The sequence below is a fragment of the Umezawaea sp. genome, from assembly GCF_057122925.1.
Genome location: NZ_DBNGPQ010000138.1, coordinates 1 through 56242, shown reverse-complemented (window position 1 = coordinate 56242; position 56242 = coordinate 1). Strand labels below are relative to the sequence as shown.

58 protein-coding genes, 1 tRNA gene and 1 pseudogene (1 of these 60 cut by a window edge) are annotated in these 56242 nt (G+C 68.5%); 25 read left to right on the top strand and 35 right to left on the bottom strand.

Annotated features, from left to right (window positions below; genetic code table 11):
• Window positions 1-791 carry the 3' end of a transglycosylase domain-containing protein gene (locus tag AC156L_RS31015; protein WP_330875559.1) on the top strand. The gene continues 1690 nt to the left of window position 1, outside the view, so 791 of the gene's 2481 nt are visible here — the last part of the coding sequence; its start codon lies beyond the left edge, outside the window; the stop codon is at window positions 789-791.
• Window positions 792-837: 46 nt separating this feature from the next.
• Here AC156L_RS31015 and AC156L_RS31010 read toward each other — a convergent pair whose 3' ends face one another.
• Window positions 838-1308 (bottom strand): GatB/YqeY domain-containing protein, encoded by a 471-nt coding sequence (locus tag AC156L_RS31010; protein ID WP_330875558.1) that lies wholly within the window; start codon window positions 1306-1308, stop codon window positions 838-840.
• A gap of 65 nt (window positions 1309-1373) precedes the next feature.
• Between AC156L_RS31010 and AC156L_RS31005 the strand changes: the two genes are divergently transcribed.
• From AC156L_RS31005 to AC156L_RS30990, 4 genes are all read left to right on the top strand, one after another.
• Complete coding sequence (locus AC156L_RS31005; RefSeq protein ID WP_330875557.1) at window positions 1374-2336, top strand: metallophosphoesterase; 963 nt, start codon at window positions 1374-1376, stop codon at window positions 2334-2336.
• Window positions 2337-2354: 18 nt separating this feature from the next.
• Window positions 2355-2431 (top strand) — tRNA-Pro (locus AC156L_RS31000).
• Window positions 2432-2846: 415 nt separating this feature from the next.
• Window positions 2847-3020 (top strand): hypothetical protein, encoded by a 174-nt coding sequence (locus tag AC156L_RS30995; protein WP_330875556.1) that lies wholly within the window; start codon window positions 2847-2849, stop codon window positions 3018-3020.
• A 9-nt stretch (window positions 3021-3029) separates the two neighbouring features.
• On the top strand, window positions 3030-3266 hold the full coding sequence (locus tag AC156L_RS30990) for a hypothetical protein (RefSeq protein WP_330875555.1): 237 nt from the start codon (window positions 3030-3032) through the stop codon (window positions 3264-3266).
• Here the strand turns inward: AC156L_RS30990 and AC156L_RS30985 are convergent.
• The 5 genes and pseudogenes from AC156L_RS30985 to AC156L_RS30965 form a co-directional block, all read right to left on the bottom strand.
• Window positions 3198-3452, bottom strand: a pseudogene (locus AC156L_RS30985) (recombinase zinc ribbon domain-containing protein); the annotation flags it as partial. The gene AC156L_RS30990 and the pseudogene AC156L_RS30985 overlap by 69 nt on opposite strands.
• Before the next feature lie 612 nt (window positions 3453-4064).
• On the bottom strand, window positions 4065-4544 hold the full coding sequence (locus AC156L_RS30980; RefSeq protein ID WP_330875553.1) for a hypothetical protein: 480 nt from the start codon (window positions 4542-4544) through the stop codon (window positions 4065-4067).
• A 138-nt stretch (window positions 4545-4682) separates the two neighbouring features.
• The gene (locus AC156L_RS30975; protein WP_330875552.1) at window positions 4683-4988 is read right to left on the bottom strand and encodes a hypothetical protein; all 306 of its coding nucleotides are present in this window, start codon (window positions 4986-4988) and stop codon (window positions 4683-4685) included.
• Window positions 4989-5142: 154 nt separating this feature from the next.
• Window positions 5143-6039, bottom strand: coding sequence for a helix-turn-helix domain-containing protein (locus tag AC156L_RS30970; RefSeq protein ID WP_330875551.1), 897 nt, complete (start codon window positions 6037-6039; stop codon window positions 5143-5145).
• A gap of 408 nt (window positions 6040-6447) precedes the next feature.
• The gene (locus AC156L_RS30965; RefSeq protein WP_330875550.1) at window positions 6448-6783 is read right to left on the bottom strand and encodes a recombinase family protein; all 336 of its coding nucleotides are present in this window, start codon (window positions 6781-6783) and stop codon (window positions 6448-6450) included.
• A 362-nt stretch (window positions 6784-7145) separates the two neighbouring features.
• On the opposite strand from AC156L_RS30965, the gene AC156L_RS30960 reads away from it, so the two are divergent.
• The 3 genes from AC156L_RS30960 (at window position 7146) to AC156L_RS30950 (ending at window position 9850) form a co-directional block, all read left to right on the top strand.
• Window positions 7146-8006: a helix-turn-helix domain-containing protein gene (locus AC156L_RS30960; RefSeq protein WP_330875549.1), complete on the top strand. Its 861-nt coding sequence runs from the start codon at window positions 7146-7148 to the stop codon at window positions 8004-8006.
• Window positions 8007-8015: 9 nt separating this feature from the next.
• Complete coding sequence (locus tag AC156L_RS30955; protein ID WP_330875548.1) at window positions 8016-8213, top strand: DUF397 domain-containing protein; 198 nt, start codon at window positions 8016-8018, stop codon at window positions 8211-8213.
• A gap of 104 nt (window positions 8214-8317) precedes the next feature.
• Window positions 8318-9850, top strand: coding sequence for an ATP-dependent nuclease (locus tag AC156L_RS30950; RefSeq protein WP_330875547.1), 1533 nt, complete (start codon window positions 8318-8320; stop codon window positions 9848-9850).
• A gap of 125 nt (window positions 9851-9975) precedes the next feature.
• Here AC156L_RS30950 and AC156L_RS30945 read toward each other — a convergent pair whose 3' ends face one another.
• Together AC156L_RS30945 and AC156L_RS30940 are read right to left on the bottom strand one after the other, a co-directional pair.
• On the bottom strand, window positions 9976-10935 hold the full coding sequence (locus AC156L_RS30945; RefSeq protein ID WP_330875546.1) for a hypothetical protein: 960 nt from the start codon (window positions 10933-10935) through the stop codon (window positions 9976-9978).
• A gap of 249 nt (window positions 10936-11184) precedes the next feature.
• A complete protein-coding gene (locus AC156L_RS30940) occupies window positions 11185-11547 on the bottom strand; it encodes a 4-fold beta flower protein (protein WP_330875545.1) in 363 nt (120 codons plus the stop codon).
• Window positions 11548-11718: 171 nt separating this feature from the next.
• On the opposite strand from AC156L_RS30940, the gene AC156L_RS30935 reads away from it, so the two are divergent.
• From AC156L_RS30935 to AC156L_RS30925, 3 genes are all read left to right on the top strand, one after another.
• Window positions 11719-12927 carry a Shedu immune nuclease family protein gene (locus AC156L_RS30935; RefSeq protein ID WP_330875544.1) on the top strand — a complete coding sequence of 403 codons (1209 nt, stop codon included), beginning with the start codon at window positions 11719-11721 and terminating at the stop codon, window positions 12925-12927.
• 66 nt (window positions 12928-12993) lie between these two features.
• Window positions 12994-13353 carry a hypothetical protein gene (locus AC156L_RS30930; RefSeq protein WP_330875543.1) on the top strand — a complete coding sequence of 120 codons (360 nt, stop codon included), beginning with the start codon at window positions 12994-12996 and terminating at the stop codon, window positions 13351-13353.
• A 670-nt stretch (window positions 13354-14023) separates the two neighbouring features.
• Window positions 14024-15043, top strand: coding sequence for a right-handed parallel beta-helix repeat-containing protein (locus AC156L_RS30925; protein WP_330875542.1), 1020 nt, complete (start codon window positions 14024-14026; stop codon window positions 15041-15043).
• A 169-nt stretch (window positions 15044-15212) separates the two neighbouring features.
• On the opposite strand, the gene AC156L_RS30920 is transcribed toward AC156L_RS30925, so the two are convergent.
• Window positions 15213-15710 (bottom strand): GyrI-like domain-containing protein, encoded by a 498-nt coding sequence (locus tag AC156L_RS30920; protein WP_330875541.1) that lies wholly within the window; start codon window positions 15708-15710, stop codon window positions 15213-15215.
• A gap of 201 nt (window positions 15711-15911) precedes the next feature.
• Between AC156L_RS30920 and AC156L_RS30915 the strand changes: the two genes are divergently transcribed.
• A complete protein-coding gene (locus AC156L_RS30915) occupies window positions 15912-16133 on the top strand; it encodes a hypothetical protein (protein WP_330875540.1) in 222 nt (73 codons plus the stop codon).
• 116 nt (window positions 16134-16249) lie between these two features.
• Complete coding sequence (locus AC156L_RS30910) at window positions 16250-17173, top strand: glycoside hydrolase family 16 protein (RefSeq protein WP_330875539.1); 924 nt, start codon at window positions 16250-16252, stop codon at window positions 17171-17173.
• On the opposite strand, the gene AC156L_RS30905 is transcribed toward AC156L_RS30910, so the two are convergent.
• Window positions 17170-17976 carry an alpha/beta fold hydrolase gene (locus AC156L_RS30905; protein ID WP_330875538.1) on the bottom strand — a complete coding sequence of 269 codons (807 nt, stop codon included), beginning with the start codon at window positions 17974-17976 and terminating at the stop codon, window positions 17170-17172. The two genes, AC156L_RS30910 and AC156L_RS30905, sit on opposite strands and share 4 nt — an antisense overlap.
• Before the next feature lie 42 nt (window positions 17977-18018).
• Here AC156L_RS30905 and AC156L_RS30900 point away from each other — a divergent pair, with 42 nt between their 5' ends.
• From AC156L_RS30900 to AC156L_RS30890, 3 genes are all read left to right on the top strand, one after another.
• Window positions 18019-18831, top strand: coding sequence for a class I SAM-dependent methyltransferase (locus tag AC156L_RS30900; RefSeq protein WP_330875537.1), 813 nt, complete (start codon window positions 18019-18021; stop codon window positions 18829-18831).
• Complete coding sequence (locus tag AC156L_RS30895) at window positions 18828-20660, top strand: S9 family peptidase (protein ID WP_330875536.1); 1833 nt, start codon at window positions 18828-18830, stop codon at window positions 20658-20660. Before AC156L_RS30900 ends, AC156L_RS30895 begins: the two co-directional genes overlap by 4 nt.
• 214 nt (window positions 20661-20874) lie before the next feature.
• Complete coding sequence (locus AC156L_RS30890; RefSeq protein WP_330875535.1) at window positions 20875-21372, top strand: hypothetical protein; 498 nt, start codon at window positions 20875-20877, stop codon at window positions 21370-21372.
• On the opposite strand, the gene AC156L_RS30885 is transcribed toward AC156L_RS30890, so the two are convergent.
• The 3 genes from AC156L_RS30885 to AC156L_RS30875 form a co-directional block, all read right to left on the bottom strand.
• On the bottom strand, window positions 21320-21796 hold the full coding sequence (locus AC156L_RS30885; protein ID WP_330875534.1) for a Dps family protein: 477 nt from the start codon (window positions 21794-21796) through the stop codon (window positions 21320-21322). The two genes, AC156L_RS30890 and AC156L_RS30885, sit on opposite strands and share 53 nt — an antisense overlap.
• Before the next feature lie 16 nt (window positions 21797-21812).
• The gene (locus tag AC156L_RS30880) at window positions 21813-22235 is read right to left on the bottom strand and encodes an organic hydroperoxide resistance protein (RefSeq protein WP_330875533.1); all 423 of its coding nucleotides are present in this window, start codon (window positions 22233-22235) and stop codon (window positions 21813-21815) included.
• 129 nt (window positions 22236-22364) lie between these two features.
• The gene (locus tag AC156L_RS30875; protein ID WP_330875532.1) at window positions 22365-22925 is read right to left on the bottom strand and encodes an NADPH-dependent FMN reductase; all 561 of its coding nucleotides are present in this window, start codon (window positions 22923-22925) and stop codon (window positions 22365-22367) included.
• Between the two features lie 120 nt (window positions 22926-23045).
• On the opposite strand from AC156L_RS30875, the gene AC156L_RS30870 reads away from it, so the two are divergent.
• On the top strand, window positions 23046-24134 hold the full coding sequence (locus AC156L_RS30870; protein WP_330875531.1) for an alpha/beta hydrolase: 1089 nt from the start codon (window positions 23046-23048) through the stop codon (window positions 24132-24134).
• 77 nt (window positions 24135-24211) lie between these two features.
• Here AC156L_RS30870 and AC156L_RS30865 read toward each other — a convergent pair whose 3' ends face one another.
• Both AC156L_RS30865 and AC156L_RS30860 read right to left on the bottom strand, forming a co-directional pair.
• Window positions 24212-25660: a catalase gene (locus AC156L_RS30865; protein ID WP_484407514.1), complete on the bottom strand. Its 1449-nt coding sequence runs from the start codon at window positions 25658-25660 to the stop codon at window positions 24212-24214.
• Complete coding sequence (locus tag AC156L_RS30860) at window positions 25657-26097, bottom strand: Fur family transcriptional regulator (protein ID WP_330875529.1); 441 nt, start codon at window positions 26095-26097, stop codon at window positions 25657-25659. Before AC156L_RS30860 ends, AC156L_RS30865 begins: the two co-directional genes overlap by 4 nt.
• 138 nt (window positions 26098-26235) lie before the next feature.
• Between AC156L_RS30860 and AC156L_RS30855 the strand changes: the two genes are divergently transcribed.
• The gene (locus tag AC156L_RS30855; protein ID WP_484407513.1) at window positions 26236-27399 is read left to right on the top strand and encodes an MFS transporter; all 1164 of its coding nucleotides are present in this window, start codon (window positions 26236-26238) and stop codon (window positions 27397-27399) included.
• A 157-nt stretch (window positions 27400-27556) separates the two neighbouring features.
• On the opposite strand, the gene AC156L_RS30850 is transcribed toward AC156L_RS30855, so the two are convergent.
• The 3 genes from AC156L_RS30850 to AC156L_RS30840 form a co-directional block, all read right to left on the bottom strand.
• The gene (locus AC156L_RS30850) at window positions 27557-29023 is read right to left on the bottom strand and encodes a gluconokinase (protein ID WP_330877569.1); all 1467 of its coding nucleotides are present in this window, start codon (window positions 29021-29023) and stop codon (window positions 27557-27559) included.
• A gap of 78 nt (window positions 29024-29101) precedes the next feature.
• Window positions 29102-30166, bottom strand: a complete 1065-nt coding sequence (locus tag AC156L_RS30845) for an aspartate-semialdehyde dehydrogenase (RefSeq protein WP_330877568.1) — start codon at window positions 30164-30166, stop codon at window positions 29102-29104.
• Entirely contained in the window at window positions 30163-31428 is a 1266-nt protein-coding gene (locus AC156L_RS30840) for an aspartate kinase (RefSeq protein ID WP_259628872.1), read from the bottom strand. Before AC156L_RS30840 ends, AC156L_RS30845 begins: the two co-directional genes overlap by 4 nt.
• A 99-nt stretch (window positions 31429-31527) precedes the next feature.
• On the opposite strand from AC156L_RS30840, the gene AC156L_RS30835 reads away from it, so the two are divergent.
• Both AC156L_RS30835 and AC156L_RS30830 read left to right on the top strand, forming a co-directional pair.
• Complete coding sequence (locus AC156L_RS30835) at window positions 31528-32736, top strand: hypothetical protein (protein WP_330877567.1); 1209 nt, start codon at window positions 31528-31530, stop codon at window positions 32734-32736.
• Window positions 32736-33326, top strand: coding sequence for a nitroreductase family protein (locus tag AC156L_RS30830; RefSeq protein WP_330877566.1), 591 nt, complete (start codon window positions 32736-32738; stop codon window positions 33324-33326). The genes AC156L_RS30835 and AC156L_RS30830 overlap by 1 nt, the downstream gene beginning before the upstream one ends.
• Here the strand turns inward: AC156L_RS30830 and AC156L_RS30825 are convergent.
• Both AC156L_RS30825 and AC156L_RS30820 read right to left on the bottom strand, forming a co-directional pair.
• A complete protein-coding gene (locus tag AC156L_RS30825) occupies window positions 33291-33611 on the bottom strand; it encodes a hypothetical protein (protein WP_330877565.1) in 321 nt (106 codons plus the stop codon). The two genes, AC156L_RS30830 and AC156L_RS30825, sit on opposite strands and share 36 nt — an antisense overlap.
• A 41-nt stretch (window positions 33612-33652) precedes the next feature.
• The gene (locus tag AC156L_RS30820; RefSeq protein WP_330877564.1) at window positions 33653-33952 is read right to left on the bottom strand and encodes a hypothetical protein; all 300 of its coding nucleotides are present in this window, start codon (window positions 33950-33952) and stop codon (window positions 33653-33655) included.
• A 229-nt stretch (window positions 33953-34181) separates the two neighbouring features.
• On the opposite strand from AC156L_RS30820, the gene leuA reads away from it, so the two are divergent.
• Complete coding sequence (gene leuA / locus AC156L_RS30815; protein WP_330877563.1) at window positions 34182-35975, top strand: 2-isopropylmalate synthase; 1794 nt, start codon at window positions 34182-34184, stop codon at window positions 35973-35975.
• On the opposite strand, the gene AC156L_RS30810 is transcribed toward leuA, so the two are convergent.
• Window positions 35972-36625: a DedA family protein gene (locus AC156L_RS30810; RefSeq protein WP_330877562.1), complete on the bottom strand. Its 654-nt coding sequence runs from the start codon at window positions 36623-36625 to the stop codon at window positions 35972-35974. The two genes, leuA and AC156L_RS30810, sit on opposite strands and share 4 nt — an antisense overlap.
• 189 nt (window positions 36626-36814) lie before the next feature.
• Between AC156L_RS30810 and AC156L_RS30805 the strand changes: the two genes are divergently transcribed.
• Window positions 36815-37369, top strand: a complete 555-nt coding sequence (locus AC156L_RS30805) for a DedA family protein (RefSeq protein WP_330877561.1) — start codon at window positions 36815-36817, stop codon at window positions 37367-37369.
• On the opposite strand, the gene AC156L_RS30800 is transcribed toward AC156L_RS30805, so the two are convergent.
• On the bottom strand, window positions 37314-37952 hold the full coding sequence (locus AC156L_RS30800; RefSeq protein WP_330877560.1) for a TetR/AcrR family transcriptional regulator: 639 nt from the start codon (window positions 37950-37952) through the stop codon (window positions 37314-37316). The genes AC156L_RS30805 and AC156L_RS30800 overlap by 56 nt on opposite strands.
• Window positions 37953-38018: 66 nt before the next feature.
• On the opposite strand from AC156L_RS30800, the gene AC156L_RS30795 reads away from it, so the two are divergent.
• Entirely contained in the window at window positions 38019-38588 is a 570-nt protein-coding gene (locus tag AC156L_RS30795; RefSeq protein WP_330877559.1) for a TIGR03086 family metal-binding protein, read from the top strand.
• 52 nt (window positions 38589-38640) lie between these two features.
• On the opposite strand, the gene AC156L_RS30790 is transcribed toward AC156L_RS30795, so the two are convergent.
• Genes AC156L_RS30790 through AC156L_RS30770 form a run of 5 tightly spaced genes read right to left on the bottom strand, consistent with a single transcriptional unit; the run spans window position 38641 to window position 44422 of the window.
• Complete coding sequence (locus AC156L_RS30790) at window positions 38641-39744, bottom strand: ABC transporter ATP-binding protein (RefSeq protein ID WP_330877558.1); 1104 nt, start codon at window positions 39742-39744, stop codon at window positions 38641-38643.
• On the bottom strand, window positions 39741-40736 hold the full coding sequence (locus AC156L_RS30785; protein WP_330877557.1) for an ABC transporter ATP-binding protein: 996 nt from the start codon (window positions 40734-40736) through the stop codon (window positions 39741-39743). The genes AC156L_RS30790 and AC156L_RS30785 overlap by 4 nt, the downstream gene beginning before the upstream one ends.
• A 5-nt stretch (window positions 40737-40741) precedes the next feature.
• Entirely contained in the window at window positions 40742-41674 is a 933-nt protein-coding gene (locus AC156L_RS30780) for an ABC transporter permease (protein WP_330877556.1), read from the bottom strand.
• Window positions 41675-41678: 4 nt separating this feature from the next.
• A complete protein-coding gene (locus AC156L_RS30775; protein WP_330877555.1) occupies window positions 41679-42683 on the bottom strand; it encodes an ABC transporter permease in 1005 nt (334 codons plus the stop codon).
• Window positions 42684-42739: 56 nt separating this feature from the next.
• Window positions 42740-44422, bottom strand: a complete 1683-nt coding sequence (locus tag AC156L_RS30770; protein WP_330877554.1) for an ABC transporter substrate-binding protein — start codon at window positions 44420-44422, stop codon at window positions 42740-42742.
• Between the two features lie 262 nt (window positions 44423-44684).
• On the opposite strand from AC156L_RS30770, the gene AC156L_RS30765 reads away from it, so the two are divergent.
• The gene (locus tag AC156L_RS30765) at window positions 44685-47927 is read left to right on the top strand and encodes an AfsR/SARP family transcriptional regulator (protein ID WP_330877553.1); all 3243 of its coding nucleotides are present in this window, start codon (window positions 44685-44687) and stop codon (window positions 47925-47927) included.
• Window positions 47928-47966: 39 nt separating this feature from the next.
• Here the strand turns inward: AC156L_RS30765 and AC156L_RS30760 are convergent, their stop codons facing one another.
• The 3 genes from AC156L_RS30760 to AC156L_RS30750 form a co-directional block, all read right to left on the bottom strand.
• Complete coding sequence (locus tag AC156L_RS30760; RefSeq protein WP_330877552.1) at window positions 47967-48449, bottom strand: uridine kinase family protein; 483 nt, start codon at window positions 48447-48449, stop codon at window positions 47967-47969.
• Window positions 48450-48582: 133 nt separating this feature from the next.
• Window positions 48583-49191 (bottom strand): recombination mediator RecR, encoded by a 609-nt coding sequence (gene recR, locus AC156L_RS30755; RefSeq protein ID WP_330877551.1) that lies wholly within the window; start codon window positions 49189-49191, stop codon window positions 48583-48585.
• Window positions 49191-49538 carry a YbaB/EbfC family nucleoid-associated protein gene (locus AC156L_RS30750; protein WP_330877550.1) on the bottom strand — a complete coding sequence of 116 codons (348 nt, stop codon included), beginning with the start codon at window positions 49536-49538 and terminating at the stop codon, window positions 49191-49193. The genes recR and AC156L_RS30750 overlap by 1 nt, the downstream gene beginning before the upstream one ends.
• Window positions 49539-49608: 70 nt before the next feature.
• Between AC156L_RS30750 and AC156L_RS30745 the strand changes: the two genes are divergently transcribed.
• Window positions 49609-50412 (top strand): N-acetylmuramoyl-L-alanine amidase, encoded by an 804-nt coding sequence (locus AC156L_RS30745; protein WP_414719956.1) that lies wholly within the window; start codon window positions 49609-49611, stop codon window positions 50410-50412.
• Here AC156L_RS30745 and AC156L_RS30740 read toward each other — a convergent pair.
• The 5 genes from AC156L_RS30740 to AC156L_RS30720 form a co-directional block, all read right to left on the bottom strand.
• A complete protein-coding gene (locus AC156L_RS30740; RefSeq protein WP_330877549.1) occupies window positions 50409-51071 on the bottom strand; it encodes a response regulator transcription factor in 663 nt (220 codons plus the stop codon). The genes AC156L_RS30745 and AC156L_RS30740 overlap by 4 nt on opposite strands.
• A complete protein-coding gene (locus AC156L_RS30735; RefSeq protein ID WP_484407510.1) occupies window positions 51068-52240 on the bottom strand; it encodes a sensor histidine kinase in 1173 nt (390 codons plus the stop codon). The genes AC156L_RS30740 and AC156L_RS30735 overlap by 4 nt, the downstream gene beginning before the upstream one ends.
• A gap of 19 nt (window positions 52241-52259) precedes the next feature.
• On the bottom strand, window positions 52260-53099 hold the full coding sequence (locus AC156L_RS30730) for an ABC transporter permease (RefSeq protein WP_330877547.1): 840 nt from the start codon (window positions 53097-53099) through the stop codon (window positions 52260-52262).
• Entirely contained in the window at window positions 53099-54031 is a 933-nt protein-coding gene (locus AC156L_RS30725) for an ABC transporter ATP-binding protein (protein WP_330877546.1), read from the bottom strand. The genes AC156L_RS30730 and AC156L_RS30725 overlap by 1 nt, the downstream gene beginning before the upstream one ends.
• Window positions 54032-54156: 125 nt before the next feature.
• On the bottom strand, window positions 54157-56160 hold the full coding sequence (locus tag AC156L_RS30720; protein WP_484407509.1) for a DNA polymerase III subunit gamma and tau: 2004 nt from the start codon (window positions 56158-56160) through the stop codon (window positions 54157-54159).
• Window positions 56161-56242 lie beyond the last annotated feature (82 nt).

Below are 56242 nucleotides of genomic sequence, written 5' to 3'. Positions count from 1 at the left end.
CGTTGCAGCAGGTGCTGGACCGCTACGGCAAGCCCGTGCCGGTCAACGAGCAGCCGTGCGAGCAGGTCGTGGCCGAACCGCTGGCGAACACCCTCACGACCGGCATGAGCAAGGACGACCAGGGCGGCGGCACCGCGGCGGCCGCGGCGGCCCAGTTCAAGTGGAAGCGCCCGATGCTCGGCAAGACCGGCACGACCGAGGACTACAAGTCGGCGGCCTTCATCGGCGCGACCCCCGACTACGCCGCGTCCGTGCAGACCTTCAACGACGGCATCGAGCCGCGCGGCATCTGCGTGGGCGGCAAGCCCCGCCTGTGCGGCAACGGCGACATCTACGGCGGCACCGTCCCGGCGCGCACGTGGTTCGACACCATGACCCGCGTCCTCGGCGACTCCCCCGCCAAGCCGCTGCCGCCGACCGACGAGCGGTACCTCAAGGGCGGCAGCGAGATCCGCATCCCCGACGTCGTCGGCCGCAACGTCAACGACGCCACCAGGACGCTGGAGGAGGCCGGGTACAAGGTCAGCACGCAGGACCGGAACTCCGAGCAGACCAAGGGCACGGTGGTGAGCCAGACGCCCCGCGGCAACGCGCTGAAGGGCGCCACGATCGTGCTGTTCATCAGCTCCGGCTACGTGCCGCCACCGCAGACCAGCGACGAGCCGGTGCCGCCGCCGACCGGTCAGGAACCGCCGCCGGGCCAGGGGCAGCCGCCGGGCCAGGGGCAGCCGCCGGGCCAGGGCGAGCCACCGCCGGGCGGCATCACGATCCCGGTGGAGCCGAGCGGCTGACCGCCGTGGTGCCTCCGACCGCCGCGGGCGGTCGGAGGCGGGGCCGTCAGCCCGCGAGCTTCGCCTTCACGGCGCCCGCGACGCGGCCACCCTCGGCGCGGCCCGCGACCTTGGCGTTGACGGCCTTCATGACCTGGCCCATCTGCCGCTGGCCCGGCTGCTCGCCGAGCTGGGCCGCGACCTCGGCGACCGCCTCGTCGACGAGCGCCACCAGTTCGTCGTCGCCGAGCTGCGCGGGCAGGTAGCCCTCCAGGATGCTGCCCTCGGACTTCTCCAGCTCCGCCTGCTCGGCGCGACCCGCGCCCGCGAAGGCCTCGGCGGCCTCCTTGCGCTTCTTCACCTCACGGGTGATCACCTTCAGGACCTCGTCGTCGGAGAGCACGCGCGCGCTCTTGCCCGAGACCTCCTCGTTGGTGATCGCGCTCAACGTCATGCGCAGGGCTCCGGCCTTGACCGTCTCCCGGCTCTTGATCGCGGCAGTGAGGTCGTTCTGCAACCGTGTCTTCAGCTCCGCCATGAGGCCGAACGGTACCGGGAACAGGCGATTACTCCTCATCGGTCGACGCCCGTAGGCTCGTTGACGTGAACACGTTCGGCCGCGCACTGCTCGCCACGACCGCCGTCGGGACCGCCACCCTCGCCTACGCGGCGGGCATCGAGAGACGTCACTGGACGTTGCGCCGGGCCACCGTGCCGGTGCTCGCGCCGGGCTCGTCGCCGCTGCGGGTGCTGCACATCTCCGACCTGCACATGCTGCCCGGCCAGAAGTCCAAGCAGCGCTGGGTGGCCGCGCTGGACGAGCTGGAACCCGACCTCGTGGTGAACACCGGCGACAACCTCGCGCACATGCAGGCCGTGCCCGCGGTCGTGCGCGCGCTGGGCCCGCTGCTGGCCCGCCCCGGCGTGTTCGTGTTCGGCAGCAACGACTACTTCGCGCCCCGCCCGAAGAACCCGGTCCGGTACCTGCTGCCGTCGGCGAAGACGAAGCGCGTGCACGGCATCAACCTGCCCTGGCGCGACCTCAGGGCCGCGATGGTGGAGCGGGGGTGGTTGGACCTCACGCACGTGCGCAGGACGTTCCAGGTGGCCGGTCAGACGGTGTTCGCGGCCGGTCTGGACGACCCGCACCTCAAGCGCGACCGCTACGAGGACATCGCGGGCCCCGCCGACGGGAACGCGGCCCTCCGGCTCGGCGTCACGCACTCCCCCGAACCCCGCGTGCTGGACCCGTTCGCGGCCGACGGCTACGACTTCGTCATGGCGGGCCACACGCACGGCGGCCAGCTCCGCGTCCCCGGCTACGGCGCGCTCGTGACGAACTGCGACCTGGACCGCGCCCGCGCCCGCGGCGTCTCCCGCTGGGGCTCGCACATGTGGCTCAACGTCTCGGCGGGCCTGGGCACCTCCCCGTACGCGCCGGTGCGCTTCGCGTGCCCACCGGAGGCCAGCCTCCTCACCCTCGTGGCGCGACCTGTCGACGCAGGTCAGGGTGGGTCTGGATCACTTAGGGAGACCCGATTCGGAGTAGGCGGGAACGTCCGGTAGAGTTCACCTCGTTCGAACCGGGGTGTGGCGCAGTTTGGTAGCGTGCTTCGTTCGGGACGAAGAGGTCGCAGGTTCAAATCCTGTCACCCCGACCAGATGAGTTTGGTTCAAACCCGGTTGATCAAGAAGCCGTCTCCCCTCCGGGGAGGCGGCTTCTTGCTTGTCCAGGGGTATCGGCCCACGTGGGCGCTCCACCCATAGCCGCTGCATGAGGGCGGTGAACTCGTCGTCCTCGCTCAGCTTGTCGCTGAGCGCCGCACGGCGTCGGTAGTAGGCACGAGGTGTCGGAGCGAGGCTCAAGCCGTCAGGGTCGTCTTCAGCGGCAGCGTCCACGTCAGCCATACGAGCGTCCAAGGTCATCAGCTCGAAGTAGGCATCGGTCAGCTCCGAGCCAACGATGACGGCGTCCATCACCCACAGCTTGTCGAAGATGGCCTGCGTCAGCAGAAGCTTCAGGGCATCGGGTGCCTCTACGAAGAACCGGTACGGATCGACCATGAGGCTCAGCGCGTGGTCAAGACTCTGCTCGATGGATTCGAGCGTCAGCGACCACTTAGCAATGGCCTTCTCGGCAGCGGCAATCTCGCCGTTAGTCTGATCTTGCTCAGCCTTGAACTCATCGAGGCTGAGCGCGTCGGCGAAGTAGGCCTCACGGTTCTTTTGTGCCCGTTGCTTCAGCCGTAGCAAGCGGGCTTGCTGCTTGTCGATGGCAGCAGCGGCATCATCGTGCTTGCCCTCAAATGCGTACGTGATCTCTGCCCGCAGTCTGGCCAAACGATCCTGCGGGATGCGTACGCGGCGGAAGTAGTTGGCGACTTCCTCTTCAATCGTGGCGATGGGTACGAAAGTCTGTTCACAACTGTTGTTGTCCTTCTGACGGCCAAGGCAATAGAAGTAGGAGTAAGTTATGCCGTAACGATTGGTGGGTGAGGTAATCCCCATGCGTCGGCCGCACCGGGCACAAAATAGGTTGCCCTTGAGCGGGTGCGGATGCTGCCTGCTCTTGTCCTTGTTGAGATTCCGAGCGGTCAGAATAGCTTGTACCACGACGAAGGTTTCATCATCGATGAGGCGCTGGTGCTCACCGGGGTACTGCACGCCCGCGTAAGTAACCACCCCGATGTAGTACGTGTTGCGCAAGATGCGCTGCACGTGCTGAATCTCGAAGAGCGTTATATCATAGGTCAGACTCGCGGCATTGAACGGACGCTACTTTCTCGGGTTGTGCGTGCTACAGCGCCAGGATTCAGAGTCTTTCCTTACAGCTTCGATGAAGATCCAGAGTCGCCGATTAAGAACATCAGGATAGGCGTAGAGGCTCCGGCTAGAGTTGCACGGGTACTGCGGCACGCCAGAAACTCGTATGTGTTCCACATTGAACTTCCGGAAGCCTTGCAAGAAGGCGAGAGGGCTTCGTTCCGGTTCTACATAACCGCAGACGGCAGTACGTTTGAAGATGTAGGTATGGTCCTCAAACAGCAGATGGTTCATACCGAAAGAGTGTTGCTGTCAGTTGAATTTAGAGCCAATGAACACCCCGAACGCGTGTGGTGGCTTGAGTCACCCTATCCAATTATGACAGCTACCCACCCAGATTTTCCGTTTAACGAAAACAAGCGACTCCCTAGATTGCCGACTGATATCTATGAGATGGAGTTTACTAAACCGATGCGTCCCGCGCGCCTAGTCGGTATCGCGTGGCAGTTTGGAGAGTAAGGGTGATCAGGCTTATTTGTCTTTTTTATTCGGACGGAAAGCTGTAGGGTGCCACATTTCGAGATACTTGTTGATTGGCCCCTCAACTTGGGAAAACAGGAGTTTATCTTCGTAGGGAATGACATTATCCATTAGCGAATTAAACGCTGCTGTCCGAACGCGGGGGACATGGTCAAGCATTAGCTTGCCTGTTATCGCGATGCCCATGTCTAAATCAGCGTCGAAGAGTGGGCCCAGTAGGCCGGTCATGTAGTGACGGACATCTGGGTTTTCGCTGCGACCTAAAAATTGGAAGACGTGCAGCGCAAGCGGAAGATTGTCATTAGGAAGGTCATCAATGTATTTCGATAGGTCTTCGGTGGGGTTTGGCGTACCGCCGTACGGTATATCAGGATTTTCAACATAAGCCCATTCAAACGCTGAGGCTAGCAAGACTGCTCTCTCGATGAGCGCCGCCTCTGGTTCCTGCTCGCACTGTTGATGCTGTTCCATTTTTATATTTCAGCACTATTTTATCAATCTGTCGGTTAAATTTGTTACAGCTCCTTTCGCGCTAAGGAAGCCTGTCACCCTAGGTAGTGGCAACAGGCTTCCTTTGGGACATCTCAGCCAAGCTGCGTCAGCCAGGCTTTACCTCTTCAATGTTGACCGCTGTGTTGGCTCCCTGAACCAGGCTGGAAGTGGTTGTGCCGTAGGTTCCGTCCACACAGGTGATGGCTCTCCCCGCCACACCACGATCTCCCTCGTCGGCATGTCGTCCCGCATGTACCGCCGCGCTAGCGGCGGATCAATCTCTTCGACGTTCCGAGCAAGCAGCATCGGCACCGTGACGGCTTCCTCGAACGACACCTCGCCAAGGTGGTGTTTGCCATCCCGCGGAGCTAGAATCGGGAAGGTGTTGGCTTCGGCTTGGTGGCCGTCGACGGCTGCGCTCATGTCGGACACCACCGCCCGAGCTACCTGCGCTCGTGCCCAAGCCTTAACTCGTGTCCGCCGACGCTCCCGAGTAGCGCTGTTCATCACCCACCAGATGAAGCCCACCAGCCCCAGCACGATCACCGCGGATTTGGTTGCAACATCCACTTCCAGCTCACCTCCCGCTGAGGGGGAGTTCGGCGCTGTCGTACACATCAGCCCAGTGCCTGAAGACGTCCTTCGACTGCTCGACCCCCAGCACCAGCCTGTCCAGCGCTGCGAATTTCCTTTGCACGGTGGCAATGGCGGTGTCCTCGTCAAAGAACACCGTGGCCGTGTCGGTTTCGCTGTAGCCCAGCGGCTTCAGAGGCGCTGCGAAGGTCAAGAGCGTCACCGCGTGCCGCAGCGCGGGGTGACCCGTGGATACCGGTATCACCCGCAGAGTGAACCGAGGCTGTTCGGCCATGAAACCAAGGTGCAAGCACTGGTCGTGCATCACGCTCGTGTCACCAACCACCAGTCGCAGCGCGGCTTCGTGGATGAAGAACACCGCTTCGGGTGCGGCCTCCTGGTGCAGTGCTTCTTGTCGAGCAGCACGAGCGTCGAGCCAGACGCCGAGCTGTTCGCCACTGGTGCAGGTGTGACGGAGCAGGGCTTCGGCGTATGCCGAGGTGTGCAGCAGTGACGGCAGCAGCAGCGGTTGGTAGCAGGTGAGCGTCCGGGCGGTGGCCTCATGCATCCGCACACACAGCACGTCGTCCGGCGAGGCATTGTGGTGCGCGCGGACGAACAAGCCGTAGTCCGGCTCGGTGGCCAGCCCGAGGACGCGAGTTCGGGCTGCCTTGCCCACGCGATAGAGGCCCAGCAGTGTGGCGACGTCCGCTTCGCTCGCACCTCGAACGCCGCTCTCCAGCTTGCTGAGCTTGCTCGGTGACCACTCCACGTCCTGGCAGACGACGGTGCCCTTGAGTCCCAGGTCAAGTCGAATCCGCCGCAACTCCTCACCGAGTTCCCGACTGTGGGCGTTGGCAAGCCGGTAGGAGGGCTGCTCGTTGTCAGGCGACGTGGTCACTGCTGTACCTCATTTGCCGAAAGTCCGGTTTGAGTCGGCTCACCCACGGGCCGATCGAGTGCTTTTGCTTGGGGCGCAACGCCTTCCACCACGACCAGTCCGCGGGCCTCAGCGCGTTGAATGAGCTGGTGGCCGAAGTCGAGCAGCGCCAGGCCGAGCGCCAGCTCGACGCCAGGGAGGGCACGTGAGTACTCCGTGACGCCAGTACCGGTGCTCTCCTGGAGCACACGGACGACGTAGCGTCCAAGCTCCTGGTTGGCCTGTCCGAGAGCACCTAGGAAGATGCGTTCGTCGCGGCTCAACACGGCATGCCTGATCGGCGTGTGAGGTCTACGCGCCTCGTACTCCGTAGCCCCGTCCAGTGAGCGGCGCGCTGCATGCCATCTACGCCGTTCACCGCCGGGGTGGTCACGATGCATCCGCCGTGTCGGAGGCGTCGGGGTAGATGACGAACAGCTTGCGGCCCACCCCAACGATCCGGGTGGTCAACACCTTGCGGATACCGTCGTTGGTGGATAGGTGATCAACGGTCGGCACCACCACCCCGTAGCTGTCCGGGAACGTCAGTACGTCGAGCAACGCGGTAAAGCCGGTACGGGCGATTTCGTGTCCTCGCACGTCGCGGTCGACGAACGTCGAGCCGAGCAACAGTCCGCGGTCGGTGCAGTAGCGGCTGATGTCCCTGCGCAGCAAGGCAATCTCGATCTCGTCCGGCTCCTCCATGCGGATGTAGCCGTAGACCACAGACGGACTGTTTGGGGTGGGTACTGCGTCCTCTGGAGGCGTAGACACCGAAGCCATCGGGATCACCTTTTTCGCGTGCGTCATCGCCGGACGTGTGGCGTCCGGTGTTCTCGGATGTAGGGGCGTGCTGGTGACCGGGCTAGGCGGCGGCTTCGGGGAGCGCCGCCGCCTAGCCCGGCTTGGTGCAGCGACGCGCTGTGTCGGGGTGGTTGCGCGCCGTACAGACGCAAGCATGCCCGCGCAAGACTGCAAATGCAAGGACTGCAAACGCCTGTTTTGCAGGTGCCCTGTAGTTTGAGTTCGTCCTAGATCACCGCCACACTGGCGCTACTCCTGCGGGAGTTGAGGAAGGATCGACACTCGTGGCCGTCAAGAAGCACACGCCAACCGTTCGTCTGCGCCGACTTGCAGGTGAACTCCGTCGCCTGCGCGCGGCGTCCGGGTTGAGCCGTGAAGATGTTGCCGAGGCGACGGGCATCAACGATTCGACGCTGTACCGGATCGAGACGGCTCGCACGCGCCCGCAGAAGCGAACGCTGCTCACCTTGCTCAAGCACTACGACACCGACGAACCGCAGCGCGAGCACTTGGTGGCGCTCTCCAAGGAGTCCACCGAGCAAGGCTGGCTACGCGGCTTCCACTCCGACCTGCCCGAGGAGTACACGGCCTACATCAGCTTCGAGGCCGAGGCGCTGGGCGTCAGCAACTACGAGTCGCTGTTCATCCCAGGTCTGCTCCAGACCGAGGACTACGCACGAGCGGTCATCCGGGGCGTGTTGCCGATGGCCAACACGCAAGAGGTCGAAGACCGCGTGCAAGCCCGCATGGAACGGCGTGGCGTGCTGAGCAAGGAACAGCCGCTCAAGCTGTGGGCGATCGTGGACGAGGCCGCGCTACATCGACTGGTCGGTGGCGGTCAAGTCATGCACGCCCAGCTCCGGCACCTCCTGGACGTGACCCGCGAACCGCACATCACCTTGCAGGTGATCCCCTACAGCACCGGCGCCCACGCTGGTATGCCTGGTTCGTTCGTCCTGATGGACTTCGCCGACCCGATGGACACCGACCTCATCTACATCGACAGCATGGCTGGTGATCTGTTCTTGGAGTCGGAGGCCGACATCAGCCGCTACAGCACCATCTTCGACAACCTGCGCGCCGTAGCGCTCAGTCCCGACAGCTCAGTCGAGCTGGTTGCACACATCGCGAGAGAGATCGAGTAAGGAGGCACCATGCGCAAGGCAGACCTTACGCACGCCGTGTGGCGCACGAGTTCCCGTAGCAGTGGCAACGGTCAGTGCGTAGAGGTTGCGCTGCTCGGTGACGTCGTTGCCGCTCGGGATTCCAAGAACCCCAACGGCGGCGTGCTGATCGTGGGAGATGTTGAGTGGACTCAGTTCTTGAAGAAGATTCGGGATGGCAACGGGTAGCTCTGCGACGTTGCTGTCCAAGACTTCGCCCGCTTGCTGAGACTCGGTAGGCGGGTGAAGTTGTATTAAAGTCGGTGCAACGTAAAACTCTGGCGGGTTACTGCATGAAGGTCACATCTGTTCGAATTCAAAACTGGAAAAGTTTCGAGGATACGGGCGACATCGAACTGGGGTCGATCAACGTCCTTCTTGGCCGCAATAATAGTGGCAAGTCCGCGGTCCTGAGGGCGATACATCTAATGCAGTACGGAGAGGACGCCCTTGACTCGGACATTCGAATCGGCCATGAAAGCGGCTCAGTCAGGCTGTCTCTAGCCGATGTAACTCAGCCACTTTCAGATAGACGTTTCGGGCACTCTTTTGAGAACGAAGAATTTACCATGGTAATTGAATTTTCCCATGGCACTAGTCCTCGCCTTGAAATGAACTCGTATGCCGACTTGGGAGAGAGTCGACGGACATCTGCGGAACCAATTTCCCCAGTTGAACCAGTCAACTTTATTTATCCATATTATTCGAAACGCAAGGTTATAATCGACCCATCTGTCGACAGTGAGCGCACCAAGTCGGTAGCATCCGATCTGCGAAACCTTGCCGCGAAAGTCTTTCGGCTCGCAGATAGTACCTATCGTGGCAATGAAGAATTTGTTGAACTGTGCAAGCAAGCCATTGGCTTTAATCTAAGCACGTATGCAGTCGAGCATGCAGGCCAGAGGATTGGCATTTCTGTTGGCGACGATGACGAGCACATCGCTATTGAGGCAATGGGTGAAGGCGTCTCAAGCATGCTTGGACTCATCGTCAACTTGTGTCGGGGCAACGGAAACCTGTTTCTCATCGAGGAACCGGAAAACGACCTGCACCCAGAAGCGCTCAAGTTTCTGCTAAGTGTCATCGTGGAAAAGTCTGCCAACAACCAGTTTATTGTGACGACGCACAGCAATATCGTTACTAGGTATCTCGGTGCTGCACCAGATGCACGTCTATTCTCGGTGGAGTCCACGTTCGAACGCGGGCAAGCGCCAACCTCAACGATCAAGCTTGTAGAGAACACTACTGAAGCACGCATCGCACTGCTGCGACAGCTCGGTTATGAGCTTACCGATTTCGATATGTACGAGGGATGGTTGTTTCTGGAGGAGGCGTCGGCGCAGACTATTATCGAACAGTATCTAATCCCATGGTTTGCGCCGAAGCTTGCCCGCATTAAGGTTGTTTCCGGCAGGGGAGTTGACGGCGTTAAACCACTCTTCAACGAGCTTAACCGCCTGTTCCTTTTCACGCACCTCGAAAAAAGCTATAAACAGCGCGCCTGGGTCGTCATTGATGGTGATGACCGCGGTAAGGAGGTTGCGGCAAACCTCGCGAAAACCTACAAGGACTCGTACTCACCTGACCACTTCCGCACATGGGTCGAAACCGATTTCGAGCGGTACTATCCGGTCGACTTCCAGGATCGCGTGGGCGAAGCCTTCGCCCTTCATGGCGAGAAAAAGCGAGCAGCGAAGAAGCAGTTGCTGCACGATGTGAAGGGCTGGTGTGCTGCCAATGAAGAAGAGGCAAGGCAAGAGCTTGCCGCATCAGCATCGGAAGTGATTGGCTTTCTGCGAGAGATTGAGCAGAAGTTGTTTTCTTAGTCTGTATTTCAAATGCTACTCACGCATACTTCGTCAGCAAATCACGGAAGAACTTGCCCAATATGTTATTCAAGTTGGATTACATCAACTCGAATCACTGAACGGGCAAACTTTTCCCGGATAGGTCACTGATCGGTAGCGAGAATCAACTTCTCTCGCGTTACCTGGACTGTCTTTTGTGAACCACGCTTGCTCGCGGATGGTGAAGGACGCGCGCGTACCACGACGATATAGACTGTGACGCCGGATGAGTGAACTCGTGGCGGCCAGATCGCAACGTCCTCGTCCGAGGCAATCTGTAGATTATCATCGCTGAGATTGATCACGATGAGGTGGGCGGCCGTCTTGCCGTGGTCGTGCGCGTATTGGACCGCCTGATTGAAGCCCTTGCGGATGTACGAGACACCGTAACTGGCACCGTCATAGAGTTTCGTTTCCTCGATCAGAGCGTCATCACTGTCGAGGTTCGAAACCACGTCCGCTTCGCCCGAAGCAGTCCGCGGCTTCGCGATGACATGATCAGCGCCTTGATCGAACAGGAACTTCTGGATGTATCGATCATAAATATCTTCGCCGTGTGCGGTGTCAGCTTCGTACCTGGCAAACAGCTCATCCGAATCAAAACGCTCGATGCGTTGCTTTAGGCGCTCTAGCAAATAGAGGGTCTCACTCTCGGTGCCAAGCCGTTCCTCAAGGTATTCAACGAACGGCTCCATGACCTGTTCGGTCATTTCACGGACAGACGCGTTAATATTGCGCTCATTCGAGAAGGAGTGGCTGATCTGTAGCGGATCAACACTGCCGTCAGCGAAGCTGCGAAGCATGTGCCAAACAACCTTTGCTCGCCCCTGCTCACTGTTTGGCCACTTGTGGTTGTGATAGTCGAAGTTGTCTGCGACCCACTTTGTCGCGTCTAGCTCCGGAAGGCTATGTTCGAGCTGCTCAACGATGGCCCGAAGCGCTGGACTCTTCAAGATGAAGTCGCGGACATAGCCGCATTGCACGTCGTATACGTCATGACCAGTCTTAAAGAGACGCTTGTAGCGCTCCCGAATACGAACTTGAAGGTCGCGTTCGTACCTCATCCAAAGAGGCCTTTCATCTGGGATTGCAAGTTGCGCATAGCCTGGTCAACATCCTGAATAGTACCGTAGACAGAGCCGTCGCCATCAACTAGGCGGAATCGCTGACGACAGCAAGGGCACGTTCTGAATGTCTGGGTGTAGACGTCGACGAGTTGCACCTCAAAGAGGTAGCCACAGCTTGAACATGGAATGTCAATCAGCTGCGATAGTAATCCATACGATAGTTGCGACATGCTCATTCGCCCTTACCTAAGCCGAACCGCGCTTAAGGAAGTCTTCAAGCTCCTGCGTAGAACTACTACTTGAAAACGCGCTTCTGACATTTGGAATGGAACGGATACTTTTGACATTCTTGACGCGCTTCACGGATTTAACTGATGGCACATGACAAACGTTCGGGCAACGTTGACGGGTGAAGCCGACACGCCTGCCCTGAAGATCATAGATGACCCCGTCACTCCACCATCCCAGATGCTTCCCATTCCAGCCGTAGACGGTGCCTTGATCCATGTAGGCAACGGCACGCCCAGACCAGAGATAGATGGTCTCATTGTCCGATGCCAAGTAGGCAACTGGTTTTCCAGATTTCGTGTAGAGCGTCTCTTCCGACATGTGATCCTCCCGTGTAGACATAGTACGTGACCGGCGTCACGTTGCCAAATTCAACCCTCTGTCATGTCCACTTCCTGTAGCAAGATCGCCTCTGTAACAGACTGGCCGCCTCGGACGACAGTGTTTGTAAGTCGATCTTTGCGTTAGAATGGTCAATAAGGATGTACCACTATGACGGCATTTTCAGTTAGCTATCGAGCCGATGAGACCGAATTCTCGGTGTCTGATGACGACTTCTCGATGCTGGAAATCCGGGATAGTGGCAGTGAAAGCGGCTTTCAGTATTTCTACGACACCAAATTAAACCGGCTCATCACTGACTTCGTGCTTAAGGATGGGCCTCAAGTGGCAACGCTGTGCCAGGTGACGCTCATCAAGAAAGACGGCAAGTACGCTCCGCGGCTGAGGTTTTGGAAGAAGGATAAGACCAATAAGCAGAAGAAGACTCTGGCGCACGTAGTCGCTGAGGATGAAGTCACAAGGATCATCAAGGCTACAGTTGACACGAGCGACGCCCACAAAAACGTGTGGAAGCTTATTCACTTTCTACAAAGCTTTACTGGTGTTGAGCTGCCAGACGACAACTTTCGCGTCGTTGCCGAAGACAGTGCCCAGCTTGCAGAACTGCTTGAGTCAACAGACAAGCAGACGGTACTTGAGGCTGTGCGGATCGCCTTAGGCGGCGGGCTGACTGAAGAAGACATGCTGCTCCTCAGCAACCGCAAGGCACAGCTCAAGGTGTTTGAGAAGCTTTTGACCGACAAAGAGTTCTTCGAGCAAGAGCGTGTGCGCCTGGAGAAGGTCGGACCGGAGGCACTTTGGCAGGCCTTCTTTGAGGCCAACACCTGGATATTCGGCTATGGGCTGAAGTTGGTTGCCTGCGAGCCACTTGATCCTGAGAAGATGGAGCGGATTACAACCGGAGCGAACATTTTCACGGGTGCGGGCAAGCGTGTCGATGCGATTCTACGTTCGAAGGGCTACATCAGCAGCCTGTTATTCTGTGAGATTAAAACACACGAGAAGTCACTTCTCGCTTCTGGGGTCTACCGGAAACCTGACGTGTATCGGGTTTCCGATGAAGTCAGTGGCGGGCTGTCCCAGATTCAGAAGACCGTGAGTAAAGCGCTCATGAGTATTTCGCGGGAACTGCATGATCTGTACAAGGATGACGGAACGCCCACCGGTATCCAGTTTTCGACTATCAAGCCACGACAAGCGCTGATCATCGGTAACCTTGATGAGTTCAAAGTGAATGGCGCGGTCAATCCGCAGCAACTGTCTTCATTCGAGCTATTCAGACAGTCTTTTCAGGACGTGGAGATCATAACCTTCGATGAGCTATATGAACGAGCTTGCTTTATCGTGCGCGATAGCTGAGCGAGGGTAACATTCTGCCCTACGCGAACGATATTGGGTACAATCGACCGCATACCAGGAGTATAGATGCCTCTCAGCAAGATCGCTGCACAGTTTGCGGCGGAAATCAAAAACCATGACTGGTCAGATGCCCCATGGCGTAATGACCGCGCGGGACATCAACGCCCTCGGGACAATCCTGGCCGCGACACTAAGTTCCTGTCGGATGGCGAGGCTGCCAATATCCGCATGAACGTCATGTGGGTGACTGCTCAAGTGTTGGGCTACAACGATCCGAACTTCGACGCTCACGAGTTCGCTGACGCTTGCGGCGTGAGGTCAAGGAACAACGATGGCAGTAAGAGCGGCATCATTAGCCATGGCTTCCGATACAACGAAGACGGAAGCTACGCAGAGCCCGGCGGCTTCCCAGAAATGGAGCAATAATATGGAGGAATTTGGCCTTGCCTACTTTTCGGCCTCGGGAAGGTTGATCACCAGCAGTGGTGGGCATCCAACCGTTGAGTTAGCTCGCACGGAGGCTGCTAACGCCTTCCGCCAGCAGATCGAGCCACGGGCAACGATGATCAGGATCTTCCGGGGACGTGACGCGACCGAAGAGAACTTCATCGAGGACGTTCCTCGACCCGGTCGCTAGCACCTCCGCTGGCCCCTGTGGCTGTCCACGGGGCCAGCGGAGGCAGTCCTAGGATGCGTCTACCTCATTGATCTTGTTCTGGACGTAGCGAGCCAGACGAGAGTTCAACCTGAATCCCGCGATCCCGACGGTTGAACACACAGGCCGGGAACCCGCGAGGGTTCCCGGCCTGTTCTCGTCCCAGCACCCGTCCCCTCCGGGAGCGACCAGTCCGTCCAGCACCCGCGGGTGCGATTAACAATCAGCATGGCCTGGATCGCAGAATTGCGGGTTTTTCGATCGAATCAACAATTCCCCTGGGACGTTCGGTGGAAATTCCGGCGAACCGGCGACTTCGTCGCGCGGAGGTGCCACCCTTGTTCATCCGGACAAGGGGAGGCATCAATGCGATTATTGACGCTGTTCGCTGCGACAATTGCACTGTTCGGCTCACAAACACCACCGGCTTCGGCGGGTACGGTGCAGTGCGGGGCCACGATCACGCACAGCGTTGCGCTGACCGCGGACCTGGTCTGCGCGGACGTCGGGCTCGTCGTCGCGGGCAACGGGGTGGTGGTCGACCTCGGTGGCCACGAGCTCAAGGCCAAGACCGCGCTGCTGGTCAAGGACGTGCGGAGGACGGTCGTCCGCAACGGCGCGATCACCGGCGACAACGTCGGCGGCGTGAAGCTGGAGAACACGCTGCGGACCACCTTCTCGAACGCGACCATCGCCGCGGGCATCGCCGGGACCGGGGCGCGGAACACGCTCCTGCACAAAGTCACCCAGGGAAACTGGTACACGCAGACGCTGTTCTCCGAAGGGTCGTCGGTGACCGTCTCGGAATCGAGTGTCCAGGGTTACTCGTTCCGCTGCTACACCTCTTCGCCGTGCAGGATCGACAACAGCCAAACCCAGATCAGTGATTACCTCAACTGCGACGAGGATTCGTCGTTGACGTTCAGGGGCGGCTTTCTGAACTCCACGTGGATGGGGTGCACCAACCTGACGATCCGCGGGGCGCGGGTCTACTCCTACCAGGTCGGGGCCGTCAACCTGACGATCACCGACAGCACGCTGGACGGGTTCATCGTCTACGCGACGAAGCTCGTCGTCCTGCGCAACCGGTTCGACGTCGACATCACCGGGATGATGATCGTCAGGCTGGACAACGGCGTGATCCGCGGCAACACGTTCTCGAACATGGCGTCCGCCGGGCTGACCGTCAACCTCGACACCCCGCTGGCGGGCAGGGTGGTGGTCGAGCACAACACGTTCACCGCCAACGGCTTCCGCCCCAGCACCTGGGACAAGGGCGGGAACGTGATCGACGCGGGGGCGCACTTCTACCTGCCGAGCGGGGGCGATCTGGTGGTGCGGGACAACCACTCCGCCGACAACCACGCGTACGGCTACTGGGCCCAGCCGGGCACGGTGGTCGACGGCGGCGGGAACACCTCCGTCAACAACCCGCTGGGGTGCCTGGGCATCGCCTGCTAGCCGGGACGCGACCGTCCGGCGGGCCGGGAACTCGATCACGTCCCCGGCCCGCCGGTGATCGACGAATCAGCTCGGCGTGAAACTGTTTATCGGAACTCGAATGCGAGAAATCCACGCGATAAAGCACTCCGCGACGCGCGTCGCCCTGTGCCTCCCGCGTAGGCGCGGATCAGTCGGCCAAGCGGAACGCGAGTGCCGTTTCCCACTTCGCCATGTCCGGTTCCACGGTCGGGTCGGTCAGGAAGACCTCCAGCCTGCACCCCCACAGCTCACCCTCCGGGGAGTCCTCCACGTCCCACGCGAGACCCCGGTCGGCGGCCCACGCCAGCAGGTCCTCGGTGATGGCCAGCAGGTCGTCGGGATGGCCGGTGTGCGTGATCTCCACGTACCGCCCCGCGGGCAGGACACCGGCGAGCACATCGCCCTCACCTGCGACGGGAGCCTCCACGGGGACCCCGGCCTCGACCTCCAGCACGTCCTCCGCGCCGATCCGGTTGTACCTGAAGAACGGGGCTCCGGCCGGCTCGACACCCCTCGCGCCGAGCCAGCCGAAGACCTCGCCCATGCGGTCGGCGATCTCGCCGAAGGTCCGCATGGTGACCACGCCCCTGATGGCCGCGTACGGCTGTTCGGCGCGGTGCGTGATTCGTGGAAGTTGTTCACTCATGGAGGTGAGACCACTCCCTACGCCAAAACTCATCGCCGTTCGCACGATCGGGTGAAAAAGGATATCTCAGCTGACTCAGCGTAACGAGAATAGAGGTTGTTCCGACAACGAGACATGGCGTCCGCACCAGAAGGCGCCGTTCACGTCGGGAGAAACTCCATGAGCTTCATCTCCTCGGTCGACCATGCCCGAAAAACGTGGGTGACCACCGCGACGACCGCGCTGACGATCGTCACGCTGTCCAGCCTCGTCGGTGTGCTGACCACGCCGTTGTTCGCGTTCCTCACCGCGGCCGCGTGCACGCTGGTCACCGCGCTCGGGGTGGCGCTGTCGCGGGCGGCGCGGACCATGGACGCGATCTTCGCCGAAGAGCTGGACGACCGGCGGCGGCAGGCGCCGACGCCCCTGAAGAGGGCCGAGTAGCCGATCTTCCCGACGGAGCGCACAGTTCGGTGCCGGGAGCGCGTGGCCGCCGTTGACACGGGGGTCGCGGGACCGCTTCCATGCGTACCCCGCAGCTCCGACGAGAGGCCCGTCCCATGACAGTCGCCCGCCCGCGCACGGTGATCGCCCTCGCGGTGGTCCTGCTGACGGCGGCGTGTTCGAGTCCCGACCTAGGCGCGGAGCAGCAGCCGGACTGGCAGGTCACCTGGCGCGAGGACTTCGACGGCGCCGAGGGCGCTCCGCCCGCCGCGGACGGCTGGATCCTCGACACCGGCACCGCCTACCCCGGTGGCCCGGCGAACTGGGGCACGGGCGAGGTGCAGACCTACACCGCGGACCGGTCGAACATCGGCCTGGACGGCCGCGGCAACCTGGAGATCACCCCACGGCGGGACGCCTCGGGCGCCTGGACGTCCGGTCGCGTCCAGAGCAGGCGCGCCGACTTCACGGCCCCCGAGGGCGGTGCGCTGCGCATCGAGGGCCGCGTGCGGATGCCCGACGTCCGGGGCGACGCCGGGCTGGGCTACTGGGCCGCCTTCTGGGCGCTCGGCGCGCCCTACCGCGATCACCACTGGAACTGGCCGGGTGTCGGCGAGGTCGACGTCGTGGAGAACGTCAACGGCGTGGACCGGGTGTGGGGCGTCCTGCACTGCGGTGTCGCGGCGGGCGGGCCGTGCGACGAGCCGCGGGGCATCGGCGCCGACTCGGCGTGCCCCGGCTCGCCGTGCCTGGCGGAGTTCCACACCTACGCGTTCGAGTGGGACCGGGGCACCAGCCCGAACGAGTTCCGCTGGTACGTCGACGGGCAGCGGTACCACTCGGTCGACGAGGCGCGGGTCGGTCCGGCCGCGTGGGCCTCGATGACCTCGCACACCGGCTTCTTCGTGCTGCTCAACGTCGCCGTCGGCGGCGCCTTCCCCGACGGCGTGGCGGGCCGCGGCACGCCGACGGCCACCACCGCGCCGGACCGGTCCATGGTCGTCGACCACGTGTCGGTGTCCACCAGGGCGGGCCGCTAGCGGTCGTCCCGTGCGCGCAGCACGCGGTCGGCCAGCGCTTCGACGACGGCGGCGACCTCGGCGGGGTGCTTGAGGTCGGCGCCGTGGTCGCGGCCCGGCATGACCACGCGCTCGGCGGTGGGCATCGCGGCGGCGAGCGCGTCGAGGCGTTCGGCCAGGTGGGCGGGGCTGCGGTCGCCGCCGAGCAGGACGGTCGGCACGGTGACGCGGGCGTAGGTGTCCAGGCGCACGCCGAGGTCGTCCAGCGCGGCCAGCGAGTTGATCTGGCCGGGCACCAGTCGGCGGTACTTCGGGACGGCGGCGACGGCCGCGCCCGCGAGGGTCGCCTGCCACGGCGCCAGGCCGACGGTGCGGCGGAAGAAGAGCGCCATGGCGCGGCCCGGCCTGCCCGCGGCCAGCGCGGCCTTCGCCTCGGCGACCACCTCACCGCCCAGGGGTGGGCCGATGGCCACCGGCGCCTCGAAGACCACGGCGCCGGAGAACGCCCGCGGTGCCGCCGCCAGCGCCTCCAGGGCGACCACGCCGCCGTCGGAGTGGCCGTAGAGCACGACCGGCCCGCCGACCGAGCGGACCACGGCCACCACGTCGTCGACCTCGTCGGCGACGCTGCACGGCAGGGTGTCCAGGTCGAGGCGGTACTGCCTGCGGTGCAGCCTCAGGACGCGGAACCGGCGGGCGAGGATCGCGGCCAGCTCGTGGTCGCGGCTGCCGTCGTCCAGGCCGGGGTGCAGCAGCACCACGACCGGCCCCGAGCCCTCGTCGTGCACGCGGACGTCGGTGCCGTCGCCTGCGGTGATCGTCATGTGGGCCTCCCCGTGGCGCCAGGCTAGTGGGAACCTCGACCCGTGGACGAGCGACGAGCGCGGATCGAGTTGCGGCGGCGGTTCTACGGCGTCGGGGACCTCAGCGAGCTGCCGATCTTCGGTGGCGGCTACATCAACTTCGGCTACTGGAAGGGGATCCCGCTCGACGGCGAGCTGACCCTCGACCAGCGGATCGCGAGCCAGCAGGCCCTCTACGACCTGGTGCTGGACGTGCTCGACGTCGGTGCCGGGGACCGGGTGCTGGAGGTCGGGAGCGGACGCGGGCTGGGCGCGGCCTCGGCGGTGGGGCGCGGGCCCTCGGTGGTGCGCGGGGTGGACGTCGAACCCGAGCAGGTGGCGCGCGCGTCCGCCGCCCACCACGACGAGCGGCTGGCGTTCGTGCGGGGGTCGGCGTCCGACCTGCCCTTCGGCGACGGGGAGTTCGACAAGCTGCTGTCGGTGGAGGCGGCCCAGCACTTCGAGGACGTCGCCGGGTTCGCGCGGGAGTCGTTCCGGGTGCTCCGACCGGGTGGGCGGCTCGCGGTGGCGACGTTCTTCGCCAACCGCGCCGACGCCGGACCCGAGATCGCCGACCTGCTGGGGACGTTCGCGAGCGGCCTCGACCTGGCCCACCCGGTGGACGGGGTGCTGGCCGACCTGCGGGCGGCCGGGTTCGTCGACGTCGTGGCCACGACCATCGGCGAGCACGTGTGGGCCGGGTTCGACCGGTGGATCGAGCTCGGCCGCGTGCGCCACGACTGGGACCGGAACTGGACCAGGGTGGTGGCGCGCGGGCTGGCGGACTACTACCTGGTGACCGGGTGTCGGACCCTTGAGGCAGGATCGCAGTCGTGACGACTCATCCCGCTGCCGTGGTTCCGAATCCGCTGTTCACCGACCCCGAGGCCGAGGCCCGGTGGCGGGCCCGCTTCGCCGCGCCGAGGATGTCGGCCCCCTCCTGGGCGGAGAACGCGCCCGACCGGAACCTGTACCTGTCGAACGCGAGCGGGGTGTGGGAGGTCTACGCCTGGGACCGGTCGGACGACGTCCACCGGAAGGTGACGGACCGGCCGAACGGCACGTCGCACTACCGGATCAGCCCGGACGGCGAGTCGATCTGGTGGTTCGCCGACCACGACGGCGACGAGTTCGGCCTGTGGGTGAGCGAGCCGTTCACCGCGGACGGCCGGGACGCGTGGACCGCGGTCGAGGGCGTGCCCGCGGGGTACTCGGCGGGCCTGGAGATCGGTGGGGACGTCACCGCCGTGGGCGTGTCGACGGACGACGGCACGTCGGTGTGGCTCTCGCGCAAGGGCGGTGCGGCGGAGGTCGTCTACGCGCACGAGAACGACGGCGGGCTGGACGCGCTGTCGAAGGACGAGACGCTGCTGGTGCTCTCGCACTCCGAGCACGGCGACAGCAGGCACCCCGCGCTGCGGGTGCTGTCGGTGGAGACGGGCGCGACCGTCGCGGAGAAGTGGGACGGCGAGGGCAAGGGCCTCGGCACGGTCGCGTTCAGCCCGGTGCTGGGCGACAACCGGGTGCTGGTGCTGCACGAGCGCCGGGGCCGCGAGGAGCTGCTGCTCTGGGACGTCGAGGCGGACACCGAGTCGGAGATCGTCATCGACCTGCCCGGCGAGATCGTCGCGGACTGGTACCCGGACGCGACGGCGCTGCTCGTCGTGCACACGTTCGAGGCCCGCAACACGCTCTACCGCTACCACCTGATGACCGGTGAGCTGTCCGAGCTGGACACCCCGCACGGGACCGTCGGGTCGGCGGCCGTGCGTCCGGACGGGACGGTCGAGTACTCGTGGTCGTCGGCCGCGCACCCGCCCGTGGTCCGCGCGCTGTCGCCGGACGGCTCGGAGCGCGTGCTGCTGGAGTCGGACGGGGCGAAGGCCCCCGGTTCGCAGGACGTGGCCGACGTGTTCGTGGACGGGCCCGGCGGCCGGGTGCACGCGCTCGTCGCCCGGCCTGCCGGTGCGCCGGACGGGCCGCTGCCGACGGTGTTCAGCCTGCACGGCGGCCCGCAGTCGGCGGACGAGGACAGGTTCTCCGCGTACCGCTCGGTGTGGCTGGACGCGGGCTTCGCGGTGGTGCACGTGAACTACCGGGGCTCCACCGGGTACGGGTCGGCGTGGCGGGACGCGATCGAGGGCAGGCCGGGGCTCACCGAGCTGGCCGACGTGGCCGCGGTGCACGACTGGGCCGTCGAGACCGGCTTCGCCGACCCGGCGAGGTGCGTGGTCAACGGCGCGTCGTGGGGCGGTTACCTGAGCCTGCTGGCGCTGGGCACCCAGCCGGAGCGCTGGGCCGTCGGCACGTCGATGATCCCGGTGGCGGACTACCTGGCGGCGTACGAGGACGAGATGGAGCCGCTGCGGGCGTTCGACCGGGCGCTGTTCGGCGGGTCGCCGGAGGAGCTGCCGGAGCTGTACCGCGAGTGCTCGCCGCTGACCTACGTCGACGCGGTGCGCGCGCCCGTGCTGGTGCTCGCGGGCGAGAACGACCCGCGCTGCCCGATCCGGCAGATCGACAACTACCTGGACCGGCTGGCCGAGCGGGGCGCGGTGTACGAGGTGTACCGCTGGAACGCGGGCCACGGGTCGCTGGTGATCGAGGAGTCGCTCAAGCAGACGGCGGCCGAGGTCTCCTTCGCGCTGCGGCACCTGCCGAGCTAGGCGACCCCCGCCGGGTTTCGCGCCGTCCAGGGCGATTCATCGTGGTGCCGTCGCCGCACCTGAGCCGCGCGACACCCGGTGGGGATCGCGGTCACCGCGCTGGTCTGGTCGCACGGCGCCGTACCGCGCCCTACCTCCTGACCGGCCCCCACGCGGGCAGGCGATCGCGGGGGCGGAGGGGACCCGCGTCCTCGGGGTGCGTCGTGACGGTGTCGTGCGCCCGACGGGTCGGGCGGGCGCGTGGGGTCCGTCCTGGAGGCACGCGACGACCGAGCGCAGGTCGTTCGGGCACCTGGTGCGGAGCCGGATGGCCCGCACCGGGGAGACCTGCTCCACAGCCCGCCGCCACCTGCTGGGCGAGCAGGCCGTCCGCACCGGCGGTGGCACGCGGCACGGGTCGGCGCTGCTGCGCAACGTCCTCGGCGGCCGGGCGAGCGGGCCGCTGCTCGCGGGCCTGGCCGGTGGGGTCGGGTTCCTGTGCTCCGTGTTCGAGTACGCGGGGCACCACCCGACGATGACGATCGTGTCCCGGCACCACCCCGACCCGTACATGCCGGCGGTGCCGCGGGGTGCCGCACGGGCATGGCCCACGGCGAGCACGGATCACGGGGAGCAGGCGAGAGCGGCCGCCGCGGGAAGGACCCGCGGCGGCCGCGGTCTCACGCCTGCTGGGCCTGCCACATCCAGTGCGCCTGCTCGACCTGCTTGGTGATCTCGATGAGCAGGTCCTGGGACACCAGGTCCGCCTTGTCGGTCGCCTCGATCCGCGTGCGGAGCCGCTCGATGAGCTTCGCGAGGGCGGACACGATCGTGGTGATCACCGTGTCCTCGTCCTGCCAGCCCTCCGGGAAGTCCAGCACGGAGCCGTCGGCGACGGTGCGCACCTTGCCGTTGGGCGAGACGCCCAGCGCGCTGGCGCGCTCGGCGACCTCGTCGGTGTAGGTCCGCGCGAACGTGACCAGCTCGTCGAGCTGGAGGTGCACGCTGCGGAAGTTCTTGCCGACGATGTTCCAGTGCGCCTGCTTGGCGATCAGGGACAGGTCGATCAGGTCGACCAGGGTGCTCTGGAGCACCTCGCCGACGGCGTCCCTCTCGGCGTTGCCGAGCGGGGAGCTGATCGGTGACTTGACGGGCATGACTTCAGCGCCTCCTTCAGACGGTGGCGGTAACGGCCACCTCGATGTTGCCGCGAGTCGCGTTGGAGTACGGGCACAGCTGGTGCGCCTCGTGGACGAGCTTGTCCGCCACGGACTGCTCGACGCCGTCGACGCGGGCGACCAGGTCGACGGTCAGGTGGAAGCCGGGGCGGTCGTCGATGCGGCCGATGCCGACCTTCGCCGTCACCTCGGTCACGCCGACCTCGACCTTGGCGATGCGGGCGGCGGTCCGCAGCGCGCTGTTGAAGCACGCGGCGTAGCCTGCGGCGAACAGCTGCTCGGGGTTCGTGCCGCCACCGGGTCCGCCCATCTCCTTGGGGATCGCCACCAGCTCGTCGAGCACCCCGTCGGAAGACCGGATCTCGCCCTGACGACCTTCACCCAGGGCGACGGCTTCGGCGGTGTAGAGCACGTTCATGTGACGCTCTCCTTCGAGCTGGAGGGGTGGTTCCCGGTGTTCTACTACTTGGTAACCACTCTCCGACACTCTTCGACTCCCGGTGGTGTGGCAACTCACCCGCCGAAGGCATACCCGAAGGTGCGAACGTCAACCCGACTGTGACAGGGCGAACTCCGCGACCTGGCGGCCGATGACGCGCAGCGTCTCCGCGACGGCCGGGTCCGAGCAGCCGCCGTCGCCGTCGAAGGTGACGTCGCCGGAGTGCACGGCCGCGCCCAGCGGCGTCGGCCAGCCGCGCAGCGCGTGCACGATCGAGCGCAGCGCGGTCAGCGTGGTGACGGACGCCTGCCAGCCCTGCGCGGCGGCGACGCAGCCGACCGCGCGGCCCGTGAGGTACGGGCGGTCGTCGGTGCGGAGGTCCTCGACGTAGTCCAGCGCGTTCTTGACCAGGCCGGACACCGTGCCGTGGTAGCCGGGCGACACCAGCACGACGCCGTCGGCCCCGCGGAGCGCCTTCACGAGCCGGGACGCCGCCTCGGGGCGGTCGGGGACGTGCGGGTCGTAGAACGGGAGCACGAGGTCGGGGCCGGTCACCTCGATCGTGTGCGCACCGGCTTCGCGCGCGCCCGACAGCGCGATGCGCATCGCGCGTTCGGACTGCGAGTTGGGGCGGATGGAGCCCCCGATGCCCACCACGGTGACCGTCATGCGTCGAGATCCTTCCACCTGCGCGAACCGAACGACTCGACCGTACGACCTCCAGCGCGGTGGAGGTCCACCCGGTGGGGACGCTCGTCACATCGACTACCCGCGAGTAACATTCGACTCATGTCGAAGCTCGCCGATTCCCTCCCCGTCGGTGTCCTCGCGGGGGCCCTGCGGTTCGCCTTCGGCCTGCCCGCTCCGGTGCGGCGGCTGATCACCGGGAAGCCGGTCGTCGTCGACGGCCAGCGCCTGCACCCCGACGCCCAGCTCCTGCTCAAGCTCCAGCAGCTCAGCGGCCAGGACTGGGACACCACCACGCCCGCGCAGAACCGGGCCGCGCTGACGCAGAGCAACGCGCTGGTGTGCGGACCGGTCGTGCAGGGCGTCGCCACGCGCCCGGTGCGCATCCCCCGCGACGGCGGCGTGGTCCCCGGCCGCGTCTACGAACCCGTCGGCCTCGCACCCGACTCCGCGTTGTTGATCTTCTACCACGGTGGCGGCTGGGTCAGCGGGGACCTCGACAGCCACGACAACCTGTGCCGGTTCCTCGCCGTCGAGGCGGGCGTCCGCGTGCTGGCCGTCGACTACCGGCTCGCCCCGGAACACCCGTTCCCCGCGGCCGTGGAGGACGTGATGGTCGCGTTCGAGTGGGCCGTCGAGCACGCCTCCGACCTGCGCGTGGACCGCGACCGCATCGCGCTCGGCGGCGACAGCGCGGGCGGCAACCTGGCCGCCGTGACCGCGTTGCGCGCGGCGCAGGCCGGTGGGCCGACACCGGTGTTCCTGCTGCTGCTCTACCCCGCCGTCGACGCCTCGACCCGCCGCCGCTCCCGCGACCTGTTCGGCAACGGCTTCTTCCTCACCGACGCCAAGATGGACTGGTTCCGCGACCACTACGCGCCCGAGGAGGAGTCCTGGGTGGACCCCAGGATCTCGGTGCTGCTGGCCGACGACCTCAGCCTCCTGCCGCCCACCTACCTCGCGACCGCGGGCTTCGACCCGCTGCGCGACGAGGGCGAGGCGTTCGCGGCGCGGCTCGCGGAGGAGGGCGTGCCGGTCGTGCTCCGCCGCCACGAGGGCCTGTTCCACGGGTTCGCCAACGTCCTCGGCCTGGGCGGCATCTACCGCGAGGCCGTGTCCGAGGCCGTCGGCTCGCTGCGCACCGGGCTCGCGCTGGCCAACGCCCGCCAGGACGTGCCGAAGACCGCCTGAGCACGGCGGAACGGCCCCGGTGGCGCTCGCGAGGAGCGCCGCCGGGGCCGTTGCGCGTGGTGGCGTGCGGGTCTAGCTCACTTGCCGAAGCCTGCGGCGATGCGGTCGCCGGTCTCCTTGTCGATGTTGCGCCAGTACTCGAACACGCGCTCCAGCACCGGCTCGGACACGCCGTTGCCCGCGTGGTTGATCACGGTCTCCACGAGCCGGTCGCGCTGCTCCTGCGTGAACACCTCGCGGATCAGCGTGCCCGCCTGGCCGAAGTCGTCGTCCTCGACGTGCAGCTTGTAGGCCGCGCGCACGGGGGCGTCCTCGACGCCGTAGTTCGTCGTCACCTCGCCCGCCGCGATCGGGTCGGCGTGCGGGCCGCCGTAGGAGTTCGGCGCGTACACCGGGTCGGACGCGTTGCCGTACCGCATCGCGCCGTCCTTGGAGTAGGAGTTCACCGGCGACTTCGGCCGGTTCACCGGCAACTGCGCGTAGTTCGCGCCGATCCGGTACCGGTGCGCGTCCGGGTAGGAGAACATCCGGCCGATCAGCATCTTGTCCGGCGACGGCCCGATGCCGGGCACCAGGTTCGTCGGCTCGAACGCGGCCTGCTCGATCTCCGCGAAGTAGTCGGCCGGGTTCCGGTCCAGCACCAGCTTGCCGACCTTGACCAGCGGGTAGTCGCCGTGCGGCCACACCTTCGTCAGGTCGAACGGGTTGAACCGGTAGTTCTCCGCCTCCGCGTACGGCATCACCTGGACGTGCAGGGTCCACGACGGGTGCTCGCCGCGCTCGATCGAGTGCCACAGGTCGGCCCGGTGCGCGTCGGCGTCCTCACCGGCGATCCGCGCGGCCTCCTCCGACGTCAGCGTCTCGATGCCCTGGTCGGTCTTGAAGTGGTACTTCACCCAGAACTTCTCGCCGACCGCGTTCTCCCAGAGGAACGTGTGCGAGCCGTACCCGTTCTGGTGGCGCCACGTCTTCGGGATGCCCCGGTCGCCCATCAGCCAGGCCACCTGGTGCGCCGTCTGCGGCTGGAGCGTCCAGAAGTCCCACTGCATGTCGTGGTCGCGGCGACCGGTGTCGGCCCGCCGCTTCTGCGAGCGGATGAAGTCCGGGAACTTGATCGGGTCGCGCAGGAAGAACACCGGCGTGTTGTTCCCGACCAGGTCGTAGTTGCCCTGCGACGTGTAGAACTTCAGCGAGAAGCCGCGCGGGTCGCGCCACGTGTCCGGCGACCCCAGCTCACCCGCGACGGTCGAGAACCGCACCAGCGCCTCGGTCTTCACACCGGGCTGGAACAGCGCCGCCTTCGTGTACCGGCTGACGTCCTCGGTGACCTCCAGGTACCCGAACGCGCCGCCGCCCTTGGCGTGCACCACGCGCTCGGGCACCCGCTCGCGGTTGAACTGGGCGTTCTTCTCGATCAGGTAGTGGTCCTGGAGCAGGATCGGCCCGTTGGCGCCCAACGTCAGCGAGTGGTCGTCGCTCGCGACGGGGATGCCGACGTTGTTCGTGGTGTGGCGCGGTTCGGTCACGCTGGTGGCTCCTCGTTCCGTGGTGGGAGTTGGCAGTCGCCGCACAGGCCCCAGAAGACCACCTCGGCCCGGTCGACGGTGAAGCCCGCCGAGTTCGGGGGTTCGAGGCAGGGCGCCGCGCCGTGGACGTGGTCGACGTCCTCGGCGCGGCCGCAGCGGCGGCAAACCAGGTGGTGGTGGTCGTCCCCCGTGCGCGTCTCGTAGCGGGCCGGATGACCGGCGGGCTCGATCCTGCGCACGAGGTTCAGCCGGGAACACGTGTTCAACACGTCGTAGACGGCTTGTGTCGACACCGTCCCCAGCCGCTCCCGCACCCCGTCGGCCACGTGCTCGGCCGTCGAGTGCGGGTGCCGGCCGAGCCACTCCAGCACGGCCAGCCGAGGAGCGGTGAGACGCAGTCCGGCTCCTCGCAGCAGTTCACGCGGGTCAGGTGTCATGTCCCGACCATGTGACCACGTTTTCTGGAATGAGTCAAGAAAACGAGCGGTTAAAGACTTGCTCCCGCAGGGCACGATGGGATCGTGAACCCTGCTAAGTACCTGAGCCTGCTCCGCCTGCCGGGCATCAGACCGGCGATGCTGCTGATGCTCCTGGCCAGGATCCCGACGACGGCGTCGGGCATGACCCTGACGCTCCACGTGGTCCTGTCGCTGGACAGGGGCTACGGCGCGGCGGGCCTGGTCGGCACGGCCAGCACCATCGGCATCGCACTGGGCGCCCCGCTGATGGGCCGCCTCACCGACCGCCGAGGACTGCGCACGATGCTCGCGCTCAGCACGGTCACCGAGGGCCTGTTCTGGTTCACCGCACCGGCACTGTCCTATCCGGTCCTGCTCGTGACGGCGTTCCTGACCGGCCTCACGATCCTCCCGGTGATGTCCATCGGCCGCCAGGTCCTCACCGCGCTGACACCGGTGGACCACCGCAGAACCGCGCTCGCCATGGACTCCATGGCCGTCGAGGTCGCCTACATGGCGGGACCGGCGCTGGCGGTGCTGCTCACCACCAGCGCCTCCAGCCGCACAGCACTGTGGACGGTGGGAGCCGCCATGGTCGCGGCCGGGATCGCACTGTGGATCGCCAACCCCCCGGTCCGCAGCGAGGAGGAGGAAACCCACGCGGAACGCCCACCGAGGCGGGAATGGCTGACGGCACCGGTCCTGGGTGTGCTGGTGACGTCCTGCGGAGCGATCCTCGTACTGGCGGGGATGGAAGTCTCCCTGGTGGCCGCCCTGCAAGAACAAGGCCAGATCCAGTGGACCGGCCCACTGGTCATCGTCATGTGCGCGGCCTCGCTGATGGGCGGCTTCATCTACGGCGGCCTCACGAACGCCCCGACCCCGAGAACCCTCATGGCCTCACTGGGCCTGCTGGCCATCCCGGTGGGCCTGGCATCAGACAACCTCTGGCTACTGGCAGCAGCACTGGTCCCGGCAAACATGCTGGCGGCTCCGGTGATCGCCAGCACGGGCGAGGTGATCACCAAACTGACCCCGGCATCGGTGCGCGGCGAGGCAATGGGCCTGCAAGGCTCAGCGTTCACCCTCGGAGCAGCAGCAGGAGCCCCACTGGCGGGCTTCGTCATAGACCACTCGTCATCGGGCTGGGGCTTCGCGGCGACGGGAGCAGCGGGCGCCGCCATCGCGGCCCTGGGCGCAGCCCTCGACCACAGAGCGAAACACACGACCAAGAACAACGAAAAGGCCGACCCGCAACCAACGAGCCAGAGCCTTCCCTAGAGCAGTGGCCGATGTCGCTCGGGGGATTCGACCCTTGCCCCGGTGGAAGGGCAGGTAGCCACCACCTGCCCTTCAGCCCGATCACAGGGTCACATCGAGGGGTCCCCGAGTCGCATCGGCCACCACCGCTGGGACCGGCGGAACCCCTACCCCCACCTCACCGAACCAACTCCGCGTGCAACTCCCGCAAAGCCGAATAGGCCTTCTCCACCAGAGGCCGAGCCCGCGCGTAGTACTTCACGGCCTCACCATCAGGAGCGATGGTCCGAGCGGGAACGATCAACTCAGCCGCCGCCGTCAACGACGGCAACACCCCCAAGGCCCTCCACCCCACCAGGGCGGCGCCCACCCCGGACCCCTCGCTGTCGTCGGCCAGCTCCAACGGCATCCCCAACGCCGAAGCCAGCACCACGGCCCACAGCTCACTCCGGAACGCCCCGCCGGTGACCCGGACCGTCTCCACCCCGGCCCCCGTGGACCGCACCGCGTCCAGCACCAGAGCCAACTGCTGCCCCACCCCCTCCACCAGGGCGCGGGTGATCTCGGCCCGACCGTGCTCCCGCCGCACCCCGATCAGCGAAGCGCGGGGGTCCGGGTCCCACCAGGGGGCCCGCTCAGCCAGCAGGTAGGGCAGCGCCAGCACCCCACCGGCTCCCACGGGCACCTCCGCGGCCTCGTCCAACAAGGCCCCCACCTCGACGCCGAACGTCTCGGCGGCCCACTGCGCGACCACCCCACCGTTGCTGACCGCGCCCCCCAGCACCCACAGGCCCTCCGCGATCCCGTAGCAGAACACCCGCCCGCGTTCGTCCACACCGGGCTGATCGCGAACGACCCGCAGGGCCCCGCTGGTCCCCAACGACAACGCCGCCACGCCGGGAACCACGGCCCCCACACCGAGGTTGGCCAGCGGCCCGTCGCCGCCCCCCATGACCACCGGGGTACCGGGCCGGATCCCCAGCACGTCCGCCGTCAGCGGCAGCGAGTCGACGGGGGCCAGCAACTCCGGCAGCTGCTCGGCCCGGATCCCCGCGAACGCCAGCGAACCGGGGTGCCACGCCAACCGGTGGATGTCCATCAACCCGGTGCCGGACGCCGACGAGTGCTCCGTGGCCAGCCGCCCCGTCAACCGGTACCCGACGAAGTCCTTCAACCCGCACCACCGGGCGCCGCGGGCCAGTTCGGGCGAGTGCCGCGTGAACCACGCCAACTTCGACAGCGGCGCGAACGGGTGGATGGGCGTCCCCGTCACCTGGTGCAGCAGCGCGCCCTCCTCGGTCCCGCGCAGCAGCGCCGTCTCCTCGACCGCCCGGTTGTCCGCCCAGCTCAACGACCCGGTGAGCGGCGAACCGTCCGCGTCCAGGGCGAGCAGCGTGTGCATCGCCCCCGTCAACGACAGCGCCACCACGTCGACGTCCGACGACACGCACCACGCAGCGACCTCCCGCAACGCCAGGAAGGCCGCCTCCACCACCTGGAGCGGGTCGTGCGTCGCCTCCCCGGAGGGGGTGGTGTGCAACGGATAGCCGTGCTCGGCGCTGAACAGCACCCGAGCACTCCGATCGACCGCGATCACCTTCGTCGCGGTGGTTCCCAGGTCCACACCGAGCACTGCCTCAGCCATACCCGCAGACGCTACTCAACGAACGGCGAAAGGGGCGTGGCCGACGCACCCGCCGACCACGCCCCCGTCACCGCACCGCTACAGCCGCTCGGCCAGCCCTTCGGCGATCTCGTACGTGTTCAGCGCCGCGCCCTTGCGCAGGTTGTCGCCGCACACGAAGAAGTCCAGCGTGTTCGGGAAGTCCAGCGCCTGCCGAACCCGCCCCACGAACGTCGGGTCCTCCCCGACCGTGTCGACCGGCGTGGGGAACTTCAGCTCGGCCGGGTCGTCCACCAGCACGATCGTCGGCTGCTCGGCCAGGATCTTGTGCGCCGCCTCGACGGTGACCTCGCGCGCGAACACCGCGTGCACCGCCAACGAGTGCGTCGTCACGACCGGCACCCGCACGCAGGTCGCCGACACCTTCAGGTCCGGGATGCCGAGGATCTTGCGGGACTCGTTGCGGACCTTCAGCTCCTCGCTGGTCCACCCGTCGTCCTTCAGCGACCCGGCCCACGGGATCACGTTCTGCACCAGCGGAGCCGGGAACGGCGAGTCCGACACGGGCAGCCCGGCCGCGTCGAGGACCTCGCGCACGTCACCGACCCGAACCCCGACCTCCTTGCCCGCCAACGCCTCCAGCTCGGCGTACAGGCGGTCGATCGCGGCCTGCCCGCCACCGGAGGCCGCCTGGTATGACGACACCACGAGTTCCCTCAGCTCGAACTCGCGGTGCAGCGCCCCCAGCGCCGCCATCATCGACAGCGTCGTGCAGTTGGGGTTCGCGATGATCCCCTTGGGACGGTTGGCGATCTGGTCCGCGTTGACCTCGGGCACCACCAGGGGCACCTCGGGGTCCATCCGGAACGCGCCGGAGTTGTCCACCGCGACGGCCCCGCGCGACGCCGCGATCGGCGCCCACTCCGCGGAGACCTCGTCCGGCACGTCGAACATGGCGATGTCGACGCCGTCGAACGCCTCGGGCGACAGCGCGACGACCGTCAGCTCCTCACCGCGGACGGTGAGCTTCTTCCCCGCCGACCGCGCCGAGGCGATCAGCCGGACCTCGCTCCACGGCACGCTCGCGCGGCGGTCCATGATGTCGATCATCACGGTGCCGACGGCACCGGTCGCGCCCACCAGCGCCAGGACAGGTCCGCTCATCGTCCGCTCCCCGCGTACACCACTGCCTCTTCGTCCCCACCGAGTTCGAACGCGTCGTGCAGCGCGCGGACCGCGTCGTCGAGCTGCGTGTCCCGGCAGATCACCGAGATCCGGATCTCCGACGTGGAGATGATCTCGATGTTCACCCCCGCCGTGGCCAGCGCCTCGCAGAACGTCGCCGTCACACCGGGGTGCGACCGCATCCCGGCCCCGATCAGCGACACCTTGCCGACGTGGTCGTCGTAGAGGACCTGCTCGAAGCCGATCTCGTCGCGCGACTTGTTCAGCGCCTCGACGGCGCGCGGGCCGTCGTCCTTGGGCAGCGTGAACGTGATGTCGGTGCGGCCGTCGGCGGCGCGCGAGATGTTCTGCACGACCATGTCGATGTCGATCTCGGCCTGCGCCACGACGCGGAAGATCTTGGCCGCCACGCCGGGGTGGTCGGGCACGGCGGTCACGGTGACCTTGGCCTCCGACCGGTCGTGCGCGACACCGGTGATCATCGCCTGTTCCACGGGATGGTCCTCCACTGACCCGGACACGATGGTCCCTGGCTTGTTGCTGAACGAAGAGCGGACGTGCACGGGGACGCTGTAGCGGCGCGCGTACTCGACGCAGCGCAGCATCAGCACCTTCGCGCCGCACGCGGCCATCTCGAGCATCTCCTCGTAGGTGATGGTCTCGAGCCGCTTGGCGTTGGGCACGATGCGGGGGTCGGCGGTGAACACGCCGTCCACATCGGTGTAGATCTCGCAGACGTCGGCCTTGAGCGCGGCGGCCAGCGCCACCGCGGTCGTGTCCGTGCCACCGCGCCCGAGCGTGGTGATCTCCTTGCTGTCCTGGCTGACGCCCTGGAACCCGGCGACGATCGCGATCGCCCCGTCGGCCAGCGCGTCGGAGATCCGGCTCGGCGTCACGTCGATGATGCGCGCCTTGCCGTGCACGGACGTGGTGATCACGCCCGCCTGCGATCCGGTGTACGACCGGGCCTCGGCCCCCAGCGCGTCGATCGCCATCGCCAGCAGCGACATCGAGATGCGCTCACCGGAGGTGAGGAGCATGTCGAGCTCGCGGGCGGGCGGGACCGGGGACACCTGGCGGGCCAGGTCGAGCAGTTCGTCGGTCGAGTCGCCCATCGCGGAGACCGCGACGACCACGTCGTTGCCGGCTTTCCGGGTCGCGACGATCCGCTCGGCCACCCGTTTGATCCGCTCGGCGCTTCCGACCGAGGAACCGCCGTACTTCTGGACGACGAGCGCCACCGACTGACCTCCTTGTGGATCAAATTCCCACGTCGCAGGCAGCCTACCTGTGTCAAGGAGTGGACAGCGGGGGCCGTGACGGGCACTACTCTCGTGGCCGTGTCGACAGTGCGGGTGGTGGCCGGTCCCCCGGTGGAGCACGGCGGGAACCCCTCGCCGCGCGAGCGGCTGGCGCGGCTGCTGAGACACCCGACCACCCTGCTGCTGGCTCCCGCGGTGGTGTTCGTCGCGATCCGCGAACTGGGGCTGCTCGTCCTCGGGCTGATGGCCGACCGGTGGGGCAAGAGCACGACCACGGCGCTGACGTCGTGGGACGGGCAGTGGTTCCTCGGCATCGCCGAGGGCGGCTACGGCGGGGTGCCGAGTTTCCTGGTCGACGCGTTCGGCAGGCGCACCCCGGAGACGCCGCTCGCGTTCTTCCCCGGCTACCCCGCGCTGGTGCGCTGGCTCGACGGCCTGCCCGGTGTGGAGACGCGCGGGGCGGCGTTCACGGTGAGCCTGGTGAGCGGCGTGTTCTGCGCGTACGGCCTGTACCGGCTGGGAGCGGGGATCCGCGACGGGTCGCCGCGCGCCGGGCTGGTGCTGGTGGCGCTGTTCGCCGCGTCGCCGATGGCGATCGTGCTGTCGATGACCTACTCCGAGGCCACGTTCTGCGCGCTGGCCGCGTGGGCGCTGGTCGGCGTGGTGGAGCGCAAGTGGGTGCTGGCGGGCCTGTGCACGGCGGCGGCGGGTCTGGTGCGGCCGACGGCGGCGGCGCTGCTGCTGGCCGTGGGGCTGGCGGCGCTGGTGTCCGTGATGACCCGCAGGGACGGGTGGCGGCCGTGGGTCGGCGGGATGATCGCGCCGCTGGGCCTGCTGGGCTACCTCGGGTACGTGGCCGCGCGCACCGGGCAGCTGGACGGCTGGTTCGCGGTGCAGCAGCGCGGCTGGGACTCGCGGTTCGACGGCGGGGCCGCGACCTGGAAGTTCGCGCTGGCGAACCTCGGTGATCCCCGGTCGGTGCTGGAGCTGACGACCGTGTGGATCCTGGGGATCGCCATCGCGCTGGTGGTGCTGGGGTTCCGGCGGAGGCTGGAGTGGCCCCTGCTGGTCTACGGGATCGGGGTGCTGGTGATGGACCTGGGTTCGAACGGGTTGATGAACTCGAAGGCGCGGCTGCTGCTGCCCGCGTTCACGCTGCTGGTCCCGGCCGCGCTGGCCATCGCGAAGCGGCGGACGTCGACGGCCGTGGCGCTGCTGACCGGGCTCGCGGTGTTCAGCGCCTGGTTCGGGGCGTACGCCATCACGGCCTGGCAGTACGCGATCTGATGCTCCCGGCGATCGAGCGGCGGTGGAGCCCGAGGGCGTTCGACCCGGTGGCCGAGGTGTCGGCGGGGCAGATGCGGGTGCTGCTGGAGGCGGCCCGCTGGGCCGCGTCGCACGGCAACACCCAGCCTGCCCGGTTCCTGCTGGGCTACCGCGGTGACGACACCCACCGGCGGATCCTGGGCGCGCTCCGGCCGCGCAACCGGACCTGGGCGCACCGGGCGTCCGCGCTGCTGGTCGGCGCGGTGGTCACGGCCGACGAGCGCGGCGAGCTGCCGAACACCGTCTACGGGCTGGGGCTCGCGGTGCAGAACCTCGTGCTCCAGGCCGTGGACCTCGGGCTCGTGACCCACCAGATCGGCGGGTTCGACCCCGACGCCGTGCGCGCGGGGTTCGCGCTGCCGGACGACGTGCTGCCGGTCGTGGTCGTCGCGGTGGGGCACCTGGGCAACGTGGCCGACCTGCCGGAGGAGCTCCAGGTCAGGGAGACCCGGCCGCGCGGGCGCAGGCCGTTGACCGAGCTGGTGTTCAGCGGGACGTGGGGCGAGGCGGCGTTCTCAGCCGAGCCTGCGGACCAGCCTGAGCACGAGTGACCTGGCGAACAGCCAGAACAGGGCCGCGACGCCGTGGTTCACGATCACGGCGAGCTTCGGGTCCCGCGGGGTGAACAGGTCGTGGAAGCCGAGGGCGAGCGGTTGGGCGAGGTCGCGGATCGTGGACGTGATGCCGTTGTCCGGGTTGGCTTCGCCGACGGTCAGCACCACGTGGGCGACGAGGACGAGCGCCGCGGCGAGCCCCGCCCACCCGACGACGACGGCCACGGCGCCCACGACCTTCGCGCGGGCGCCGTGACCGGTGCTCGTCCGGTTCTCGGCCATGTCGACCAGTGTGGCACAGACTTACCGGCCAGTAGCCAGACCTAGCGGGCGATGAGGCGGGCGATGAGGCCCGTGACGACGAGCCAGAAGACCGCTGCGAGGCCGTAGTTGACGATCACGGCCAGGTTGTAGTTCTCGAAGCTGAACAGGCCGGGGAAGAAGAGCGACAAGGGCTCCGCGAGAGACCTCACGAAGGAGAAGAACGCGTTGGCCTGGTTGGCGCCGAGCACGATCATCAGGATGTAGATGATCTCGATGATCGCGAACAGCGCGCCAACGCCGCTGATCACCCTGGCAGCCGTGTAGCTGCCGCTGCGAGTTCCTGTACGCCATCTGGACATGTGCAACGAATTCCCACGCGCGCGTTGCGGCAAACACGGACGGGTGAAGTTCCACCATGTGGTCGAACGGTTCGGCCTCGTGCGGAATTGTGGTTAGAGTGTCGGACGTGGCGCGTACCCTCCTGCTTCGCTGCCGTGACGGGGTCTGACCAGACCGGCCCCCCGTCGCGGAGTCGAGCAATGCCGCCGGTCGTCTGCATTCCCAGCGACCAGCAGGAGAACTCGGATCATGACCACCAGCCCCGACGCGTACACCTCCGGCACCAGCCGCCTGCGCCCGCCGTCCCGGCCCGCGCCCGCCGACCAGCCGACGTGGAACACCCAGCGCGGCAGCTCCATGCCGTTCCACCGCTACCGCTCGTTCGCCGAGTCGGTGGAGCCGGTCTCGGTACCCGACCGGACCTGGCCGTCGAAGACCATCACCAGGGCGCCGCAGTGGTGCGCCGTCGACCTGCGTGACGGCAACCAGGCCCTGATCGACCCGATGTCGCCCGCCCGCAAGCGCAAGATGTTCGACCTGCTGGTGCGGATGGGCTTCAAGGAGATCGAGGTCGGCTTCCCCGCCGCGTCGCAGACCGACTTCGACTTCGTCCGCGAGATCATCGAGGACGGCGCGATCCCGGACGACGTGAGCATCCAGGTGCTGACCCAGTGCCGCCCCGAGCTGATCAAGCGGACCTTCGAGTCGCTGGACGGCGCTCCCCGCGCGATCGTGCACTTCTACAACTCGACCTCGATCCTCCAGCGCCGCGTCGTGTTCAAGTCCGACCGCGAGGGCATCAAGAAGATCGCCGTGGACGCCGCGAAGTACGCGCTGGAGGTCGCCGAGGGCTACCCGGAGACCGAGTTCCGCTACGAGTACTCCCCCGAGTCCTACACCGGCACCGAGCTGTCGTACGCCCTGGAGGTGTGCGACGCGGTCACCGAGGTCATCGCGCCGACGCCCGAGCTGCCGATGATCATCAACCTGCCCGCGACCGTCGAGATGGCCACGCCGAACGTCTACGCCGACTCCATCGAGTGGATGTCGCGCAACCTGGCCCGCCGCGACTCGATCGTCCTGTCGCTGCACCCGCACAACGACCGCGGCACGGGTGTCGCCGCGGCCGAGCTGGGCTACCTGGCGGGCGCCGACCGCATCGAGGGCTGCCTGTTCGGCAACGGCGAGCGCACCGGCAACGTGTGCCTGGTGACGCTGGGCATGAACATCTTCAGCCAGGGCGTCGACCCGCAGATCGACTTCTCCGACATCGACGAGATCCGCCGCACGGTCGAGTACTGTAACCAGCTGCCCGTGCCCGAGCGGCACCCCTACGGCGGCGACCTGGTGTTCACCGCGTTCTCCGGCAGCCACCAGGACGCGATCAAGAAGGGCCTGGAGGCGCTGGAGGACGAGGCCAAGGCCGCCGACCAGCACGTCGACGAGTACCCGTGGGAGGTCCCGTACCTGCCCATCGACCCGAAGGACGTCGGCCGCAACTACGAGGCCGTGATCCGGGTCAACTCGCAGTCCGGCAAGGGCGGCGTGGCGTACCTGATGAAGACCGAGCACCACCTGGACCTGCCGCGCAGGCTCCAGGTCGAGTTCTCGCGGGTGATCCAGGAGGTCACCGACACCCACGGCGGCGAGATCGGCCCCAAGGACATGTGGGACGCGTTCTCCGAGGAGTACCTGACCCCGGCCGTGCCGCTGAAGCTGGTCGGGCACCGGATCGCCAGCGACGACAGCGGCCACGCGGAGATCACCGCGACCATCTGGGCCGACGGCGAGAAGGTCGAGATCAACGGCAACGGCAACGGGCCGATCGCCGCGTTCGTCGACGCGCTGGCGTCCATCGGCTACGACGTGCGGGTGCTGGACTACGTGGAGCACGCCCTCACCGCCGGTGACGACGCCCGCGCCGCCGCCTACCTGGAGTGCGCCGTCGGCGACCGCGTCCTGTGGGGCGTCGGCATCGACCACTCCACGACCGCCGCCGCCCTCACGGGCATCGTGTCGGCCGTGAACCGCGCGAACCGCTAGGCGGGCTCGGAGACGGGGTCCGCCGCGGCGGACCCCGTCTCCGCCCTCTCCGCCACCTTCGCGGCGCGGCGCTTCATGAACAGCGCGGTGCCGATCCCGAACAGGACGGCCGCGAGCAGGCCGACCCACGAGAAGCGCTTCAGCCACGTCTCCGCGACGATGCCGACGTAGTAGATGACGGCGGTGGTGCCGCCCGCCCACACGACCCCGCCGAGCGCGTTCGCCGTGAGGAACTTCCAGTAGCGCATGTGCAGCGCGCCCGCGAGTGGTCCGGCGAAGATGCGCAGCAGCGCGACGAACCGTCCGAAGAAGACGGCCCACATGCCCCAGCGCTCGAACGCCCGCTCGGCGGTCGCCAGGTGCGCGGGTCCGAAGTGCTTCGGGAACTTGGTGCCCGCCCAGACGAACAGCGGTTTGCCGCCCCTGCGGCCGATCGTGTAGCCGATCGAGTCACCCACGATCGCGCCGGTGATGGCGGCCAGTGCGACGGCCACCGGGCTCACGACGTGCTGCGCCGACAGCAGTGCGGCGCTGACCAGCACGATCTCACCGGGCAGCGGGATGCCGAGGCTCTCGAAGCCGATCACGAAGCCGACCAGCAGGATGATCGCCATCGGTGGGATCGTCTGGAGCCACTCGTTGATGTGCACGGGCGGATCCTGCCAGGAACGGCGGACCCGCTGAAGCGTCGACCGGTCTACCCGCCGCTCGACGGGTCCTGTGTGGGCGGTGGTGCGGCGCACCACCTGTGGGAATGCTGAAGTTCCCCCCGACCGTGAAGCCGAACGTCCACCTCGGGCGTTGCACGGGTTGTGAACGCCGCCGTAGCAAGCCTCCTCGTGCTGTTCGTGGTCGCGGTGGTGCCGCTCGCGCCCACCGAGGCCGTCCTGATCGGGTACGGGGTGCTCGCCTCTGCGGGTGAGCTGCCGCTGGTCTGGGTGATCGTCGTGGCGGCGGTGGGCTGCACGCTCGCCGACCTCGTCAACTTCGGACTCGGCCGGGGGTTGGGGGAACGGGCACTGCGGCGGTTCTCCCGAGGCACCGGGTCGCGGGCGGTGCTCGCGTGGACCGCGGGCCAGCTCGCCACGCGCGGCGAGTCGATCCTGGTGGCCATCCGGTTCGTGCCCGGCGGCGGCATCGTCGGTGCCGTCCTCGCCGGGTCGCTGCGCTGGCCGCGGCGGCGGTTCGTGCCGGTGGCGGTGGTCGGGGCGACGCTGTGGAGCGCCTACGCGGCGCTGCTGGGGTACGTCGGCGGGCAGGTCGTGTCCGACCCCGTGCTGGCGGTGGCGATCTCGTCGGGCGTGGCGCTGGTGATCAGCGTGCCCGCGGGGATGGCGGTCAGGGCCGCGCAGCGGCGGGTGGTCGAGGCTCCCGCCGCGCCGGTCGCGGCGTGAGCCTGGCCCGAACGGCCGTGCGCGCCCGGTCGTAGGCGTCCGGGGCGTTGTGCAGGATGGCCTGCACGTTGGCCGCCTCCAGGAAGGCGACGACCTCGAAGGCCACCTGGGCGGGGTCGTCGTCGAGGTCCGACTTCTCCGCCTGGTCGCGGATGAGAGCCGTCCACCGGGCACCCGCCTCGGCGACGGCGTCCCGGACCCGGCCCGGCCGTGAGCTGAACTCCGGCTGCACGGCGGCGAAGAAGCAGCCGCCGGGGAACGTGCGGTGCTCGGAGTAGGTCAGCCAGCCCTCGCACAGCGCCCTCAGCCGCGGCAGGCCCGCGGGCTGCTGGAACGCCGGGGTCACGACCTCGTCGACGAAGATCTTGGTGGCCGCCCTGATGGTGGCCAGCTGGAGTTCCTCCTTCGAGCCGAAGTGCGCGAAGACGCCGCTCTTGCTGATCTCCAGCTCGGTGGACAGGCGGCCGATGGAGAGGCCTTCGAGGCCCTCCACGGACGCGATGTCGGCGGCTCGTCTGAGGATGAGCCGCCGGGTCTGCTCGCCGCGTTCCAACCGGCCGTCCGGGTTCGCCACGGTGGTCACGGTAGCTCCCTCGGTTGACAGGGTCTCGCGTCCAGGTAATAGTACGACCGTTCGTACAGTTATCTGATGGGGGTTGTCGTGCTGGACCTGGTGGAGCTGGACCGTCGTGCCTGCGAGTTGAACTTCGCGCTCATCGAGGGGGTGAGCGCGGCGGAGTGGAGCGCGGCCACGCCCTGCGTCGAGTGGACCGTGCGGGACCTGGTCCAGCACCAGGTCGACTCGACGGCCGCGTTCACGGCCGGGGCCCGCGGGGAGTCCGTGGACGTGGTGGGAGAGCCGCTCGGCGCGGATCCGCTGGGCGTCTACCAGGCCGCGGTCGCGGACGCGTGGGCCGCGTTCGACACCGCCGGGATGCTCGACGCGGAGCGGGAGTTCCCCGGTTTCGGGAGGCGGAGCGGGCGGACGCTGGTGGCCGCGCACTTCGTGGACAACCTGGTCCACGCCTGGGACCTGGCGCGTGCGCTGGGGCGGGAGTACGAGTTCGAGGACGACCTGGCGTCGGCGGCCCTGCGCATCACCGCGCGGTACCCGGCGGGGATCGCGTCGTTCGCCCCACCCGTGCCGGTGCCGGGTTCGGCGTCCGCGACGGACCGGTTGGTGGGCAGGCTGGGCCGGTCTCCCCGGTGGCCCGCCTGACCGCCACGGAGAACGGGAACGGCCCGCAGAGGGGGTCTGCGGGCCGTTCCGACTACGGGTTGAGCGCCTCGGTCACCGAGACCGGGCCCACGAGGGGGATGTCCGGCGAGATGCCGTCCTCCTCGACGAGCACCGCCTCCACCGCGTGCGGCCTGATCCGGCCGCTGCGGATGTCCTCCGCCCAGTGGCACGCCACCCGGTGGCCCGGCTCGACCTCGCGGAGCACCGGCCGCTCGGTGTCGCACCTGGTGTTCTGCTTCCACGGGCACCTGGTGTGGAAGCGGCAGCCCGACGGCGGGTTCGCGGGCGACGGCAGGTCGCCCTGGAGCAGGATCCGCTCGCGCCGGTCCTCGACCTCCGGGTCCGGCACGGGGATCGCCGACAGCAGCGCCTTCGTGTACGGGTGGAGCGGTTCCGCGTAGAGGTCGTCCGACGTGGCTTCCTCGACCAGACCGCCCAGGTACATCACGCCGACGCGGTCGGAGATGTGCCGCACGACCGCCAGGTCGTGCGCGATGACCAGGTAGGTGAGGCCGAACTCCTCCTGGAGGTCCTCCAGGAGGTTGACCACCTGGGCCTGCACCGAGACGTCCAGCGCGGACACCGGTTCGTCGGCGATGATCAGGTCCGGCTCGACCGCCAGCGCGCGGGCGATGCCGATGCGCTGGCGCTGGCCGCCCGAGAACTCGTGCGGGTACTTGCGCAGCGAGGTCGACGGCAGGCCCACCGACGACAGCAGCGAGCGCAGCCGCTTGGCGGTCGCGGCCTTGTCCTTGTCGAGGCCGTGGGCGTGCAGGCCCTCGACCAGGATGGACTCGACCGACTGCCTCGGGTCCAGCGAGGACATCGGGTCCTGGAACACCATCTGCATCCGGCGGCGCATCGTGCGCAGCTCTTCGCCCTTGAGCGACGTGAGGTCGGTGCCGTCGAAGACGACCCGGCCCGCGGTCGGCTCGGTGAGCCTGAGCACGCCCCGGCCCAGGGTCGACTTGCCGCAGCCCGACTCGCCGACGAGACCGTAGGTCTCGCCCCGGTGGATCTCCAGGTCGACGCCGTCCACCGCGTAGACGTGCCCGACCGTGCGGTCGAGGATGACACCCCGCTTGATCGGGAAGTGCACCTTGATGCCCTCGATGGACACCAGCGGAGCGGTCATGCCGACACCTCCTGCGGCACCTCGGGCTGCACCGGGTTGTGGCAGCGCAGCAGCCTGCCGCCCCCGATGTCCTCCTGGACGGGCGTCACCTCGGTGCACACGTCCAGCACGTTCGGGCAGCGCGGCGCGAACGCGCACCCGCTGGTCCACGGGATGTTGTCCGCCACGGAGCCGCGGATCGGGTTGAGCCGCTCACCCCTGGGGGCGTCCAGCCGCGGGATCGACGCGAGCAGGCCGTGCGTGTACGGGTGGCGCGGCTGCGCGAACAGCTCGTGCCGCTGCGCCTTCTCCACGACGCGGCCCGCGTAGAGCACGTTCACCTCGTCGCACAGGCCCGCCACGACACCCAGGTCGTGCGTGATCATCACCAGGGCCGTGCCCAGGTCCCGCACGAGTTCCCTCAGGAGCGTGAGGATCTGGGCCTGGATGGTGACGTCCAGCGCGGTCGTCGGCTCGTCCGCGATCAGCAGCCTCGGCTTGCACGCCAGCGCGATGGCGATGAGCGCGCGCTGCCGCATCCCGCCGGACAGCTGGTGCGGGTACTCCGACAGCCTGCGGTTCGGGTCCGGGATGCCGACCTTGTCGAGCAGGTCGGCCGCCTCGACCATGGCCGCCTTGCGGCTCAGGCCCTGGTGCCGTTCCAGCACCTCGGTGACCTGGAGGCCGATCGGAATGACGGGGTTCAGCGAGGACAGCGGGTCCTGGAACACCATGCCGAGGTCGCGGCCGCGCTTGTCGCGCAACTGCTTGTCCGACAGGCGCAGCAGGTCCGTGCCCTCGAAGTTCACCGTGCCGCTGACCTTCGCGCCGCGCTTGGGCAGCAGGCCCATGATCGCGAGCGAGGTGACGGACTTGCCGCAGCCCGACTCGCCGACCAGGCCGACGGTCTGGCCGGGTTCGACGTCGAAGCTGACGCGGTCCACCGCGGTGAAGGGCTCCTCGCCCTTGCGGTGGAACTCCACGGTGAGGTCGCGAACTTCCAGTAGTGCCACCGAGCTCACCGCCTGTTCTTCGGATCGAGGGCGTCGCGCAGGGACTCGCCGACGAGCGTGAAGCCCAGCGCGATCGCGATGATGCAGCCCGCGGGCCAGAACGCCAGCTGCGGGTGCGTGTCGATCACGGTCTGGGCGCCGCCGAGCATCTGGCCCCACTCGGGCACCCGGTCGTCCGGGTTGCCGAGGCCGAGGAACGACAGCGCGGCGGCGTCGATGATCGACGTCGCCAGCACCAGCGTGGACTGCACGATCACCGGGCCGAGCGAGTTGGGCAGCATGTGCCGGAACACGATCGCCCCCGGCTTCACGCCGAGCGACGTCGCCGCCAGCACGTGGTCGCTGCCCCGCTGCGCCAGCATCGACCCGCGCAGCAGGCGGGCGAACACCGGGATCTGCACGATCGACACCGCCAGGATGACGGTGAACAGGTTCGGCTTGGCGAACAGCGCGCCGATGCCGAACGCCAGCAGCAGCTGCGGGATCGACAGCATGACGTCGACGATCCGCATGACCAGCGAGTCGACCCAGCCGCCGAACGCGCCCGCGAGCGTGCCGAGCGCGAGACCGCCCGCGAGGCCGATCAGCGTCGCGAACACACCCACGAGCAGCGTCTGCTGGGCGCCGACGAGCAGGCGCGACAGGAAGTCGCGGCCCTGGAGGTCACCGCCGAGCGGGTGGCCCGGCTGCGGCTCCGGGATCTGGTTGCGCGCCTTGATGACCTGGTCCGCGAGGTCCCTGGCGGACGGGTCGTGCGGGGCGATCCACGGCGCGATGACCGCGATGATGATGAAGGCGACGATGATGAACGAGCCGAACAGGAACACCGGGCTGCGGCGCAGGCGCTTCCACGCGCTGGCCGCGAGGCTGACCCCGGAGTCGTCGGCGGTCGACTCGGCGAGCGAGTCGATGCGCTCCTTCTTGGTTCCGATGGCCATGGCGCTACCTCGTCCTGATCCGCGGGTCGATCAGCGCGTAGGACAGGTCGACCAGGAGGTTGACGACCACGTACACGATCGCGGCGACCATGATGAGCATCTGCAGGACCGGGTAGTCGCGCCGCTCGAAGCCGAGCGCGAGCGCCTCGCCGACCCCGGGGAAGGCGAACACCTTCTCGGTCAGCACGGCGCCCGCGAGCAGCGCGCCGATCTGGAGGCCGATGGTGGTGACCACCGGGAGCATCGCGTTGCGCAGCACGTGGCGACGGCGCACCAGCTGCGCGGTGAGGCCCTTGGCCTCGGCCGTCCGCACGTAGTCCTCGTCCATCACGTCGAGCACGGCGGCCCTGGTGATGCGGAAGATGACCGCGAACGGGATCGTGGCGAGCGCGATGGCGGGCAGGAACAGGTGCTTGAGCGCGTTCCACGCCGCGTCCCACTCCTGCGTGAGCAGGCCGTCGAGGACGAAGAAGCCGGTGACCCTGGTCGCGCCGATGGCGTCCTGCCTGCCGACGGACGGGAGGCCTAGCTTGGACGCGAGGACTTCCTTGAGCACGAAGGCGAGGAAGAAGACCGGGACGGCCACACCGATCAGGGACCCGCCGACGCTCAGGTTGTCGAACCAGGTGCCGCGGCGCTTGGCCGCGAGGTAGCCGAGGGGGATGCCGACGACCACCGCGATGACGATCGCGAAGATGCTGAGTTCGAGGGTGGCGGGGAACCGCTGGACGAAGATGTCGACCACCGAGTCACCCGGCTGCACACCGGTCGAGTTGCCGAAGTTTCCGGTCACGGCTCGACCGAGGAATTTGAAGTACTGGACGAAGATCGGCTGGTCTAGACCGAGTTGCTGCTCCAGCGCCGCCCGCGACTCGTCGGTCCCGCGGTCCCCCAGGAGGGCCGAAGCCGGCCCTCCTGGGAGTGCGCGCAACCACGCGAAGACGAGCAACGAGAGCACCAGCACCACGCCGAGCAGCTGGATCAGCCGCCTTACGGTGTAGCGGAGCACGTACCTACCCCGTTGTTCTCTCTGGTTGGTTGTTCTCTCTGGCGAGGTGTCGCGGCTCAGCCCTTGCTGGCGGGGCCGAACTTCTCGTCGGTGAGAGGACTGGGCGTGATGCCCTTGACGTCCGACTTGAGCACGAGCGCGGGCGGCGAGTGCGAGATCGGGACAGCGGGCAGGTACTCACCCATGATCTGCTTGTTGAGCGCCTCGTACGCCTTGAGCCGCGCGTCGCGGTCCGGGGTCGAGTCGGCCTTCTTCAGGTCGGCCGCGAGGGTGGCGCCCCACGGGGAGGAGCCGGTGCTGAAGCGGTTCTCCGGGTTGCCGAAGAACGTGCCGATCCAGTTGTCGGCGGAACCGGTGTCACCGGTCCAGCCGAGCAGGAAGACGTCCGGCACCTTCTGGTCGACGTCGGTGAGGTAACCGCCGTTCCACGGCTTGGTGATGGCCTCGACCTTGATGCCCGCCTTCTCCAGGTCCGCGGCGATGGCGCCGTAGATGTCCTTCGGGCTGGGCATGTACGGCCGGGTGACCTCGCTGGGCCAGTAGAACTTCAGCGTCAGACCGGTCGCGCCCGCCTCGGTGAGCAGGGCCTTGGCCTTCTCCACGTCGTACGGGTACTTGGTGACGTCCTTGGTGTAGCCGCCGACGGTCTCCGGGATGAACTCGTCCGCGACCTTCGCGCCCTCGGGCAGCTGCGACTTGACCAGCTGCTCGCGGTTGATCGCGTGGGCCAGCGCCTGGCGGACCTTCAGGTCCTTCAGCGCCGGGTTGCCCGACTGGTTGATGCCGAAGTACATGACGTTGAACGCGGGCCGGATGGCGACGTTGAAGCCGGCCTTCTTGAGGCCGTCCCAGTCGGCAGCGGCCGGGAAGTCGTAGCCGTCGATGTCACCGGACTGGAGCGCCTGCTTGCGGGCGGTCTCGTCCGGGATGATCCGGAAGACGACCTTGTCCAGCTTCGCCTTGTTGCCGTGGTAGTCGTCGTTGCGGACGAGCTCGACCGTGTTGTTGGCCTTGTCGTACGCGCCGAACTTGAACGGACCGGTGCCGGTCGGGTGGTCGGTCGCGTACGCCGGGAACACGAAGCTGTCGCCCTGCGCCTGCACGTTGTCGGCGTCGTACTGCTTGAGCGCCGTCGGGCTCTGCATGGAGAACGAGGGCAGGCCCAGGATGTCCGGGAACTTCGACGTCACCGCGGTCAGCACGATCTCGGCGGTGTTCGTGTCCTTCGCGCTGCACGACTTGTACAGGGACGGCTTCGCGCCGTCGGAGAACCCGCCGAAGTTGTCCACGTAGTACTGGGACACGGCGTCGGAGGTGCCCGCGCCCTTCTGGTTGTACCAGCGGTCGAAGTTCGCGCAGACCGCCGCGGCGTCGAACGCCGAACCGTCGTGGAACTTCACGTTCTGCTTGAGCTTGAAGGTCCAGGTGAGACCGTCGGTGCTGGGGGACCAGCTCTCCGCGAGCTCGGGAGCGGGCTCCGCGGTGCCGGGCTTGAAGGTGGTCAGACCCTCGAACATCTGGCGGGCGACGCGGAACGTCTCGCCGTCCGTCGCGTAGAACGGGTCGAACAGCTTCGGCGCGCCGGCGGCGCCGAAGGTGAACGTGCCACCTACTTTGCCGGATCCGGCGCTGTCGGTCCCGCGCTCTGATTGAGCGCAGGCGGACAAGGCGAGCGCGGAGACGCCGACCAGGCCGATCGCGGCCAGCCAACGGCTCCGAGCCGTTCGGGATTGAAGCATCAAACACCCCTTGGTGAATCCGACGATCTCACTGTGTGGTCGCCGACCCTAACCGGTGCAAGTTGTCCTTCCGGAACCCTGCAGGTCACGATACGGCCACGCGAAGAGCCATTGTGGTACGGCCGGCGCACGCGCGCTGACCCAACGTGAGCACGGACGATCCGGTGAGCGCTCTCCTAGGCTGTACAACGGAGAGGTCGGGTCGGTGCGCGGGGCGGACGACCGGCGAGGAGACTTCGGACACGGGCGGAGGAGGTCGCGGATGGGCTCGCAGCTCGAGTTCCGCTTCCTCGGTCCCCTCCAGGTGCTGGTCGACGGCGAGCTGGTGCCGGTCCGCGCGGGCCGCCAGCGCTCCCTGCTGGTGTCGCTGCTGCTGCGCGCCGGGACGAGCGTCTCGGTGGACGAGCTGGCCGAGCACGTGTGGGGCGCCGACCCGCCCGCACGGGCCCGCGGCACCCTCCAGACGTACGTGATGCGGCTGCGCCAGGTGCTCGGCCGGGACGTGCCCATCCGGACCGTGCCGGACGGCTACCTGATCGACGTGGACGAGAAGACCATCGACGTCGTCCGGTTCGGCGGCCTCGTCGAGCAGGGCGAGCAGGAGCGGGCGCTGGGCAACCTGCACGCCGCGTCCGGCCTGTTCACGACGGCGCTGGCGATGTGGCGCGGCCCGGCGATGGTGGACGTGCCGTCGGAGATCCTGCACCGCGACGAGGTGCCGAGGCTGGTCGAGCAGCGGCTGCACGCCGTGGAGCGGCGCGTCGACGTCGACCTGGAGCTGGGCAGGCACGCCGAGCTGGTCCCAGAGCTGTCCAGGCTGACCGCCGAGCACTCGCTGCGGGAGCGGCTGTGGGCGCAGCTCGTGCTCGCCCTGTACCGCTGCGGCAGGCAGGCCGACGCACTGGCCGCCTACCGTCGGGTGCGCGACCAGCTCGCCGAAGAGCTGGGCATCGACCCCGGTGACGAGCTGCGGCGCGTGCACCAGCAGGTGCTGGAGGGCTCTCCGGAGCTGGACCTGGTGCGGGCCGCCGCGCCGCAGGGCAAGCGCGACCGGGTGGTGCCCGCCCAGCTGCCTGCCGACATCGGTGACTTCGTGGGTCGCGCGCAGGCCGTGGTGCTGGTGGAAGCGCTGCTCAGGACCGCGCAGGGCGTGCCCGTCGTGACGCTCGCGGGCCCGCCCGGCGTCGGCAAGACCGCGCTGGCCGTGCACGCCGCGCACAAGATGAGGGCGAACTTCCCGGACGGGCAGCTGTACGTGAACCTGCGCGGGTACGCGCGGGGCGCGCCGCTGAGCGCGATGGACGTGCTCCCCCGCTTCCTGCGCGCCCTCGGCGTGGCGCCCGAGTCCGTGCCGCTGGACCAGGACGAGCAGGAGGCGATGTTCCGGTCGCGGATGACCGACCAGCGGGTCCTCCTGCTGCTGGACAACGCGGCCAACGCGGAGCAGATCCGGCCGCTGCTGCCCGGCTCCCCCGGTTGCGCGGTGCTCGTGACCAGCCGCGACACGCTGCGGGGCCTGGCCGTCAGCCACGCGGCGAGCAACGTGCGCCTCGACGTGCTCGACAGCGAGGAGGCCAAGGCGCTGCTCGCCGGGATGCTCGGCGCGGACGTCGTCCAGGAGCAGGACGCCGCGGCCGACGAGCTGACCTCGCTGTGCGCGCACCTGCCGCTCGCGCTGCGGATCGCCGCGGCGAACCTGCTGAGCCGCCCCGAGGTCACCATCGCCTCCTACGTGGAGGAGCTGCGGGCGGGCAACCGGCTGGCCGCGCTGACCGTGGAGGGCGACGAGCGCGCGGCCGTGCACGCGGCGTTCGACCTGTCCTACGCGGCGCTGAAGCCCGAGCTGGCGCAGCTGTTCCGGCTGCTCAGCATCACGCCGGGCACCGACATCACGCCGGACGTGGCGGCGGCGCTCGGCGGGCTGACCACGCAGGACGCCCGCAGGCGGCTGGACAGGCTCGCCACGGCGAACCTCGTCGACAACCACGCGCCCGGCCGCTACCAGTTCCACGACCTGCTGCGGGACTACGCCGCCGAGCGGCTCGCGTTCGAGGACGACCCCGCGGAGTCCGCGAACGCCTTCGGGCGGCTGCTGGACTGGGCGATCCGGTCGGTGGACAACGCCACCGACGCGCTGAAGAACACGCTCATGCGGCTGCCGAGGGCGGCCACCGCGTCCGACGTGACACCGCAGACGTTCTGCGCCCCGGACGACGCGCTGGCGTGGCTCGACGCCGAACGGGCCAACCTCGTGGCGCTCGTCGTGCACGCCGCCGACCGGGAGCCCAGCGCCGACTGCTGGCAGCTCGCGGACGCGCTGCGCCGCTACTTCTACGTGCAGGGCCTGCCCGTGGAGTGGCTGGCGACCGCGAAGGCGGGCCTCGCCGTGGCGCAGCGGATCGGCGACGAGGTGGGCGAGGTCGCGATGCTGTCCTCGCTCGGCACCCTCTACTGGGCCATCGGCCAGCACCGCGTCGCCGTCGACTACTACCTGCGGACGTTCCCGATCCAGGAGCGCGGCGCCACGGCACCCGCCGCGAACGCCGCCGTGCTGTCGAACGTCGGCACCGTCTACATCGACCTCGGCGAGCTGGAGCAGGCCGCGCGGCACCTGGAGAGCGCGCTCGCGATCACCCGCGAGATCGGCGCCTCGCAGCAGGAGGGCATCGCGCTGCTCAACCTCGGCGGCGTCTACCTGCTGCTGGGCCAGCTCGACCGCGCCACCAGGTCGTTCGAGGACTCGCTGGAGGTCGGCAACCGGCTCGACGCGTGGATGACGCAGGCCAACAGCTACCGCGCGCTCGGCGAGGTGCACCTGCTCCAGGGCCACCCCGGCCGGGCCGCCGCGCTGTTCGAACGGGCGGGCGTCCTCTACAGCCAGGCCGCCGCCCGCAGCTTCGCGAACCTCCCGCACGAGGGCCTGGCCCAGGCGCACACGATGCGCGGCTGGAGCCAGGAAGCCGTCGACGAGGCCGAGAAGGCGCTGGAGCTGGCCGAGGAGTCCGGGAACCTCAAGAGCGTCTGCGACGCCCGCAACGTGCTCGGCGAAGCGCTCGACGGGCTCGGCGGGCACGAGGAGTCGCTGCGGCAGCACACCGAGGCGCTGCGCATCGCCGAGGAGACCAGCTACCCGTGGGGCATCTGCGCGGCGCGCAAGGGCATCGCGCAGGCCCACCGGGCGGCGAACCGGCTCGACGAGGCGATGCGGTCCGCGTCGCTCGCGTTCGACAGCGCCGTCTCCTACCGGCTGCGCATCGCCGAGGTCGACGTGCTCGTGCTGCTCGGCAGGCTGCACCTGGAGACGGGCGACCCGCAGCGGGCGCTGGAGTGCGCGCGGCGGGCGGTCGACCTGAGCGCCGCCACCGGGCAGCGGCTCGTGCACGCGCGGGCGCTGCAACTGGTCGGCGACGCGAGCGACACCGACGACCAGCGGCGGCAGGCGTTGGAGCTGTACACGGAGATCGGCGCGCCGGAGGCGCTGCCGCTGCGGAGCCTGCTCGGCTAGTCCGGTGACCGCTGACCGGTGCGGGTCGCGGTCACCGCTCTAGAGGATCCGGTCGGCGCGGGCGCGGGTGTCGTCGACCGCGAACCAGCCGCGCTCGAACTCCTGCCAGCGGCGCAGGTGCGCCCGGTGCTTCTCGCCGTCCCGCGCCACCGCGCGTTCCAGCCGCTCGGCCTCGTCCGGGCCGTCGACCCAGACCGCGAGGTCCAAGCGCGGGGAGATGGAGCGGCGGGCCGAGGACACGCCCTCGACGATCAGCACCCCGGTCGGCTCGACGGTCACCCACCCACCGAGCCGGGGCCACCCCTCCGACCAGTCCATCCGCTGGTAGCGGCCGGGCTCACCGCGGAGCAACGGCTCGATCACGCCGTCGAGCAGCCGCGGCCACCACGCCACCGGGTCGTCCCAGGTGGCGAAGTGGTCCGTCGGCACGACGACCGCGCCCATCTCCGCGGCCAACGCGCGGGCCACCGTGGACTTGCCCGCACCGGAGGGCCCGTCCACGGCGATGAGCCTCGGGGTCACGGCCGCTCCTCCGGAGACGGCGGCTCGGTCGCCCGAGGTCGGCGGTTCGCGCCCCGGTTTCCCGGACCGGGCGGGGTGGGGGTCCCCGCCCGGTCCGGGACGGTGGTGACCCGACCTGCCGGCGCGGCCTCGCTCACACCACGCGCCGTCCCGACATCGCCCTGCCGAGCGTCAGCTCGTCGGCGAACTCCAGGTCGCCGCCCATCGGCAGACCGGACGCGAGGCGCGTGACGGTCAGGCCGGGGAAGTCGCGCAGCATCCGGACCAGGTAGGTCGCCGTCGCCTCGCCCTCGGTGTTCGGGTCGGTGGCGATGATGATCTCCGCCACGTCCTTGCCGTCGACCTGGTTGCCGATCCGCTGGAGCAGCTGCCGGATGCGCAGCTGGTCGGGACCGACACCGGACAACGGGTCGAGCGCCCCGCCCAGCACGTGGTAGCGGCCCTTGAACTCGCGGGTGCGCTCGACCGCGAGCACGTCCTTCGGTTCCTCGACCACGCAGATCAGGGTCACGTCGCGACGCGTGTCGCGGCAGATCCGGCAGGTCGCCTCGGCTGAGACGTTGCCGCAGACGTCGCAGAACACGACGCCCTCCTTGACCTTCTGCAACGCGTCCTGGAGCCGCCCGATGTCGGCCGGTTCGGCCGCCAGCAGGTGGAAGGCGATGCGCTGCGCGCTCTTGGGCCCGACGCCCGGCAGCCGGCCGAGTTCGTCGATCAAGTCCTGAACGGGACCCTCGTACATCAGCCGAGCAACCCGCCCAGACCGCCGAGGTCACCCATGCCGCCCATGCCACCGGCCAGCGGACCCATCTTCTGGGCGGCGAGTTCCTGCGCGGCGCGGTTGGCGTCGCGGACCGCGGCGACCACCAGGTCGGCCAGGGTCTCGGTGTCCTCGGGGTCGACCACCTTCGGGTCGATGTCGAGGCTCTTCAGCTCGCCCGCACCGGACACCACCGCGGTCACGAGGCCGCCGCCCGCCGTGCCGGTGACCTCGGCGTCGGCGAGTTCCTCCTGGGCGGTGACGAGCTGCTGCTGCATCTTCTGCGCCTGCTGGAGGATCTGCTGCATGTTGGGCTGACCGGGTTGCACCGCGGTTCCTCTCGTCGGATTTGCCACCGCCCCCGAGCGTAGTCGCGTCGTGTCTGGCACCGTGGGCGGCGTGCGCAGGTGGCTCGCCGTCGTGGTGCTCGGACTCGTGGTGGCCGGATGCGGCAGCGAGCCCGTGGCCCAGCACACCCCGGTGCTCGACCCGGTCGTGACCGCGGGCATCCCCGCGAGCAGCCCTCCGACGACCGCCACCACGACGACCGCCCCCGAGGTCGTGGTCGTGCTGAACCCCGGCCACAACGGCGGCAACGCGAGCCACCCGGCCGAGATCAACCGGCAGGTCCCGGCGGGCGGCGGCCAGGTGAAGGCGTGCGACACCACCGGGACCGAGACCGACGACGGCTACCCGGAGCACGCGTTCACCTGGGACGTGACGCTGCGGGTCCGGGCGGCGCTCGAAGCGCGCGGCGTCACCGTCGTGCTGACCCGCCAGGACGACACGGGCGTCGGGCCGTGCGTGGACGAGCGCGCCGCCATCGGCAACCGGCCGGACGCGGCGGCCGTCGTGTCCGTCCACGCCGACGGCGCGAGCACCGAGGGCGCCAGCGGCTTCCACGTCATCTACCCGGACCCGCCGCGCAACGAGGCCCAGGGCGAACCGTCCTCCCGGCTCGCGACGACCCTGCGCGACGGCCTCGTCGGGGCGGGGTTCGCGCCCGCCAACTACACCGGCCGCGACGGGCTCGACGGCCGCGACGACCTGGCGGGCCTGAACCTGTCCGAGCGCCCCGCGGTGTTCGTGGAGTGCGGCAACATGCGCGACGCCGCGGAGGCGGCCGTGCTCGGCAGCGACGACGGCAAGCAGCGCTACGCCGCGGCCATCGCCGCGGCGGTGCTGACCTACGTCGGGCGCTAGCGGGGCAGGACCAGGCCCGTCTGGTAGGCGATCACCACGAGCTGGGCGCGGTCGCGGGCCTGGAGCTTCATCATCGCCCGGTTGACGTGGGTCTTCGCCGTGAGCGGCGAGACGAACAGCTTGGCCGCGATCTCGTCGTTGGACAGCCCGCCCGCGACCAGCGCCACCACCTCGCGCTCGCGCAGGGTCAGCACGGCGAGGCGTTCCGGGGTGGCGGCGTTCGTGGCGGGCTGCGACAGGAACTGGCTGATCAGCGACTGGGTCGCCTTCGGGGACAGCAGCGCGTCGCCCTCGGCCACCGTGCGGATCGCGGTCAGCAGCTCGGCCGGTTCGACGCCCTTGCCGAGGAAGCCGCTGGCACCGGCGCGGATGGCTCCAGCCACGTGGTCGTCGATCTCGAACGTCGTCAGGACCAGCACCTTCACCCCGGCGAGGTCGTCGTCGGCGATGATCCGGCGGGTCGCCTCCAGGCCGTCCAGCTCGGGCATCCGGATGTCCATCAGCACCACGTCGGCGCGGGTCGTGCGGACCAGCTCCACGGCCTCCAGGCCGTTGGTCGCCTCCCCCACCACCTCCAGGTCGGGCGCGGAGTCGATGAGCACGCGGAAGCCGGCGCGGATGAGCGCCTGGTCGTCGGCGAGCAGGACGCGGATCGTCATGGCTTCTTCCCGATCTGGAGCGGCAGGGTCGCCACGACGCGGAACCGGTCGTCCGCGCCGATCCCGGCCTGGATGGTGCCACCGACCGCGCCCGCCCGTTCCCGCATGCCGACGAGCCCGAGGCCGGACCCGCCGTCGTGGGGCTGGGAGCCCAGCGCGTTGGTGATCTCCAGGATGATCTCCGACGACGTGTAGGCCACGGAGAGGCGGGCCGTGTCGGTGCCGTGCCGGTGGGCGTTCGTCAGCGCCTCCTGCACCACCCGGTACGCGACGAGGTCGACCGTCGCGGGCAGCTCGTGGACCTCGCCGGTCAACGTGGACTCCAGGTCGAGGCCCGACGCGCGGAAGGAGTCCACCAGCCGGCCGAGCTGCGCCATGCCGGGCGCGGGCTCCGTCGGCGTGTCCGACTCCTCCGGCTTGCGCAGCACGCCGAGCAGCCCGCTCAGCTCGTCCAGGACGGCCCGGCTGGACCGGCGGACGTGGGCGAGGGCCTCGGCCGCCGCCTCGGGCCGGGCGGTGATCAGGTGGCTCGCCACGCCCGCCTGCACGTTGATCACGGCGATGTGGTGCGCGACCACGTCGTGCAGCTCGCGGGCGATGTGCAGGCGCTCCTCGGCGACCCGGCGGCGGGCCTCCTCCTCGCGGGTCCGCTCGGCCCGCAGCGCGCGCTCCTCGATGGCCGCGATGTTGGCCCGGCGGCTGCGCACCGCGTCGCCGATCGCCACCGCGAGGCCGATCCAGGTGAACCGGCCGAGGCTCTCCCAGGTGAAGCCGGGGGCCGGGGTCAGCAGCGCCACCACGATCACCACGAACAGCGCCGTGGGGACCGCCGACCGCAGCGCCGTCCACCGGTCGGTGCGGACCGCGACCGTGTAGGTCGCGATCACCACCGGCACCAGGAACGGTTCGATGTCGTAGCCGAACACCACCGCGGGCACGACGCCGGTCGTGGTCACGACCAGCGTCCACAGCGGCCACCTCCGGCGCACCGCCAGCATCGCGAACACCAGCGCCAGCAGGGCGAGCGCCGTGGGCGACGTGGTGGGCTGCGGTTCGCGGGGTGGCCCGTGGAAGGGGGCGGTCAGCAGGTACAGGACCACGGCGAGGAGGGTGTCCACGGCGGTCGGGTGCCGTCGCGCGAACGCCCGGACCCTCGTCACCGTGGACACCCCCGCAGCCTAGGTCCGGTCACGCGTCGCGGCGGCGCAGCAGCACCGCGGCCACGACCAGCGGGACGACGACCCAGGCGGCGAACACCAGCGCGCCCGCGGTGGTGCCGAGCACGTCCGGACCGGCGGTGACGCTGGTGAACGAGCTGCTCGCGTTGGACGGCAGGTACTTCAGCACGTCGTCGCGCCACGAGGTCGGCAGCAGCAGCCGGCCGAGGCCGGGTGCGAGGAAGACCAGCGCGAACAGCGTGGAGATGGCGCCCGCGGTGCCGCGCAGGATCGAGCCGAACGCGACGCCCATGACCGCGACGCCGGTCAGCGCGGCGGCGGACCCGACGACGGCGCGGAGGACACCGGGGTCGCCGAGCGCGGCGGTCGGCAGGTCGGCACCGGACATGATCGCCTGCGCGCCGAGGAAGGCGACGAGCGAGACCGCCAGCATCGAGGTGAACACGGCGCCGGTGACGACGACCACCTTCGCCGCGAGCACCGGCAGCCGGGCCGGGACGCCGGTCAGCGTCGACCTGATCATGCCGGTCGAGTACTCGCTCGACACGACCATCACGCCCAGCACCCCGATGACGAGCTGCGTGATCATGACGCCGCTCAGCGCGATCGCGGTCGGGTCGGACATCCCGTCGTCGGGACCGGGGCCGTCGCCCCCGCCGCCGATGGTCGAGGCGAAGACCAGGCCCGCGGCGAGCATGGCGAACGCCGCCCCCAGCAGGGTCATCGCGCTGGACCGGACGCTGCGGAGCTTCACCCACTCGCTGCGCAGCACGCCCCGGAAGGTGAGGCGGATGTCGTCCGTCGCGGGCGGCGGCACGACCACCGGCGCGTCGAGGGTCGTGGTGCTCATCAGGCTGCCTCTCCGAACGACGTGGTGGTGGTCGTGCCGCCGTGGTACTCGACGGACTCCTGGGTCAACTCCATGTAGGCCTCCTCCAGCGACGCGCGCTGGGGGGTCAGCTCGTACAGCGGGATCCCGGCCGCGAGCGCGCGGGTCGCGATGTCCTCGGTGGACCGGCCGACCACGTCGAGGACGCCGCCGCCGACCGTGCTGATCCTCACGCCGTCACCGTTGAGGACGCGGACGAGGGCGCTCACCTGGGACGTGCGGACGTGCACGCCGCGGGCGGCGGACTCGATCAGGGCCGCGACGGACACGTCGGCGATCAGCCTGCCGCGCCCGACCACGATCAGGTGCTCGGCGGTCAGCGCCATCTCGCTCATCAGGTGCGAGGAGATGAAGACCGTGCGCCCCTCGGCGGCCAGGCCCTTGAGGAGCTGCCGGATCCACTTGATGCCGTCCGGGTCGAGGCCGTTGACCGGCTCGTCCAGCACGACGGTGCGCGGGTCGCCGAGGAGCGCGACCGCGATGCCCAGCCGCTGGCCCATGCCGAGCGAGAAGTTGCCGACCCGGCGCTTCGCGACCTCGGTGAGGCCCACCATGTCGAGCACGTCGTCGACCCGCCTGGCGGTGATGCCGTGCGTGGCGCCGATGGCGAGCAGGTGGTCGCGGGCCGAGCGGCCGGGGTGCACGGCGCGGGCCTCCAGCAGGACCCCGATCTCCCGCAGCGGCGCCCGGTGCTCCCCGTACGGCTTGCCGTTGACCTTCGCCGTGCCGGACGTCGGGGTGTCCAGGCCGACGAGCATCCGCATGGTCGTCGACTTGCCCGCGCCGTTCGGACCGAGGAAGCCGGTCACGGTGCCGGGCCTGATGGAGAAGGTGAGTCCGTCGACCGCGGTCTTGGCCCCGTACCGCTTGGTGAGGTTCGCTACCTCGATCATCGCCGCTCCTGTGGGATCCGTTGTGGTCCCTCAAGAGTGGTCCGATCGGGCGAGAAGATCGTCCTGCTGCCGCAGACACCTCGGCGTACCGCGGACGCGGTACGCCCCTCCACCCGTGGTCGTACTCAGCGCTTGGCGCGCTCAGCCTTCAGGGGACGAGCCCCGAGCTGGTCGGCCAGCAGCCGCAGCACGGCGGCCTCGGGGTCGACGGTCGTCGCGACCGCGCTCGGGTCCCTCGGCATGCTCGCCTCGGCGAGCATCTCCTCCTCGTCCACCGGCTCCGGTGGCAGAGGGGGTTCGTCGAGGTCCGGCGGCTCCGGCGGCAGGGGCACGTCGTCGGCGGGCGGGCGCCCGGCCGGTGCCTGCCGCTGCGGCGGCTCCACCGCGGCGGCCCTGCCCTGCTGGCTCGGCCTGGTCGGCGCGGGCTTGCTGGTCTTCACCTGGGCCGGGCGCACCGGACCGGCACCCGCGGCGCCGTGCACGACGCTGACCTGCCAGGAGCCTCCGAGGACCTTGCCGAACGCCTGGGTGATGGCCCCGGCGTTGCGCGGCTCGGACGTGAGCCTGCCCGCGATGGGCGCGGACGGGTGCGTCAGGACGATGGACGTGCCCTCGACCTCGCTGACCGTCGCGGGCCCGAGCATCGCGCCCGCGACGGGGTTGACCGACCGGACCGCCGCGACCAGCTCGGCCCACCGGCGGCGCACGGCGGCGACGTCGGTGCCCTCGGGCTCGGCCACCGGTTCCGGCGCGGGCGGCGGGGTGGCCGCCGCGGGCTCGGGCAGGCTCGGGGGCGCGGCCTCGGGCTCGGGTTGGGCGGCGCGCTGCGACGGCCGCTGGAAGGCGGGCTTGCCAGGGGCCGCCACCGGGGCGGCGGGGGCCGGGGCGGCCTGCGCCTGGGGTGCCGCGGCCTGGGCGGGCGGTGCGGCGGTGGCCTGGGCAGCGGTCTGGGCGGCGGGAGCCGCCGGGGCCGCAGGCCTCTTCTCCAGCTGTTCGACGCGTTGCAGCAGGGCCGCCTCGGTGTCGCTGGCGGAGGGCAGCAGCATCCGCGCGCACACCAGTTCCAGCACCATCCGGGCCGCGGTCGCGCCGCGCATGTCGACCAGGCCCGCGTGCACGATCTCGGCGAACCTGGTCAGCGTCGCCGGACCGATCCTCTTGGCCTGCGCGACCATCCGGACCAGCTCGTCCTCCGGGGCCGCCACCAGCCCCCGGTCGGCCGCGTCCGGCACCGCGCACAGCAGCACCAGGTCGCGCAGCCGCTCCAGCAGGTCCGACGCGAACCGGCGCGGGTCGTGACCGGCCTCCACGAGCTTGTCGACGGTGCCGAACACCGCCGCCCCGTCGCTCGAGCCCAGCCCGTCGACCATGTCGTCGATCAGCGCCACGTCCGTCACGCCGAGCAGCGCGATGGCGCGCTCGTACGTCACGCCCTCCGGGCCCGCGCCGGACAGCAGCTGGTCGAGCACCGACTGCGTGTCGCGGGCCGAGCCACCACCGGCGCGGATGACCAGCGGGAACACCGCGGGGGCCACCGTCACGCCCTCGGCGGCGCAGTTGCGCTCCAGCAGCGCCCGCATCGCACCGGGCGGGATCAGCCGGAACGGGTAGTGGTGCGTGCGCGACCGGATGGTCGGCAGCACCTTCTCCGGTTCCGTGGTCGCGAAGATGAAGATCAGGTGCTCCGGCGGCTCCTCCACGATCTTCAGCAGGGCGTTGAAGCCCTGCGTCGTGACCATGTGCGCCTCGTCGACGATGAACACCCGGTACTTGGCCTCGGCCGGGGCGTAGAACGCCTTGTCCCGCAGCTCGCGGGCGTCGTCCACACCACCGTGGCTGGCCGCGTCGAGCTCCACCACGTCGACCGTGCCGGACCCGTTCGGCGCCAGCCCGACGCACGAGTTGCACTCGCCGCACGGGTCGGGCGTCGGGCCCTGCACGCAGTTGAGCGAGCGCGCCAGGATTCGGGCCGAGGAGGTCTTGCCGCAGCCTCGCGGGCCGCTGAACAGGTACGCGTGGTTCACCCGGCCTGCTGCGAGAGCGGTGCGCAGGGGTTCGGTCACGTGCTCCTGGCCTACGACCTCGGAGAACGTGGCCGGACGGTACTTGCGATACAGAGCGAGCGCCACGCCCGGAACAGTACCGGTGACCACCGACAGAAAAAGGGGACCCCGTGCACCCACCAGAGCCCGCTTATCCTTGCTGCCTTCC

Coding starts and splice junctions, on each gene's coding strand:
- AC156L_RS30930 (WP_330875543.1), top strand. CDS start 12,994: ATGCCTCTCAGCAAGATCGCTGCACAGTTTGCGGCGGAAATCAAAAAC.
- AC156L_RS30730 (WP_330877547.1), bottom strand. CDS start 53,099: ATGAGCACCACGACCCTCGACGCGCCGGTGGTCGTGCCGCCGCCCGCG.
- AC156L_RS30975 (WP_330875552.1), bottom strand. CDS start 4,988: ATGAGCGCAGCCGTCGACGGCCACCAAGCCGAAGCCAACACCTTCCCG.
- leuA (WP_330877563.1), top strand. CDS start 34,182: ATGACCACCAGCCCCGACGCGTACACCTCCGGCACCAGCCGCCTGCGC.
- AC156L_RS30740 (WP_330877549.1), bottom strand. CDS start 51,071: ATGACGATCCGCGTCCTGCTCGCCGACGACCAGGCGCTCATCCGCGCC.
- AC156L_RS30940 (WP_330875545.1), bottom strand. CDS start 11,547: ATGTCGGAAGAGACGCTCTACACGAAATCTGGAAAACCAGTTGCCTAC.
- AC156L_RS30955 (WP_330875548.1), top strand. CDS start 8,016: ATGCGCAAGGCAGACCTTACGCACGCCGTGTGGCGCACGAGTTCCCGT.
- AC156L_RS30780 (WP_330877556.1), bottom strand. CDS start 41,674: ATGGCCATCGGAACCAAGAAGGAGCGCATCGACTCGCTCGCCGAGTCG.
- AC156L_RS30830 (WP_330877566.1), top strand. CDS start 32,736: ATGCTCCCGGCGATCGAGCGGCGGTGGAGCCCGAGGGCGTTCGACCCG.
- recR (WP_330877551.1), bottom strand. CDS start 49,191: ATGTACGAGGGTCCCGTTCAGGACTTGATCGACGAACTCGGCCGGCTG.
- AC156L_RS30950 (WP_330875547.1), top strand. CDS start 8,318: ATGAAGGTCACATCTGTTCGAATTCAAAACTGGAAAAGTTTCGAGGAT.
- AC156L_RS31010 (WP_330875558.1), bottom strand. CDS start 1,308: ATGGCGGAGCTGAAGACACGGTTGCAGAACGACCTCACTGCCGCGATC.
- AC156L_RS30980 (WP_330875553.1), bottom strand. CDS start 4,544: ATGGAACAGCATCAACAGTGCGAGCAGGAACCAGAGGCGGCGCTCATC.
- AC156L_RS30825 (WP_330877565.1), bottom strand. CDS start 33,611: ATGGCCGAGAACCGGACGAGCACCGGTCACGGCGCCCGCGCGAAGGTC.
- AC156L_RS30850 (WP_330877569.1), bottom strand. CDS start 29,023: ATGGCTGAGGCAGTGCTCGGTGTGGACCTGGGAACCACCGCGACGAAG.
- AC156L_RS30935 (WP_330875544.1), top strand. CDS start 11,719: ATGACGGCATTTTCAGTTAGCTATCGAGCCGATGAGACCGAATTCTCG.
- AC156L_RS30820 (WP_330877564.1), bottom strand. CDS start 33,952: ATGTCCAGATGGCGTACAGGAACTCGCAGCGGCAGCTACACGGCTGCC.
- AC156L_RS30795 (WP_330877559.1), top strand. CDS start 38,019: ATGGGGGTTGTCGTGCTGGACCTGGTGGAGCTGGACCGTCGTGCCTGC.
- AC156L_RS30845 (WP_330877568.1), bottom strand. CDS start 30,166: ATGAGCGGACCTGTCCTGGCGCTGGTGGGCGCGACCGGTGCCGTCGGC.
- AC156L_RS30855 (WP_484407513.1), top strand. CDS start 26,236: ATGCTGCTGATGCTCCTGGCCAGGATCCCGACGACGGCGTCGGGCATG.
- AC156L_RS30945 (WP_330875546.1), bottom strand. CDS start 10,935: ATGAGGTACGAACGCGACCTTCAAGTTCGTATTCGGGAGCGCTACAAG.
- AC156L_RS30880 (WP_330875533.1), bottom strand. CDS start 22,235: ATGAACGTGCTCTACACCGCCGAAGCCGTCGCCCTGGGTGAAGGTCGT.
- AC156L_RS30790 (WP_330877558.1), bottom strand. CDS start 39,744: ATGACCGCTCCGCTGGTGTCCATCGAGGGCATCAAGGTGCACTTCCCG.
- AC156L_RS30910 (WP_330875539.1), top strand. CDS start 16,250: ATGACAGTCGCCCGCCCGCGCACGGTGATCGCCCTCGCGGTGGTCCTG.
- AC156L_RS30770 (WP_330877554.1), bottom strand. CDS start 44,422: ATGCTTCAATCCCGAACGGCTCGGAGCCGTTGGCTGGCCGCGATCGGC.
- AC156L_RS30870 (WP_330875531.1), top strand. CDS start 23,046: ATGTCGAAGCTCGCCGATTCCCTCCCCGTCGGTGTCCTCGCGGGGGCC.
- AC156L_RS30885 (WP_330875534.1), bottom strand. CDS start 21,796: ATGCCCGTCAAGTCACCGATCAGCTCCCCGCTCGGCAACGCCGAGAGG.
- AC156L_RS30905 (WP_330875538.1), bottom strand. CDS start 17,976: ATGACGATCACCGCAGGCGACGGCACCGACGTCCGCGTGCACGACGAG.
- AC156L_RS30725 (WP_330877546.1), bottom strand. CDS start 54,031: ATGATCGAGGTAGCGAACCTCACCAAGCGGTACGGGGCCAAGACCGCG.
- AC156L_RS30765 (WP_330877553.1), top strand. CDS start 44,685: ATGGGCTCGCAGCTCGAGTTCCGCTTCCTCGGTCCCCTCCAGGTGCTG.
- AC156L_RS30860 (WP_330875529.1), bottom strand. CDS start 26,097: ATGACACCTGACCCGCGTGAACTGCTGCGAGGAGCCGGACTGCGTCTC.
- AC156L_RS30875 (WP_330875532.1), bottom strand. CDS start 22,925: ATGACGGTCACCGTGGTGGGCATCGGGGGCTCCATCCGCCCCAACTCG.
- AC156L_RS30920 (WP_330875541.1), bottom strand. CDS start 15,710: ATGAGTGAACAACTTCCACGAATCACGCACCGCGCCGAACAGCCGTAC.